Source organism: Paenibacillus shirakamiensis (genome assembly GCF_017874255.1).
GTDB lineage: Bacteria > Bacillota > Bacilli > Paenibacillales > Paenibacillaceae > Fontibacillus > Fontibacillus shirakamiensis.
Genome location: NZ_JAGGLD010000001.1, coordinates 1,441,505 through 1,499,175, shown reverse-complemented (window position 1 = coordinate 1,499,175; position 57,671 = coordinate 1,441,505). Strand labels below are relative to the sequence as shown.

Here is a 57,671-nt window from a genome sequence, read left to right as displayed (position 1 = left end):
AGCATTTATCAGTCTGGTTCTGCGGTACGGAGTGAAACGGAATGGAAGGAAGGCATAACCTCATGAGGCAAGGTACTAGTATAGTAAGGAACCTCATGAATAGTGCATATCTCGATTTTGTACGTATCCGATTCCTGACCATGCTTGCTTATCGCGTGAACTACTATTTGGGTATTTTTATTTATATCTTGAATATCGGCGTATATTACTTTACGTGGAAAGCGATTAGTGGCAGTGGGGGAGAACTTGGGGGATTCACATCGGCTCAAATGACGACTTATGTAGCGGTCACTTGGATGGCTAGAGCGTTCTACTTCAACAATCTCGATCGAGAAATCTCATCGGATATACGGGATGGCAGTATCGCAATCCAGTTCATTCGGCCTTATAGCTATATACTCGTCAAAATGATGCAAGGTTTCGGTGAAGGGATATTCCGCTTCCTATTGTTCATGATTCCAGGTATGGCGATTGCCATTCTTTTATTTCCCGTGCAGCTGCCTACGGCATGGTCAGCATGGCTTGGCTTCCTGACGATGTTATTATTCAGTTTTTTAATTAACTCTCAAATTAATGTAATTACGGGACTTATGGCGTTTTTTGTGGAAAATAACGAAGGCATGATGCGGATGAAGCGAGTGGTCGTGGATTTGTGTTCAGGCTTGATCGTGCCAATCACGCTTTTTCCGGGCTGGCTTGCCCATGTTCTAGAGTGGCTCCCTTTCCAAGCGATTACGTATTTGCCAGGGGCGGTATTCACAGGACGAATTACAGGCTCATCTGTGTGGCAAGTGCTAGGGATTCAGGTGACTTGGTTCCTCGTGTTATTGCTTCCAATGATCGTATTGAATCGATTAGCAAGACAACGTCTGTTCGTGCAAGGGGGTTAAGCACATGTACTATTTAGGACTTATTAACGAATATTTGAAAAACTATATGAAGTCACGCATGACCTACCGAGCTGATTTCTGGGTAGAAGTGATCTCGGATTTACTATTCCAAGCTACGAATCTTATCTTTATCTTTGTGGTGTTCATGCATACGAATAGTCTAGGAGGATGGAGTCAGAATGAGGTAGTCTTCGTCTATGGATTCTTCATGGTTCCTTTTGGTTTATTCAGTTGTTTTGTGAATTTATGGGGATTCAGTGAGCGGTATATTGTTAAAGGCGAGATGGACCGAATTATGACTCGCCCTGCGCATAATTTATTTCAGATTTTCCTTGAAAATCTAGATCCGCCAGCACTTGTAGGCTCAGTCATAGGCGTGATCATTATGGCGGTGAGTGGCAGCCATCTTGGACTCAGTATGGAGTGGTGGACAGTACCTGCAATGATTATTCTCTCATTGAGTGCTGTGGCTATTTACACAGGGATCTACACAACACTAACCTCGTTGTCTTTTTATTCGGATGCCCCGACGGGGATATTGCCGCTGATGTATGGGGTACAAGGGTATGGCCGTTATCCGGTCACCATTTATAATCGTGCGATTCAAGTGTTGTTGACTTGGATTTTACCTTTTGCCTTTGTAGGAATTTACCCCGCGTCGCTCTTCTTGGAGCGTCCCGAGATGAGGCAGATGGCTTGGTTAACTCCTGTTGTCGGTATCGTCTTCCTGAGCATTGGACTAACCGCTTGGAATTATGGGGTGAAACGGTATCGGGGAGCAGGTTCTTAGGTTTTAAAAAGTGACGTATGATCTCGGATGTACGAATAACCATGTCGAGACGACGGTTAAAATAATTAGGAACTAAAGAACAAATACAAAAGCACGCCGTAGATTACCCATCTCGGACGTGCTTTTTCTTGTATTGACTGAACTAATTAATGTATACGCTACTTTCCTGACTATTCATGCAAGCTGCGCCGATGATGAGAGATGGCATAAGCTTCGTGTCTAAAATTCAGGATGGGATCATTGGATAACTCAATTCCTGATGTTACTACGGTAGGGTCCATCACTAGATTCTCAGGTTCAGAAGTGGCCTCCGTAATGGTAAGATGCCCGAGAATGATACGTTCGCGTTTGTCTGGCCACTTTTGTGTGGAGTCATCGGTAGGATCGTCTTCTTCACCCAACACAGCTTTCAGTGTAAATCCGGCAGGCGCTATACGAATTCGCTGACTAAATTCAGTCTCTAAGTAGTCTGGGCTTTGTTCTTTAGCCTCTGCTGCCGACAAATGATGGATGTCCGCATCAGGTTCCCATTCGTATTTAATAGGACGACGGACTCCTTCCGCATTGACCATAAAGAAAGCATGAATCGAATAGTACGGAAGTTCCGCATAACTAGTCGGAGGTTTAAGCTTGGCTACTTCCAATAAGGCGTGTCGACTTTCTCCGAAGTGTTCTATTACTCCAGCGACCTTCTCTTTGAAGGACAATTCTTTATGTTCAAAGGCGGTAACCATCTTTAAGATATCAACAAAAGATTCGGGCGTACGTGCAAAGAATACTGGAATCGAGACGGCAACCAAATTCGTAACTTCTCCATCGGGTAGTTGAAATTGCACGGCTATCCCTTTAGCGGGAGAGAGCAGATCGGACTGGGAAGGATCGGGAGAGCTGTTCGAGAAGCGTACAATTACGGGTGTCCGTTCCTCTTGAAAATGAACAGCTGTTGTATACCTGGCGGCTTCAGGGTTAGGTGTGAATTCCCCTCGGTAACATGCCCCTTTGGCATGTGCTCTGCGGTGTCCGGGATGCCGTCCTGCGAAATCCTCAATAGAATCTACAGCACGTTGTGCTAATGTAGGTTGGTTCATAGCTTGATTTCCCATAAATTTTTCTCCTCCCCATGATTATCCCTTACATTGATACGTCAGGGATAGTTAACTTTGAGCTGCATCAATTAGCTCGTTGAATGCTTGAACGACTCTTTGGCCTCTCCATATATCTCGAACCGTCTGGGAAGGATAGGCAGCATACCAACCAGAGGCTGTGACCTGATGTTTGGCGATGAAATCTTTGGCACCAGGGGTCTCAATCCCTGGGAATTCTTCAACATCCTCAAAGAAATAATTCAGTAAATCTGGAATTTGGGTACCAAAATCATCAATATAGGTATCCCAGTCTCCATCGTAAGCGGTCGCAAAAAGCAATCGAGTATCTTGATCAAAAATAACGAAGCGCATATCATGCACCGTAGCAATTTTGGCCATACGTTCCTGCTGGTGGGCTGCGCTTTGTCGCAGCTTCTCGCGAAGTCGGTCTGCGCCTCCGGGCTTAAGCGGCGCAATAATGGTAAGTTCGGAAATTTGTCCGAGACGTAGTCCAGATCGTCCGGCACTAATGACCTGTGGTTCACTAGATGTGGAAGTCTGTGGTGCATTGTTAGATTGTGCATGTGATGTAGGGCCTACTGACATATTAACCATCCTCCTAATTATGAATAACGATGTATGCTCGGAATGTCTCAGGATGCCTTAGAATATAAGGGTTGGAATGTAAGGATTGGGCTGTATCAAATGATGTTAGGGCAGGTTAGCGCTTATAGGTCGCTAGGTCCCTGTCCCGCTTGCTCGGCAAGCCATCGCAAGGCGGTGAGACTTGGGATGAAGAAGTATTCGCCGCCACGAGTTATAGAGAATTCGGGGACTTCTTTTAGACGGTGGCGCAATGGTTTGGCAGGAATAGTGAAGGTATGCTCCCCATCCTTGTTGCCTGTTACGGGGTCCTGTTCTGTAGATAATCCAACAAAGTTCCCCCCATTTAGCCACTCGGTCTTAATAAATTCGTACTGCCTTATTAGTGACGTGCATATGCCAGCAAAAATAATCCCTCGATCATGTCCATCATCTTCAAGCACCCCTTTAGTCAAGGCAGGCCCATAAACGGTAGAGCGCCGAAGGAGTCGGTGGATGTTCACATCCACGACTTGATCTTGAAGGCTATCTCTTGGAAAAGCACGACGGACATGCGCACTGATAGGGCACTTGAACCCCTTGGGATCATCCGCGTAACTAAACACGTTAATCCGTGATTCATCCTCGGACAGGCGCGTATCATCCTCTTCTGGTGATAGGGCTAGGGGTGTCCCGCTTGGCCAGCGTCCCACCATTTTCGCTCCGATACGTTCTGCTGATAGGGATGCCGTAGCCTTCTCCTGGACATATCTTCTATAGGCTGCGGCACAGATATGTAATTTGCGAAGGGACAAGTAACTCCCATTATGACCAAGTGGGGCGGGAGAGGGTCCTTCCATGATCTGGCCAGATTCATTAGGGTAACCGAACAGAAACTCTCCACTCTTCACGGGTCCTTCATGCCCAAATGCTGGGGGAAAGGGACTGCCATCGATATAGGGATTACTGATCCCATCTCGGAAACCTAGATGAGTCCGCCCATCTGGCATCATCCCCACATCCATATGGTACTGCACAGAGATGCCACCAATTTCATGATAAGCTTGCTTTGCCGCTTCTCGGGCGGTGTCTAACGCAATTTCATTAGAAGCAAACAGAGCAAACGCCACATGGATTTGATCGGTACCGAAAGGGGCTTCCCAATGTTCAGCAGCACTTTCACCTCGGTCTCCCAAATGGTGTGCCCGTGCAGCCATACCTTGAATGAACAGGGGGTCGAAACTCTCTAATGAAGCATTCGGAATACCGATCTGCCTTAAGCCTTCATAGGTGAAAGCGACATTAACCCAAGCTCCTTCGGAAGGGTGAGCCCAGTCGTTCGCTGAAGTAACGACCTGTGTCAGCTTATCCAGTAGAAGCTTGGCTGCGGACTGTGACTCTAAGCTAAGTAGTAAATAGGTTCCGATATAAGGATGCGGTCGATCTTGGAGAATGATCCCTTGAATGTCCGATGAATCCAGGTCCGGTACTTGATTGACAGGAATGGTGATGATCTCCTTTCGCGGTGGATTAATGTTAGTCTTTCACTTCGATGGATATCCCATTCAGTAATAAGGGATTGTATATGCTAGGAATCGGTTAATGATTAGGGAGAAGTATGGCTATTACTATATACAATTGAAAAGAGGGAATGACATGAAGGAACGAATTTCATTAGAACCTGCTGCAGCTCAGTTTGCCGAAGAGACATCGAAACCTCCATTTTTATTCCAACTAGGTCCCGAGAAGGGAAGAGAGCAAGTGAATACCGTTCAATCTTCGGAGATCGATAAACCTCCGGTTGAAATAGAAGACCTTGAGATTGCGGGCGGACCTCATGGCAATATATCAGTTCGCATTGTGCGCCCTGAAGAGGAAGAGGAGACAGAAGGACTACTTCCAGTTATCGTCTATGTACATGGTGCAGGCTGGGTATTCGGTAATTCTCATACGCACGATTTACTGATTCGTAGATTAGCAACGGGAGCAGGCGCCGCTGTGGTCTTCCCAGAATACAGCCTGTCTCCCGAAGCGAAATATCCTACAGCCATTGAGGAAATTTATGCAGTTATGCAGTGGGTGGCTGAGAAAGGCACAGAGCATGGACTTGACCCAAGCACGCTCAGTATTGCTGGAGATAGCGTTGGGGGGAATATGAGTGCAGCGGTTACGTTAATGGCGAAGGAACGGGGAGGTCCTGCCATTCGTCAGCAAGTATTGTTCTATCCAGTAACGGATGCTTCTTTCGATACCGAATCGTATCATGAATTTGCGGAAGGTTATTTCTTAGCACGCGAAGGTATGCAGTGGTTCTGGGATCAATATACGACCGATCCGAAGGAACGAGCTCAAATTACCGCATCGCCACTTCGTGCTACGAAAGAACAGCTAAGCGGTCTTCCCCCGGCACTAATTATTACCGGTGAAGCGGATGTTCTGCGCGATGAAGGCGAAGCCTATGCCAGAAAATTAAGAGAAGCCGGTGTGCGAGTTCAAGCTGTGCGTTTCCAAGGCATCATTCATGACTTCGTCATGTTGCATGCGCTAGCAGAGACCGAAGCTGCTAAAGGAGCGATACGCTTGGCCGTCAATTTCTTATATGAAGGTTTTGATGGTGAAGTGGAGTAAGGATATGCCTTAAAATTTGTACATGGAAAGCAAACAAAGAGGAGGAGCTAAGTTTAGCTCTTCCTCTTCTTAGATTGAGTGCGATTCCAAAAGTTGAATGCAAAATTTATATAATTATCCATATTTTATAGATTAAATTTATTCCAGACCAATTATTCAGGTTCTGCACCGCAAAATTCCATTAGTGACCAATCTTCACGAGTGTAACCTTTTTTAGAGCTGCTGTGCTCCAAAAGCAAGAAACTGAGTGAGTAACTAAGAAGTAACAACAAGATGCTCCAAGCAAACAAGCTTGCTTCCGTTATAGATTCTCTTCTTGCATAGAACTGCGCGCTACATCGGATCGGCGGAAAGCCCATTTTAATAGAGGAGGGGCTAAGATCGTAGTGGCAATGACGACAAGGATGAGTGTTGTGAAATACGACTCGGACAACAAGTTCGCCCCCAGCCCAATCGAGGCTAGAATCAGCGCAACCTCCCCACGAGATACCATGCCTGCTCCAATAACTAGTGCTGATGAGGGAGAAGAACCAGTGAACTTAGCTCCGAGCGCACCGCCTAGAAGTTTTGTTAGTACAGCAAGTATAATCAAAGCTAGTGCAATCCAAATTTGGCTCAAGAACCCTTCGAAAGACACCGAAAGCCCTATACTGACAAAGAATACGGGAACAAAGACGGCGTAGGCGATGGGCTCCACTTTGTGTTCCACTTCCTCCTTGAATCGGGTCTGTGAAATAGCGATCCCCGCAGCAAAAGCCCCGATAATTCCAGCTACGCCAAGTACCTCAGCAAAATAAGCAAAGCCTAGACAAATCACTAGAGCGATGCTGATAACAGTCTCCGTCACCTTGAGTCCACTGAGTGTTTTCATGAACCAAGGGACGAGCTTCCAACCAGCTCCAATAATAACGACGAAGAACACTATTTTTTCCGCTAATACAAGGGAAAGGGATACATCGGTGGAACTGACTAAGCTCATTAGCACGGCAAGAATAACCACAACTAGAATATCATCCACTAAAGCAGCACCTAAAATTGTGGTACTTTCTTTTGTTCTGGATTTGCCCAGTTCTCTGAGCGTCTGTACGCTAATGCTGACAGAAGTTGCGGAGAGTAGCAGACCTAAAAATAGCGAAGAAGCCAAGGACATACCTATCACGAGGCCGGCCAGCAGTCCGCCAACCAGTGGGAATAGAATTCCCATTACGGCAACACTCACCGAAGCTTTACGATTCGCATTTAAATCCTTAAGATTCGTCTCTAACCCAGCCAGAAACATTAATAACAGCACGCCAATTTCACTAAAAGCATGGAGGGCTTCTGATTCATGAATCCATCCGAGCACCCCGGGACCGAGCAACACTCCAATAATTAATTTGCCCAGAACGGAAGGTTGCCCAAGCCTTACAGCCATATCACCAGCTAACTTTGTAGCTAGAATAATTACACATAATTGCCAAATGAAATCCATAGCAGCCTCCTTGTATTGAATTAGTATGCCAAAAAAACGCAAAAAGAGCCCGCTGTTGGCAGGCTCCTCCGGGTGAATCCTATTGAATTCGGTCGCGTAACATAATGAATATTATTATAACAACAAACGTTAGATGAGCGCAAGGGAGGGGTATTTCTTCGTCAGATATGGTATCTTATTTAGATATGAATATATTGTGCCATAGGAAGGAACGTAAAGATGGAGAATATTACGGCTTACAGCATAGAATTTATTAAAGATCCCTTTGGTATTGTAGATGGGGAACGTTATGAGTTCATACTGGACTTTGAAGTGGATGAAGAGGATGAATTATATACACCGAGCGGAATTTACTTGCGAGTTATCTATGGTGTGAAAGCGGATAGTCAGGGAATAGTGAAGCATCATATCCTTGAGCGCGGTACAGATAAGTACCTTGATTTTGAGTTAGAAGATGAGGAATTGCAGGAGATCGAATCGTTCTGTAAAGAACATCTGTCTGAAGCCCAAGTATAGACTAGGGAGGGTAGATTATGCCACATGAGCAGCACTCCGTTCCTTTTGGATATGAACCGCAGCCATCTTCAACGAAAGGAACGTTGATCTTCTATGATAGCTTCGAACAAATTAGAGATGAACAGTTGGCTGCTGCGGTAGAAGCTAGAGTTAAATTAGATTTTGGAGCCTTGGTGTTATATCCACTTCATGAAGAAACTGTGCGTCGTATGAGTAAAGAACCTGTCGTAGCTTACCATAAAAGAGAGCAGCGGTTATTTGATTGGCGAGCAGAAATAGAGCAACAAGTGACGATAGAGAATTGGGAAGGCAAACGCAAGAAATACACGCCCTTTGAAGCAGCCATGCGTCATCTCAGTGATAAGTACAAAGCGCCTTTCTTTGTCTATGTAAGCTTTACAACGCTTAATAAGCTGGCATCTTACTCAAGCTTTGAAGAGTGGGTAACAAAGGTAAGGTTCTTAGTCTACGATCGCCCCAGACAACCTCATCCGAGATTAGAGAAGTACCGTCATCGATGGGATACAGTAACTGAAGCATATGCCAAAAGAGAAGCATGAAAATCTGGATGACGATTTTCTGGTTTTGTGAATCATGTCCTTCTTTAAAATCACAAATAATAAAAGGCCGTCATGGTGAGATTTCTCTCTCTGTGACGGCCTTTTGATGTTAAAAACATCTGTTATTTTTGCGACTTTGTCTCTGTCTCACTATAAGCTATCGGTTTGGCTATCCATTCATCAGCCTCGGGTTCAATATCTACACCATTCTCAATTTTTTTTTGTTCAGCTAAAGAGTCTTGGGATGGGTCTAGATCATTTCGAATTTTATCTTCTGCATGTTCTTCGCTCATAGGTCATCCTCCTTGGGTCATGTAGTCCAACATAGACAAGCCTTATGTAGGATTGCCCAAAATTTCATTTATCAATCGATAACTCACGAAAAAAACAGATGATAGATTCTAAATGTTTATTTTCATAATATGGCTTGACCTTCGGTATGATTGAGTCCTTTGATTCATAAGTAAAACTAACAATGTGAAAGTTGTGCAGGGAGGTGTACTATGCCGTTCATTGAACGCTACGTAATTAATGCAAACGGGGCCATGACTTATACGGGCAATACTCTAGGTCTTAGCAGATCCGAAACCCAGGGACGGCCAGGTACAGTGGATAGTATTGGGGCATTTATAACTACGAATACATCGTCACAATTGGGAACGTATCCACCAGGTACGACGAATCAATATACACTAAATAGTTCAGCGGCAGTGCTGGCTTTTCCACCCGGAAGTACCGTCCTCTATGCAGAGTTGATTTGGGGTGGGACGTATATTGATAATGGAGTCGATCTAACGGCTTTTATTAATAATCCAGTAAGTCTAACTACGCCAGCAGGCTCTTTATTGGTCACGCCAGACAGTGCTACAAGCTTTGAAGTGTTACTATCTCCAGCTTCGGCTCAATTTCCAAACACTTATGCGTATGTAAGATCGGCGGATGTCACAGCGGCTATAACAGCTGGAGGGGCCGGTACTTATATTACAGGCGGAGTAGTAGGTACTATCGTGATTCCTGACCCCACATCGAACCATGCGGGATGGACGCTAGGTGTTGTGTATGCTAATGCGAGTTTACCTCTGCGGAACATGAGCTTGAGGGTTACCGCGGACGTGATTCAAGCAACATCCGGCCCGGTAACGATGGCGATTAGTGGATTTGCTACGCCTTTTCAAGGCCCTTTGTCAGGCCGCGCTCTATTCAGTGCACAAGAAGGTGATGCGAATAAAACGGGTGATCAAGCTCTCTTTGGTCCAACCCTAGCTACCATTGTTCCGTTATCGGGACCTAATAACTTCGCAACCAATTTTTTTGCATCCCAGATCAATGGAGATAATGGAGTGCTTAACACCTCGGGAACTTTTGGTACGCGTAACCAGATTAATGGAACGCCGGGTACCAATATTAGTGGGGGGCGTCAAGGCTGGGATATTACAAATGTGGATATTAGTAGCACGCTCATAAATACACAGACACAAGGATTTCTAAGACTTACTACCAATGGAGATGGTTATCTAATTGATAGTGTAGGTCTCCAAATTAACATTAATACACCCGTGCTGAATGCAGTCAAAAGCGGGAGTCAAAATGATGCCATAGTTGGAGATACGATAACCTATACCGTTCAGGTCAGCAATTCATCTATGTCTGATGCTACCAATGCCATTTTATTCGATAACATTCCTGAGGGAAGTACCTTTGTAGCGAATAGTGCTACCGTTAATGGAGTTCCGCAACCCGGTACAGATCCCGTTGGGGGAATACCCATTGGTACAATACTTGCTGGAGGATCGGCTACGGTAACGTTCCAAGTTAACGTCACTTCGGTTCCTTCACCGCCCCGCTTATTTGACCAAGCAAAGGTGGGATATACAGCTCCGACAGTACCTGGCGGTCCCATCATTAATGAGGTAGCTCCGACAAATTCCGTTACGATTCCTATTTATCAGCCGAATGTCTCAATTGTAAAATCAGCAAATACAACCAATGCTCTCATTGGAGATACGATTACGTATACTCTTTTTATTACAAATACAGGGAATATTAACACTTCCACGATCGTGACGGACAATATTCCAAGCGGTTCATCGTTTGTCCCCGGCAGTGTTACTGTAGATGGAGTGGTTCAGCCAACACTGGACCCTATTAGTGGAATCTCATTTGTAAGTGTAGCTCAAGGGAGTTCTGTTACGATTACCTTTCAGACCTTAGTAACAGCCCAGCCCCCTGGGTTCTATCTGGTGGATCAAGGTACAGCTAACTATACGTTCCAACCTCCAGATGGAAGAGTGATTCCAGGCTCCGTAGTATCTAATCCAGTCTCAGTTCTAGTATCTATACCAGAGCTTTCAATTACTAAGACAGCAAATCAAGCGGATGCGGTCGTGGGGGATATCATTACGTACTCCTTCGTGATAGCGAATCAAGATGGGGCTTTCTTGACGAACTTGAATTTTAGTGAAGCTACGCCCGCAGGTTCACAATTCGTCGCAGGCAGTGTAATGGTCAACGGAATCCCTGTCCCTGGTGCAAATCCAGACACGGGATTTGCATTGGGTGCAATAGGGTCAGGAGCTTCTTTTACCGTAACCTTCAATGTACTGGTTGTCTCTTTGCCTAATCCTCCGACCTTAACGGATGTAGGTCAGGTGACCTTTAGCCGTGGTGCATTTCAGGGGGCTTCATTCTCAAATCCCATTACTATTCCGGTGTATCAACCAATCATTACTACATTTAAAGAGACATTGACTCCTGTGGCTATCGTGGGCCAGACAGTTACTTATCAAATTACCATAACGAACTCAGGTAATATTGGAGCCACTTCGACATTTACCGATCCGATTGATCCAACAACAACCTTCGTACCGGGCAGTGTGCAAGTTAATGGGGTTTCTCAGCCGGCGTTTAATCCTAATAGTGGCATTCCTCTAGGCCTTGTACCAGCGGGAGGGAATGTGGATGTTACCTTCCAAGTGACGATAGACAGCCAGCCTCCTACAGGTACGGTAACGAATCAAGGAGTGACCGATTATACTTTCACGCCCCCAGATGGAAGAGTAATCAATGGATCTAATGGCTCAAATATCGTGACGGTACCCATATCGTCCAACAATTTAACCTTACTGAAAATTGCGAGCCAAGTGGATGCCGTACCGGGGGATGTGATTACGTATACGGTAAATGTATCGAACACGCAGGGGCTAGCAGCAACTAATGTAGTACTGATGGATAATATTCCAACAGGGTCTACATTTGTAGAAGGCAGCGTACTTGTGGACGGAATTGCTAGTGCAGGGGACCCTACAGTTGGCATACCGCTCGGTACAATTGCTCCGGGCCAGACGATTGCCGTCTCTTTTTCTGTGCTAGTCTTAGCAGCTCCGACCCCTGTACCGACTCCATTACTTTTAACAGATCAGGCCTCTGTAACCTTTACCTCGGGAACCTTTACCGGGACCTCATTGTCCAATTTCGTGAATCTACCTGTAATTCAGCCCGTCTTATTCGTGAACAAGTCTGCAAATCCTACGGTGGTAAGAATCGGTGATGTGGTGACGTATACTGTAGTTGTCTCAAACCTAGGTAATTACAATGCGGATGTAATTGTTACCGATGTGTTACCTCCCGGAAATACCTTTGTACCCAATAGTGTACTCATTGATGGAAGCTACTGGCAGGGAGCCGATCCGAATACAGGAATCAATATCGGGACGGTTATTCCACTAACACGGAGAGGACCGGGGGAGGATGGCGTATCCGGATTCAATGTTTCCTTTACCTTTCAGACAATAATTATAGCACTGCCTGACCCACCCTTTTATAATAATCAGGCGATAGCCAATTATAACTACTTTCCACCAGATGGAAGAAGTCTCTCAGGCACCTCCGCATCAAATGTAGTTACTGTTCAAGTCGTCACGGATAACATCACCATTTTAACAAAAACTGCGGATCAGACCGCTGTAACTACAGGGACGATTATAACGTATACGCTTCAAGCGACTAACAATACATCCGTCGATGTGCTGAATTATGTGCTTACGGATAATATACCGAATGGAACAACATTCGTAACTGGAAGTGTAACGGTGGGCGGAAGCCCAGTAGCGGATGCAGTGCCGACCGCTGGAATCCATATCGGTGTTCTCCCTGGGGGAGGTACTATCGTTGTTACGTTCCAAGTTCGCGTAAGTGACGCGGGAACAGGTCCAGTGTTGGACATAACGAATCAGGCAAGCGCAACCTTTACAGCAGAGGGAACTCTAGTAACTACGACTTCTAATCCTGTCCCGATTACGAATCAACAAGCCATCCTAACCATACTCAAATCCACTACGCTGTCTTCCGCGTTACCCGGTGATTTAATACCTTATACACTTGTCGTATCTAATACAGGAAATGTAGAGGCAACGGTAACATTAATCGATCCGATTTCACCTGGAACAAGTTTTAGGGCAGATAGCGTATCCATTAATGGAGTGAACCAGCCCGGGGTCAATCCTGAGAATGGAGTTTCGTTAGGGACTCTGGCGCCGGGGGGTACAACAACGGTAACATTTATAGTCTTCGTATCCGCAGTTCCTGGTGTGAGTTCAATTATCAATACAGCTTCGGCGGGTTTTAGCTATGTCTTACAAGATGGCACGGTTGTACCCGGTACAGCAGAGTCTAATTCTGTCACTACACCGATAGGCAGCCCTGATATAGCTCTTGTGAAATTATCTAATGTATCTAGTGTTCAGGTCGGAGGCGTCGTTACTTTTACGCTCACGCTCACTAATCGAAGTGTAGATGCGATAACGAATGCCGTTGTTACGGACATCATTCCTGTGAACACCACATTGGTTACAGGCAGTGTTACGGTCAATCAGATTGCGCAACCCAATGCCGATCCGGCTTCAGGGGTTAGTGTCGGGATTCTCAATGGGGGTCAGTCTGCTCTCATCACGTTCCAAATCACTGCGAATACAGGGTCAGCAGGAACAACCATTGCGAATGTCGCAACAGCTGCCTATCAGCAAAATGGTATTCCGTTGCAATCTTCATCCAACCAGGTTCAGATTGTGGTTGGCTCAGTTGTACCCCCGAATGGACCGAATCTTACCTTCACCAAAACGACAAACGCTTCTCAAGTATTCGTTGGAAGTACAATTACCTTCACGGTCATCGGTACGAATAGTGGAGATGTAGCGGGGGCGGCTGTGGTATCCGATCCCTTGCCAGATGGAATCCAATTCATTCCGGGTAGCGTCGTTGTTGATGGTGTTGCTGTGACCGGAGTCAGTCCCCTTTCGGGTATCCCTGTCGCCATGATTAATCCAGGATCTTCAGTTCAAGTTAGCTTCCAAGCTTTAGTGCTTAGAGTCCCTCCTGCTGGCTACATGATTAATCAAATAAATGCCGTGTATCAACCTGTTGGTGCACCAAGCAATCCACAAACTGCAGTTTTATCTAATAAAATTGTTATTCCAGTCCAACAGCCTCCGATACTTGTAGCCAAATCGTCTTCTACGAATCAAGTCGAAGTCGGAAGTGTGCTAAGGTACAACCTCACGATTAGTAATCCAGGTACGGCCCCGGCCAATAATGTGGTTGTAACGGATATTCTTCAGGATGAATCTAGATTCTTATCTGGAAGCCTAAGTATTAATGGGCAACTGTCGGTCACGTCGAGTTTGGTAGATGGGATTACCATCGGTGATGTACAGCCCGGAGCACAAGCACAAGTTGATTTTGCAGTTACCATCATTCGCCAACCTATTGGGGGCAAATTATTTAATCAAGCTAGCGTGAGTTATCAGTACGGAGCTTCGAGTACTATTCGTCAGGTATCTAATCGATCGGTTGTCCAAGTGTTTGAACAAGAGGAATAGAGCTATTGACGAAAAGCGAGATTCCGCAACTTAGCGGACTCTCGCTTTGTTCTTGCGTGTGAGCGGAGCAGTTTTAATCGCAGGCCGATTTGTACTTGAGATATGTTTTTTCACCTGTTTTCTCAGAGAGGTAGGTTTCTTTGTCTTGGAGGTTGGCGAGCGACGTTTGGAAGTTACGGTTCGAGTCTGAACTTTTAGCGACTGCTTATCTACCGTCTCAGGCAAGGAGGGTGCAGGGGATTGAACTTGGAGGGGGGCCGTCTGAAGAGAAGAGATATGATCGATATAATATAACGGATCGGAAGCTTCAAGTTTGCTTGTTTTGAATCGATGATGCTCAATGTATTTAGGTTCCTCTTGGGGTTGTGCGCTACGAGAGCGGATCTCTTCATCCAAGATGTCCTCTTTGACCACCAGTAAATGAAACATCACTTGGAAAGCTACATTCATTTGACTTTGACGCAACAAACTAAGTTCTACGTCTTCGTAAAGTCCCTCGTATTGAGGAAGATAAAAGAACTCTACTCGAAGCAGTCGGAAGTCGATCTCAGCAGGGGAGCTGGGATCTTCTGAAGTGATTAACGACCAGCCTTCCTGTTCCGATAATCGGTATTCTTCCGGGTCTACATAGAATTCATTATGCGTAGTCCAGTATCTTGGGGAATGTTCATTGAAGAGTTGTCTGAAATGAGGATTGACGAGGTGGGCGGCTACATGGGCGTAAGGCGCAACGATACATACGGTACTGCCATGTCTACAGATACGGTAGAGTTCTTGCATCATCTGTTGTAAATTATCGGAATACTGCAAGCTGTTCGAGGCCATGACAAAGTCAACGCTTTGATCTGCATAAGGTAAGGGGAGGTTGAAATCCTGGACTACATCCACTTCGGGATAAGGCAAAATATCAATTCCTATGCAGCCCTCATGTTTGATTGAACCACAGCCGAGATCGAGTCTCATCACGTCACTTCTTTCAATAGCAATATTCTTCATTCTATTCAGAGATAGGGAGGAGCGTATATGCTTTAACCCACCCTATGAATTTGTAAGCCCTCTAGGTAGATATCCATGCCCTTCCTCTATATAGATCATAGACTAGATTATGGACACCAAGACACAGGGTCTAGGGGGTGAAATCAGATGAATCGAAGAATTTCATTACGCCATATCTCGAGCACAGCATCTAGACAACCGTGGGCACGTCAGTTGAACCGGGGTAGGCACCTTCATCGCGAACTGAGCCGAAGTCGAATCGTTCATGTACAAGCCGCGGGAAGACAGACCGATAAAGGAAGAATAATAAGAAATGTATAGAATATTATTCCAAGCACGTGCAACAATTTAAGAGATTGAAGCGTCTGTGAATAAGATTGGCTAATTTTACATCTAGAAAGGACGAATTTAAAATGAACCAGCATATGAAAAAAGTAATCGCCGTATTAGCATTCTCAATGGTCCTTGGCAGCACGACAGCTTTTGCAGAAGTGCAACAAGCCGTGCCGATCTCACAGACGGTAGCTTCACAACAAATGAAAATTAGTGTGAACGGAATCCTTCTCTCCGGCCTTGGTTATCAAGTATCCGGCAAAGAAGCGATGATTCCTTTACGTGACGTAGCAGGTGCACTTGGCATGACTGTACTTTGGAATACGAAGAAGCAGGCGGCCGAAGTAACTAAAGATCAATTGTGGACGCTGGTGAAACTAGGGGAAGACCGATATACTGTAAATAAAATGAGTATTTCTTTAGGTGCAGCTCCTGTAATGTCGAACGGTAAAGTATATGTACCTGCATCGTTCGTAAGTAAAGTCCTACATCAGGAACTCAGCACAGACAAACAAACCATCATCATCGGCAAGGAGGCATCAGACGTGCAGCAACAAGTACAAGCTCACGGAGTTATTACAGCAATCAACAGCAAAGATGCCTATACATCGATTCAAATTAATGGCTATGGCCCAAATGGTCTGGTGCTGAATATTGGACCAGACACGGTACTTAAGAATAAAGATGGCAAAGTAATTGCGTTATCCGATCTTAAATTGGGTCAAGGTGTAGACGTCATGCATTCTATGGCAACCACTTTAAGCCTTCCTCCACAAAGCGCAGCTTATGATATTAAAGTAACTTCAGAGGTCTCATCCGATTTGATTGGTACTTCGGGTACCATTGAAGAGGTTGTCTCCCTTGAAGATCAATCCGTTAAAATTGTAGTTAAAGGGAACGGACTAACTGAGCTATCTCCGAAAGAAGTAGCACTTGTTATTAGCAAAGATACTGTCATTACCGATCAATCGGGCAAGACTGTGGAAGCTTCCAAGTTAGTTAAAGGAACAGAAGTATTGAGCTTCTATTCTCAGATTTTGACGCGTAGCCTTCCACCAATGGGTCAGGCTCTAAAAATTGTAGTAATGCCTGCTAACAACTAATAACAGATCCTCATCAAGAGAGTGCAATTTTCGTAATGAAAATTGCACTTTTTTTTTGGCTAATTGGAGGCATAAGATCTATGAAAAGATGGTTTTGGAGTTTGTTTATTGGAGGCCTCTTAATCACTGGACTCATAGGTTGTACGCCGACTTTACATATTTTTTGAGTAGCATCCAAGATCTCAAGCTTCGTCCAAATCCGATTCAAAAACGGAGTCCGGGATGGAGGTATGGATTCAAGCTTTATCAGAATGGTCAGATGAAACTGAATTATGTTTCGGGGGAAATCAATGAACGATACTATGTGGAAACCCCGGAATTTACGCAGAAAATTCATGATTTTTTTGAAAAAATATTTCATGCGGCGAAAGACTAAATATATTTTAATATTTTGATAAGTTGCTTATGGTAAAGGGATATACACGGTGAATAGAAAAACAAAGACGATGCCTACGTGGCATCGTCTTTGTTTTATATCTTTTACATAAAAGCATGCAAGATGAAGTTGGCTACAAACAGAGATGTAATTACATACATCACAGGTCTAACTTCACGCCCGCGACCTGCAGCGAGCTTGGCTACGGGGTATGCTATGAATCCAAATGCCATGCCATCCACGATACTGTATGTGAAAGGGATCATGACCATGAGAAGGAAGGCGGGAAAAGCCTCCGTGAAATCTGTGAAGTTCATATCTTTCAAATTCTGAACCATTAAGCTTCCAATAATAATCAGTACGGGAGCTATCGCACTATCCGGAATATAGGTAAGTAGGGGAATGAAGAAGAACGTTGCCCCAAATAGAAGCGCTGTAAATAAGGTAGACATGCCTGTTCTTCCTCCTGCTGCTATACCCGCTGTGGTCTCCGCGGCCGCTACAGTTGGACTACTACCAAAGATGCCTGCAAATATATTGGACAGGGAAAGGGCGCGCAGGCTTCCTTTGAATGTCTCAGGTCTTTCGATCATTCTTGTCTGGGCACCAATCAGGCCAATGTTCTCGAACACAATGATTAAGAGAAGGAGAAACACAGCAATCCAGAATGCGATCGAACCGATAGAGCTAAAGCTTAAATGCCCAAATAATTGTCCGTATTGTTCTAACGGTTTCCCTTCGATTTTAATGGCAGAGGGGTGCATGGCCCCTAGGACATAAGCAAGTCCAGTCCCAACCAAGATGCTGATCAATAGATCTCCTTTTACTTTTCGGACGAACAGAACAAGCGCTAACAATAAAGTTACACATGCTGTTATGACACTGGGATCACTGAAATGTCCTATGGTTACAAAAGTGGTCTGGTGCGCAATAACAATGCCGCTTTTTTGTAGTCCGATAAAAGTCAGGAACAGACCAATCCCGACGCTAATCGCATGTTGTAAATTATGAGGAATCGCTTCACTAATCGTCTTATACAACGAAGTGAAGGCTACGATAGCGAACAGCACGCCGGCAACCGTAATGACAGCTAACGCTTCCTGCCAACTAAGCTTCATCGAATGTACTAAAGTATAGGTGAAGAATGCATTGATGCCCATTCCAGGCACAACAATTATAGGAGACTTACCAAGGAAGGCCATAAGCAGACATCCAGCAATGGATGTGAGCAAAGTCCCAACCATAGCCGCTTGTAAAGGCATTCCGGCATCACTCAAGATGGCGGCGTTAACCATGACAATATATACGACAGAGAAGTACGAGATAAGTCCTGAGATTAGCTCCTTCTTCCAGTCATGCAGTCCTGGCGTATACCCAAGGGTTTGGGTTAGTAGATGTGAACGTTTCAACAAATAACCTCCATTATAATTATGACTAGCGCTATACAGCAAGAGTAATCATACCTTCCAGCTTGCCCAAGGAGCAAGTATAAAATGTAGGTGGTTTATTGTGTTTACTTTGCAAAAACAATTAAAACCAATAAAAACAAAACAAAAACAATCTATTAACATGGTTTTGATATGTACATAATAATTCGTTTTTATACTAGGGTTTGTAAGCAGGTACAACCAAACTTATTTGTAACGGAGGAGAAATGAACGTGAAGAAGTGGATGGGTCTACTTGTAACAGTGGTTATGATGGTTTCTTTTCTCGCAGCATGTGGTGACTCGAAGGATAGTAAAAGTGCAGCAGCTTCAACGGATACGGGGAGTAAAGCTTCCGCTAGTAAAGAGATTACGGTATACACAGCTCTTGAAGATGACATCATTGCTAAATACTTAGAGTCGTATAAGTCAGCGAATCCGGATGTCAAAGTAAATATTGTCCGGGATTCCACAGGTGTGATCACAGCGAAGTTGCTTGCCGAAAAAGATAATCCAGTTGCCGATGTAGTATGGGGAACCGCTGCTACAAGTCTACTTGTGTTAGACCAGAACGGCATGTTAGAGCCCTACTCTCCCAAAGGTGTAGAAAAGGTGTTGCCAGAGTTCAAGGATAACCAAAGTCCTACACACTGGGTAGGGATCGATGCATGGGAAACAGCATTTGCTGTGAATACGGTCGAACTCAAGAAGAAAAATCTACCGATTCCACGTTCGTATCAAGATCTGTTAAATCCAATTTATAAAGGGCTAATTGTTATGCCGAACCCAGCCTCTTCAGGTACAGGATTCTTAACGGTTAACGGCCTTCAGCAACTGATGGGTGACGATGCAGCATGGAAATACATGGACAAATTGAATGAGAATATGGCGATGTATGTACATTCCGGTTCTAAGCCAGCAAAGCTTGCGGGAACAGGGGAGTATCCAATCGGATTATCCTTCGGTTACCGTGCGATTGAGGAGAAGAAGAAGGGTGCTCCTATTGAAGTGGTATTCCCTAAAGAGGGTTCAGGCTGGGATGTTGAAGCGAATGCTCTAGTGAAAAAGGCTACGATTAAGCCTGAAGCCAAAGCGTTCCTAGATTGGGCCATTTCCGAAGAGCCTATGAAACAATACAACGAAAACTATGCCATCATCTCTATTAAAAATGATTCCAAAACACTTCCTGAAGGATATACCAAAGATCCTATGAGCCAGTTGATTAAGGTGGATCTGAACAAAGCGGCTAAAAATCGTGAAGCTACACTTGCAGAGTGGACCAAACGTTACGATGCAAAAAGCGAACCCAAGAGCTAGACACTCTTAGGGTACAAGAAGGAGCGTAAACCTATGCCAAGCACATACCTATCAATTTCCAACATACACAAGTCTTTCGGTGCATTCTCAGCACTTGAGAATATTAATTTGGATATTCACAAGAATGAGTTTGTCTGTCTGTTAGGTCCAAGTGGCTGTGGAAAAACAACACTTCTTCGTATTCTTGCAGGTCTGGAATCTCCGAACCAGGGGAGCATTACCGTAGAGGGTAGAGACATCACGTCTCTGCCCCCTTTTAAACGCAAAGCGGGAATGATGTTCCAGTCGTATGCCCTATTTCCTAATCTCACAGCTAAGCAAAATATAGCTTATGGATTAAAAGAACAGAAGATGTCGAAATCCGATCTTAAAGACAAAATCAATGAAGTGTTATCCATGGTAGATTTGCAGCATGTAGCGGATAAGTACCCGGCTGAGATAAGCGGGGGACAACAGCAGCGTGTAGCCTTAGCGAGAGCCATTGCTCTTTCTCCCGATTTTTTATTGTTAGATGAGCCTCTGTCTGCACTAGATGCCAAAGTGCGTGAGCGTTTGCGTAAAGGGATTCGACGTCTGCATGAAGATCTAGGAATGACAACGATTATGGTTACCCATGATCAAGAAGAAGCGTTAACGATGGCGGATACGATTGTGGTCATGAACCATGCCAACATTATTCAAGTTGGTTCACCTGAGGAAATATATGAACAGCCTAAGAGTAGATTTGTAGCTGACTTTATAGGTGCAGTGAATTTTGTGGAGAACGATCATGTGAATCATTACAATGATGATCGCACTACTGAACTAGCGATTCGACCGGAGCATGTAATAGTTAGCGTCAGTCCGACTAGAGAGAGTAAGGCAGCTTGGATCTCTGAAATGGAATTCCGAGGCGCATTTTATAGAGTAAGTCTGACCTTAGATATTGAAACGAACTCAGTTCAAAGGGGTCACGTGCAGATTGTCGCAGACATTCCCGTAGCTGCGGCTAAGAAACAACAATTGAAGCGAGGGATGAAAATCTACGTAGAACTCCCTCACCAACATCTGATGAACTTTGGTTCACCTCAAGTGGAGCGGGTGCTGGCATGAGAACGATGAGTGAAGTGCTACCTAGAAGTTGGAAAGAGGGCAGAGGGAAAGAGGCCTGGATTCAGCGGCTAAGTCTACTCCTCTTAATTGTTGCTTTATTCATAGCCATCTTGGCACCTCTACTTACTTTATTTAGTAAAGCTTTTGTCAATGCGAAGGGGCAGTACATTGGACTTGCTAATTTTACTACGTATTTCGAAACGGGTGCGTTTGTCCAATCGTTACAAAACACAAGTTTTGTGTCATTTACGACGGCGTGTATATCGGTGCTACTTGCGTTGGTCTTTGCCTTTGCTCTGACGCGTACAGGCATTCGGGGCAAAAGAATCTTTAAATCGATTGCAATGCTACCCTTATTCGCTCCCACGATGATGCATGGAATCGGACTGACCTATTTATTTGGGCATCAGGGACTAATTACAACAGGGTTTTTCGGACATCTTCCGTTCAGCTGGAATGTGGAGTTATATGGCCCATTTGGCATTATCGTATCGGAAGTCATCTACACCTTTCCTCAAGCGTATTTGATTTTATTAGTTTCATTGGCTTTTGCTGATCAACAGTTATACGAAGCAGCAGAGATGCTAGGAGCAAGCAGGATTAAATCGTTTCTTACCGTTACAATACCGAACATTAAATACGGACTTATATCGTCTTTCTTTGTCTGCTTTACCCTTTCATTTACAGATTTTGGGGCTCCTAAGGTTGTGGGAGGTCAATACAATGTTCTTGCAACAGACATTTATAAGCAGGTGATCGGCCAGCAAAATATGTCGATGGGCGCAGCAGTAGGTATCATTCTTACGATTCCCGCGATATTAGCCTTCATTGTGGATCGAATCGTAGAACGGAAGCAGAAGAGTACGATGAATGCTAAATCTATGCCATACCGTATTCGTCCACATAAAATGCGCGATGCACTGCTATTTATCTTTTGCTGTCTAGTCAGCGCAGCTATTACCTTACTTATCCTTACCGTATTTGCGGCTGCTTTTATCAAGACTTGGCCTTATCAAATGTCCTTTACATGGGCGCATTTCAACTTCAGTCAGACCGCAGGGGAAGGACTGCAACCGTTCTGGACCAGCATCCAAGTCGCGGCTTGGACAGCATGTGTGGGTACAGTGGCCACGTTCATTGGAGCTTATCTACTTGAAAAGATTAACGGCTATAAATTGCTGAGACAGATAGGATATTTTCTGTCCATTCTACCGTTAGCGCTACCGGGCTTGGCGCTCGGTCTTGCTTATATCTTTTTCTTCAATCAGCCAAGTAACCCTTTGCACGGGCTTTACGGAACCATATGGATTCTCGTATTAGTCAACTTAGCTCATTTTTACTCCGTTGCGTTCATTACAGCCACAAGTGCGCTTAAGAAACTGGATGCTGAAATTGAGATGGCCTCCTTGTCTTTAGGGGTTCCTTTTTACAAAACATTCTACCGCATTACAGTTCCCATCTGCTTGCCTGCTATTTTGGAAATGGGCATGTACTATTTTATTAATTCCATGGTAACCGTATCCGCCGTCATGTTCTTATATGCAGCCGACTTGAAGCTCGCTCCCATCTCGATTGTCAATATGGAGGATGCAGGCGATATTGCCCCAGCCGCAGCGATGTCACTACTTATTGTGCTCACGAACATGGCCGTTAGAATGATTTATGAATTAGCAACGAGACAAATCCGTAAAAAATCTTCTGCTTGGCAGAACCGATAAAAAGGAGAGACACAAGATGATAAAAGCAGTAATGTTAGACTGGGCAGGGACCATGGTGGATTATGGATGCTTCGCTCCGCTTCAAGTGTTCATTGAAGTATTCGCAGCCAAAGGAATTGAAGTGACTTCCGAAGAGGCCCGAATTCCTATGGGTCTTCAAAAGCGTGAACATATTAGCGTGATGTGCAAAATGGATCGTATTGCAAGTCATTGGCATGACAAATATGGGCAAGTCCCTAGTGAGGAAGATATCGATGCTCTTTATCGTGATTTCGAACCTAGACTATTCGCGATTCTTCATCAGTATGCAGAACCAATTCCGGGTGCAGTTGATCTGACCCATCGATTGCGTTCACGGGGAATTCAGATCGGTTCGACTACGGGGTATACACGGGCGATGATGGATATTGTAGCTCCGGCAGCCGCTAAGCAAGGGTATGCACCAGATGTTTTAACTGCACCGGATGAAGTGGCGGCAGGACGTCCTTATCCTTGGATGATTTATCGCAATGCTGAAGTGTTAGGCGTATATCCTATGCATCATATTGTCAAAGCAGGGGATACCGTAAGTGATATGCTTGAAGGAGTAAATGCAGGATGCTGGACGGTGGGCGTTGTCCTAGGAAGCAGCGAACTTGGTTTATCTCAAACGGATGTTAACACGATGGACCCAGGCCAGCTTCATCTGCTCAAGGTTGAAGTTGCTCAGCGATTAGCCGAGGCAGGTGCTCACTACATTATCGAGGAAATTGGTGAATTGGATCGGATTATTGATGAGATTAATGAGCGTATGACAGGAGGAGATCGACCATGAGTATGGAAAATCCTTATTTGCTACTCACTCCTGGACCTCTAACGACCTCAAGAACCGTTAAGGAAGCGATGTTGAACGATTGGTGTACATGGGATACCGATTACAATCAATTGGTCCAGAGTATCCGTACTCGTCTTGTGCATCTTGCATGCGCTTCGGAAGAAAAGTATACAACTGTTCTGATGCAAGGTAGCGGTTCGTTCAGTGTGGAGTCCGTGATTAGCACAGTCATTCCAAAGGATGGGCAGCTATTGGTTCTAACGAATGGTGCATATGGCCAGCGAATCGCGGATATGGCTAAAGTCTACGGAATCAACCATTTGGTATTAGATTTCGGTGAGACTTCTCCCGTGAATACAGAGCAAGTTGTACAGTATGTAAGTAATCATCCACACATCACCCACGTTGCCGTGGTTCACTGCGAGACAACGACCGGGATGCTAAACCCCATAGAACAAATCACTTCTGTCCTTCATCAATTGGGCAAAATTATAATTGTCGATGCGATGAGTAGTTTTGGTGGAATTCCGATGAACATTCCTGCACTACATATCGATTACTTAATTAGCAGCGCTAATAAATGCATTCAGGGCGTTCCTGGCTTTGGGTTCATTCTTGCTCGCAGATCTCAGCTTGAGCAGTGTAAGGGTCAAGCGCGTACCCTGTCTCTGGATCTGTATGACCAATGGATTAATATGGAATCTGGTTATGGAAAGTGGAGATATACTTCGCCTACCCACGTGGTGCGTGCCTTCGATCAAGCCCTTCAGGAACTGGATGAAGAAGGCGGAATTGAAGCAAGATCTGCTCGATATAAGTACAACCAAGCTCTACTAGTTGAAGGTATGGAGTGTATTGGCTATCCCGCACTTCTGGCACGCGAGCATCAGTCACCAATCATCACTTCCTTTACGTACCCCGCGTCAGGTCTATTTAGTTTTAATGAGCTATACAAGCGTCTTAAGTATAATGGATTTGTCATCTATCCTGGGAAAATCAGTACAGCAGATACTTTCCGCATAGGTAATATTGGTGAGATCCATGCTCAAGACATAACACGTTTATTACAGGTGATTGAAGATAATCGATTTTGGTAATTCCAAAGCAAGGAATGTTGATGTAAAGGAGGGCCGGTAGATGTCCTTGGTGGGAGAAGAACGCAAACAGCATATATTGAACGTGATTAATGATATAGGAAAAGTTCGAACGACAGAGCTTGTGTCTACACTTGGCGTCTCCTCAGAGACGATACGCAAATATCTGGAAGAACTTGAAGACACAAATCGACTTCGCCGGGTATATGGCGGTGCAGTTAAGATGAGTCTGGAACGGGAAGAACTGCCTCATGGCCAGCGTGAGGTGATTCACGTCGAAGAAAAACAACGTGTGGGGAGAGAAGCCGCGAGTAGGGTAGAGAATCAAGATGTTATTTTTATCGATGATGGGTCTACCACACTCCAGATGATCCACTTTTTGCGCTACAAAGAAAATGTAACGATTATTACGAACTCCGTCTCTGGTCTGAATTTACTTATGGAATATCAGAACAAGGATATGTTCATGGGGGAGATCATTTTTATCGGTGGACGTATTGTATCGAAGCATTATCGAAGTTCGGGATCGATGGCAGAAGCGATGATGACGGGGCTTTTTCCTAACAAAGCCTTTGTATCCATTGATGGATTAACTCCACATCGCGGCATCACTAGCTTCGATGCGGATCGAGCTATGTTAGCTGGGGTATTTATACGTAATAGTGCTGAGACGATTGTACTTACGGATAGCTCTAAGCTTGGAGTAACTTCCCCCTATCAAATGGCGAGTTTACAGCAGGTGGATCAGATTATCTGTGATACGCTACCTCCGCAAGGTTGGGAAGAAGTGCTGAAAAAGAAGGGCACGACTTGGGTTGTTGCAAGATGAGTGATCATTGTTGAGATCAGAAGGAGAACCCGAGAAATGGGGTTCTTCTTTTTTTATATAGGTTAAAGAGATAAGAATTGACAAGGAAAGGGAAATCATATAAGTTTATGATAATGATTATCATTATCGAAAGAATTTGCAGTTCACTAAGAGTTGATCTCCTGAAACTTTAAATTATTTAGAGCTGAATTGCCTTGTGACTCCTAAAGGATTACTTTGCTACAATTTCATTTATAGAACGGAGCTTTGAGTATGCGTAAGGCAATTGTAGTGTACACAAGTATGTCTGGTAATACATTGGAAATGGCCGAATCCATCGTAGAAGGCTTACAGCAAGGGCGCATTGAAGTCGTACTTAAAGATGTGCTGGATACGTCAGCTCAAGAGCTTGTACTCTATGATTGTATAGTGCTTGGAAGTTATACTTGGGGAGAAGGCGACTTGCCAGATGAATATCTACCCTTCTACCGTGATATGAAGAATCTGAATCTTCAAGGGATTCGCGGAGCTGTATTCGGCTCAGGAGATCTAGCCTATAATCTGTTCGCCGCAGCTGTAGATCAATTACGAGATCGCTTAGTCTACTGCGGTGTAGAAATGGCAATGTTCAGTCTGAAAATAGACCGGACCCCAAGTGAGTTTCAGTTGCAAGAGTGTGAACGTTTTGGTTTAAGTCTTGCGGCCAAGTTGAACAAGGCAGGATTAGTCTGCTAATAGTTGCCTATGCACGGGCCTATGCACGGACATAATAATACTAGTATGAGGAACTCTTTATATAAGGGTTCCTTTTTTATATTGATATACAAAAGATACATATTCTCTTTATTGTAATGATAAGGTCATACATCGTATTCAAAGGGAATTTGAGCTATACTATGAGTTAGAGATTTAGCACTGCGTGTTGTGATTCTAAGGAGGATTTATTTGTGAGTGTATCCTTAACGGGGCAGTTAGATATTTTCAAACAATTGTATATTCGCTCAGCCATAGGTACGGTAATTTTGACGCTGGACAATAGCAACTACTTAATGGTGAATCCAGCATTTTGCCAGATGGTGGGATACACCGAAGAGGAATTGCTAACCATGGATACCTCAAGGATTACCTACGGTGAGGATCATCAGCCCACTCCCGATGACTACATTGCTGAGGAGTTAAGGTCCAATCCGGAGCGAAGTATAACTATTGAAAAACGTTATGTGCATAAATCAGGACGGGTGATTTGGGCGAGGTTGTCCATCTTTCTTATCTACGATGAGATGAACGAATCTCCTCTATATAGAGTCGCTCAGGTGCAGGATGTTACCGCACAAAAAGAGACGGAAAAAGAGTTAGAATATAATCGGGATATGTATAAATTAATAACTTTGAATACCCCGGATATGATTTCGGTCAGTACAGAAGAGGGTATATTAAACTTCTTATCTCCTTCTACAGAGGCGTTACTTGGTTATAGCCCGGAGGAGATGCTCGGCAAGCATCGCGCTACATATTATCATTTAGACGATGCAACTGAAATGATACAGAAGGATAGTCTATATTCTGATCATGACATTTATAAAAGAAGAGTTCGGCATAAAGATGGCCATTACTTATGGGTGGAAGTATCTTCGCAAATTGTGCGTGATGCTGACGGTAAGATCGAGAAAGTGTTATCTATTGCCCGTAATATTACGGATCGGGTGCATTTTGAGACCATTCTTAATGAAGCACAAAGCATTGCTAAAGTGGGCTCATTTGATTGGGATGTCCTCAACGACAAGGTGATATATTCGGATGAATTTTTGAGGATTTTCAATCATGTTGTGAAGCAGAACGACGCATTAGTAGCACTATGTGATTGTATTGTGCCTGAGGAGCGTCAGCAGGTATGGGATAGTCTGAAAGACGCTGTTCAACGTGGCGACTCAGGAGAAATTGAATATCATATTCAGGATGCTCAGGGAGAACGGAGATCGATCGTATCTCGTTGGCGAACAGAAGTGGATATGATTACAGGCAAGCCCATACAAATTGTGGGTATGGTACAAGATGTTACAGAGGACAAGGAAATTCTAAACAAGCTTCGTGAAAGCGAGCGGCATTTCCGACTTATATCCGAGAATTCGCTGGATTTTATCTCGCGACACAAAGCCGACGAACAAGCTACTTTCCTCTATGCGTCGGACGTATCTCTTCCTATGCTTGGATATGAACCCCAAGAAATGGTCGGTAAGTCAGGACTGAGTTTCATTCATGAAGACGATGTTGCTTCGGTAGCAGCTTATTTGCAAAGCAAACAGTCTGAGGGGGGCTCGGACACGGTTGTATATCGGTACCGCTGTAAAGATGGACATTATATATGGTTTGAGACGGCCTCCATTTTTGCTTATGATCCGATACAAGACGTTGAGGAGATCATTGCGATATCTAGAGATGTGACAGATCGTATTCATATTGCAGAGCGACTTCAACAAAGCGAAAGTCGTTACCGATCTTTATTTGAATATAATCCTGATGGCGTATTCTCACTGAATCGTGAAGGCCATATCGCTTCGATGAATCGCAGCATTGTAGAGTTATTTAATTGTGAAGCAGCAGATTTAATGAACCAGACTTTATCTAGCTTTATTGATCCGGCATATAGGGACGTTCTGAATCGTCATTTTGAGGACGTTCTACTGCACAGTGAACCCAGAACTTTTGAGATTTGTATACTAACTCTACAGCAAGAACCCGTTGACATCCGTATGACGTTTGTTCCTATTATTGTGGACCATCAGACTGTTGGGGTATACGGTATATCTACAGATATCACGCAACGAAAAAAATCGGAACAACTGCTGAAGGAAAGCGAAAGCAGATATAAGTCACTGTTTGATCAGAACCCTGCAGCCGTCTATTCGATGAATTTGAACGGTGATTATTTAACGGCCAATGAGAACCTTGAAATACTTACGGGGTTCACATTAGCTGAGCTTATAGGTATGTATTTCGGACCCTTGGTTCCTGAAGAATTCGATGCGAAGACACAACATCATTTCATGCTAGCTACGCAAGGATATCCACAGAATTATGAAATTTCTATACTCCATAAAGAGGGTCACTTAGTCGACATTACGGTTGCCAATATTCCGATCATTGTTGACGATGAAGTGGTTGGAGTGTATGGCATTTCTAGTGATGTGACGGATCGTAACAATTACATTAAGCAGATTGAACGGTTAGGCCGGGAATATACATTAATTCTGAATGCTGTGACAGAAGGGATCTTTGGCGTAGATATTGAAGGCAGAACAACGTTTATGAATCCTTCAGCAGCAGACATGTTAGGTTTAAGTTTAGATGAAGTGAGTGGTGCGTTCCTCTTGGATACCATACAGCAGACACGCTTGGATGGATCTTCTTACGGCAGGTACGAGATGCCGATCTATCAAGCGGTGAGAGAGGGGCGCTGGCATCAGAGCAAGGAAGATATTTTCTGGAAAAAAGATGGTGCCAGCTTCCTGACCGAATATCGAGTGAGTCCGATTGTAGATAACGGAGAGCTACGCGGTGCAGTTATCGTATTCCGAGATATGACGGATGAGAAGGAGATTATTCGAGCTAAAGAAACCGCAGAGCAAGCAGATCGCGCTAAATCAGAGTTCCTAGCCATCATGAGTCACGAACTGAGAACACCGATGAACGGTATTATTGGGATGACCGGACTGCTATCGAATACAGAGCTGGATGAAGAACAAAGAGAGTATACCGACATTATTGTTCAGAGCAGTGACAGCTTGTTACACATCCTGAATGAGATTCTAGATTTCAGCAAAATTGAAGCGGGTAAAATGGATCTGAATCAAGAGCCAGTGGACATTCAGCAGATTGTAAAATCAGTTACAGATCTATTCTTACTGAAAGCAACGGAGAAAAAAGTGGATGTACAGTGGCTTATCGATGATTCTGTTCCTAATGTGGTATTGAGTGATGAAGTTCGGTTGCGGCAAATTCTCATCAATCTTGTAAGTAATGCTGTTAAATTTACGGAAAAAGGTAAAGTTTCTATTGAAGTAAGAGCTATTCCGTTGACGGATGCAGACCAAATTATTATAGAATTTAAAGTGAAAGATACGGGAATTGGTATACCAAACGAATTACAGGGTCAATTGTTCCAATCTTTCTCACAACTTCATCCTGCCATCAACAGAAAATATGGAGGAACTGGTCTAGGTCTAGCTATCAGCAAAAAATTAGTTGAGCTTATGGGAGGTTCCATAGGCGTAGATAGTGAAGCTGGGCAAGGTTCGTTATTTACATTTACAGTGGAGACTAACCCCTATATTTCGGATAATGATCATCTAGATAAAGTATTATCTAGTCCTACTTCTATGATAGGGACATCCTTAACCCTTATGAATGAAGACCAGGAGAACAAGGACTATATGGATGATTCTGATCCGTGCATGGATAGCATATCTAGCATATCTCCAGCCACGGAAAAGTATGGACCTTTGAACATTTTGATTGCTGAGGATCATCCGATTAATCAGAAGCTTTTGAAGGCAATTCTCCAACGTCGAGGGTACAAGGCTCACGTGGTGCATAATGGATTTGAAGCTTTGGAAGCTGTGCAATCTGACCCGTATGACCTAGTCTTTATGGATGTCCAGATGCCTAAGATGGATGGTCTTGAGACTACGCAGCGAATCCGACAGTTGGAAGGTATGGAACGTTACCCCATCATTATTGCGGTAACTGCGTTTGCTAAAAATGATGATAAGGAAGCTTGTCTAGCGAGTGGGATGCAAGATTTCATTTCCAAACCAGTCTACATCTCTGAGGTGGAACGGATTTTAGAGGTCTATTCTAAGGGGATTCGATTAAATAGAGAATAAGCGTTAAGATGGATCGAACTTGTTCGATCCATTCTAATTTTAGGGAAAGCAGGACAAGCGTCGCTTTAATCATGGTATACTTTTATGTAAAGCGAAAGGGGCAGTTCATTGTGGTACTTGAAGTAGCTATTTTGCGAGTTAGACTAGGTTTAGTAGAACAGTTCGAAGAGAACTTTCGCCTAGCTTCTCCGATCATAGCTTCTATAGAAGGATACCAGTCTCACGAGCTTAGACGTTGTATAGAAGATGATCATAAATACATACTACTTGTAAAATGGGACTCCATGGAATCACATACTATAGGATTTCGTGAATCGGAAGGATATCAGGAATGGAAGAGACTCTTGCATCATTTCTATGATCCATTTCCCGTTGTAGAGCACTTTACCCTTATTTAACCTAGATCTGTGGGAGGGCAATAGATGAGTAAGAACACAGGAATATTTGTATTAATTGCAGCTGCCCTTCTCCTAGGTGGATGCGAATCTTCTTCTGCGGATAAGCAGCCCCAAGAAGTATCGGATACTAAGCAGCAGATCAGTCCACCCTTAGAATCTTCTAAAGTAGAGAAGAGTCCAGTGCAACCAGAAGCCAAGGAGCAAACGACTTACTATCAGCGCAGTCCCAAAGCTCAGTTACAGTGGAAAGATGCAATATTAACGTGGTCCGAAGGGGATGTTCAGGTTCGCGCTGAGCGCGCACCTTTTGCAGAGAATAATCAACTCGTTGTTCAGAAGCTACTTATTAAGCAGGGAAGCACGCAACATCAGGTTGATTATAAGGATCCTATTCAATTAGAATCTTTATCATTATCCTCAGATCATAAATTTTTAGCAATTCATGTCCAGACGGCTGAGGGGTATTCGTTAACGATTGTGAACCAAAAAACAGGTGAGTATTATGATCTCAATACTTATCTAAGTCGCAATGGCAGAGGGAATGTAGATACCGTGGACGATTATAATTGGTCCCCAAAAGGAAGTCGTCTAGCCTTAGCGTATGGTAATAATTTACGAAGTTCTATAGCATTATTCGATCCAGAACTGCGGAGGCTGGAAGATATCCCTTCTCCCGTACTGTATATGACTACCCCTGTTATTTTATGGGGAGCCACAGGGAATTTCTTTGATTTCGTAAGCATCGATGATTCCTCCAAACCTACTCTTCATAGATATCAGCTTCAGACGCATCAAATGGAGGATTTGGGTGAAATCTCAGCGGAAGAGTTGAACCGATTGGAACAGATTAGTCCGAGCTATTCTTTTAGTTAGAGGAAGAGGAAGGGTCATGAGTGTGCACTGTAAAATAGCCTTAGTGGCTGGAGCAAGTGGAATGGTAGGTAGGGAAGTTGTTCAAATGCTATTAGATCAGCCTTCATATACGAAAGTTCGGGTACTCGTGAGAGCCCCACTGGGTATTGTTCATCCCAAGTTAGAACAGATTATTGTAAGTTTTGAACAACTGGAACAGTATACTGCACAGTTTCAAGTCGATGAAGTATATTGTTGTTTAGGAACTACAATTAAGACGGCTGGATCACAAGAGGCATTCAGACGTGTGGATTATGATTACCCTAAAGCTATAGCGGAGATGGCTTCCAAGCAGCATGTCGGTAAGTTCTTCGTGATTTCAGCAGTAGGAGCAGATCCTACCTCCAAAATCTTCTACTCTAGGGTAAAAGGTGAAATGGAACAAGCTTTGGAAGGAATAAAGTTCAATTCGCTGCATATTTTCCGACCTTCATTATTGTTGGCTCACCGTACAGAATTTAGGTTAGGGGAGCGGATCGCTAGCCTCCTGAGCCCCTTGTATTCGCCATTAATGATGGGACCTTTATCTAAATACAAACCTATTCGCGTTCAAGATGTAGCTGGCTCTATGGTACGTGCTGCACAATCTTCAAGAATAGGGACTTCTATTTATGAAGGGAATCCACTGACGATAGTCTAACTATACAACCGTATTTCGGATGTCGAACAGGACACTTCCAAATACGGTTTTTTGTCGCCTAAAAAAACTTTTATATTTTTTTGTAATCTAGAGTGATCCAAAATTCCAAAGTGTGCGTTCCATACTATGAGAAAGATGAAAACACATTCTGAAGGAGTGAAATGATCATGAAGATGAAAACATTAGCCATACCCGTACTTGGTTTAACCCTTGTATTACCAGCCGCTTTACCAGCACAGGTAGGAGCCGCAGCAGCGACTCGCGCAACGGTGAATACACCAGCAGCCGATTTGAGAGCTAATCTAGACCATTTATTATCAGAACACTTTGCGCTTGCTGTTACAGCAATGACCAAAGCTTATGATGGCTCCAAAGATGCTGAAGAAGCTTACAAAGCATTGGATCAAAATGCACTGGATATGCAACCTGCAATTACATCCCTTTATGGTGAAAAAGGCGGCGCTGAATTTGAGAGAATCTTCCGCGCTCATAACAAATATACAGACGATCTAGTAAAAGCAACAAAAATGAACAACAAAGAAGCAAGAGAGAAAGCCTTGCAACAAGTACAAGGATTCGTGGATGAATTCTCCACATTCCTAGCAACTGCGACAGCAGGTAATCTGCCTAAGCAAGCAGCAAAAGATGCCATTCGACTTCATGAAGATCAAGTCCAAAAGACATTTGATGAATATGTAGCTGGTGATTATAAAGATGCCTATGCTGCTTATCGTGAAGGATATATGACCATGTTCAAAATAAGTAAAGCCTTGTCAGGTGCAATTGTTACTCAAATGCCTGAGAAATTTAATAATACGAAATCCGATACTAAGGCTGCAGATCTTAGATCAGCACTGAATAGCTTGGCTTCCGAACACTTTGCACTTTCTGCATTGGAGATGCAAAAACAATTCGATGGCCGCAATGACTATACTTATCTAATTGCAGCTGAAGGTGGCAATACCGCTGACTTCAAAGCAGCGATTGCATCCATTTACGGTAAAGACGGTGCGAACGAATTTGAAAGAATCTGGACTACAAATCACGTAAATGCTCAAAGCGACTATGTAAATGCCGTGAAGAGTGGAAATACACAACAACGTGATGCTGTAAAACAACGTATTGATGGATTTACCGTAGAATTTGCGAACTTCCTTGATACGGCTACAGCTCAAAACTTGCCTAAATCTGCAAGTCTGCCTGCCCTTCGTACACATGAAGGTCAAGTGCAAACTACATTAGACAAATATGCAGCAAATGATTTCCAAGGTTCTTATGCTACGAATCGTGAAGGATTCAAAACAATGTTTGGTGTCGGTCAAGCGCTAAGTAATGCGATTGTGAACCAGTTCAATGACAAGTTCCAAGAGGCATCTACTCCAATGCCAACACCAACCCCTACTCCAATGCCAACAGAATCATCGGTTTGGATGAAACTGAATAGTAAATCCCTTACAATCAATGGTAAAGTAACGATGATGGATACTATGCCAATGGTGTGGATGAACAAAACTTATATCCCACTTCGTTACTTAGGAGAAGGTATTGGCGCTAACGTACAATATGATGCCAAGACTCAATCCGTATGGGTAACTGCTGGTAGCGACACTTTGAAATTCTGGATTAATAAAGATTTCATGGAAGTCAACGGTATGCGTAAATCAGTAGGAGCTAAAGTTATCGTAAACAAAGATGGAAGAACTGTAGTCCCTGTTCGTTTCATTGCAGAATTGCTTGGATGGAATGTGAACTTTGATGCGGGTCAAATTCATTTGACTAAATCGATGTAATAGTACTTATATACTAATCTTTTAAAAACATAAAAAAAGCTTTCTCCAGACAAGTGGAGAAAGCTTTTTTTTGTAACAGGAGTTTAGTGGGGTATTTTAGTACAGTAATAGACTTAAATGTATTTAAGACCAGGTAATAAGCTTAATTTATAGACAGTATTCTATCGAATTGTGAATGGAATAAGAAATAATTATCCCTATATTAGAGAATTGTACACCTGTAATTTTGGCTCCTGCTAATTAGAATAGAGGAGAGGAAATGAAAGCGTTTCCTACCATAACCTGTTAGGTCAAGGAGGGAGTTTTTAGTTTCAAAGAATATAGCAAAACCATATAAGAGGAGATGAATAATGTTGGTTCACACGAGAAAACAAAATATGTTGAAACTGAGCATGGTGTTTGCGGTTGTATTTGCCCTGATTCTAGGTCCTTTTAATGCTTTAATCAAGCCTTCCGTTGCATCGGCAGCTACAGCTTGTGCCGCCGCTTGGGATACGTCGAAAGCTTACACGGCCGGTACGATCGCTTCCTCAGGGGGTCACAATTGGAAGGCAAAATGGTGGACGCAAGGTGACAAACCGGATACTTCAACAGCTTGGGAAGATCAAGGCGCATGTGGAGATGGAGGAACAACTACACCTACTCCAAATCCATCGGGTTGCCCAGACGCATGGGTATCCACTAAGGCTTACACAGCTGGTAATCTAGCATCATATAGCAGCCATTCTTGGAAAGCAAAATGGTGGACCCAAGGGGATACACCAGGCGTGAATGGCGCTTGGGAAGATCAGGGCGCTTGTGGTACAGCACCTACGAACACAGCACCTACAGTTCCAGGTGGTCTTACTGTATCCACACCAACAACGACGAGCTTGACTCTGAATTGGACGGCTTCTACGGATGACAAACAGGTAGCTAGCTACACAGTGTACTACGGAACAAGTTCCAAATCCGTTACCACTAATAGTGCGGTGATTACAGGTCTAACGGCGAACACCAGCTATACCTTTACGGTCAAAGCCAAAGACAATGAAGGACTTGAATCTGCGGCAAGTAGCAGTGTAACTGGCAAGACTAGTGCTAATCCTACTACGCCGAATACTGCTCCAACAGCTCCAACTAATCTTGCATCTTCCGCTCAAACGGATACAACAGTAACTTTGAGCTGGACAGCAGCTACAGATGATAAAGCAGTAACAGGTTACACCGTATACTACACTGGCGGTAAAGTGGATGTTACATCGACTTCTGCGGTAGTTACGGGACTTACAGCAAATACGGACTATTCCTTTACTGTGAAAGCAAAGGATGCTGAAGGTTTGGAATCCGCAGCGAGCAACGCAGTTGCTGTGAAGACTAAGGCAGCTGTAGCGAATCAAGCTCCTACAGTTCCAGCTAACGTTGCTTCATCAGCACAAACGGCTACAACTGTAACTTTGTCTTGGACTGCATCTACAGATGATAAAGCGGTGACTGGCTACACTGTGTATTACACAGGTGGCAAACAAGAAGTGACTACTACTAATGCAGTGGTAACTGGATTACAAGCAGATACTCAGTATTCTTTCACTGTAAAAGCGAAAGATGCCGAAGGTCTGGAATCCGCGGCGAGCGCAGCTCTTGCTGTGAAAACTGCAAAAGCGGATACAACAACTAATCAAGAAGCTTGTCGTCCTGAAGGATTGTTCAACTCTGGCGTAACTGGAATTCCTTACTGCCAAGCGTATGACACAGACGGACGCGAAAAATTAGCGAACGATGCGAAGCGCCGCATTATTGGTTACTTTACAAGCTGGAGAACAGGTAAAGATGGTGCACCTAAATACTTGGCATCTGATATTCCTTGGAATTACTTGACGCATATCAACTATGCTTTTGCGCATATCGATAGCAGCAATAAAGTATCAGTTGGTAGCGAGACCAATGCTAATAACTCTTCTGTTGGGATGACATGGCCTGAATTTAGTGATGCAGCTATGGATCCAACACTTCCTTACAAAGGTAATTTGAATTTGATGAACAAATTCAAGAAACAACATCCAGGCGTGAAGACTTTGGTCTCCATTGGTGGATGGGCTGAGACTGGCGGTTACTTTGATGATAATGGAAACCGTGTAGCTTCTGGCGGATATTACAGCATGACAACAAATGCAGATGGTTCCATTAACCAAGCTGGAATTAACACATTTGCAGATTCCGTAGTAGCGTTCCTTCGCAAGTATGATTTCAATGGAGCGGATCTGGATTATGAATATCCAACAACGATGGACAAAGCAGGAAATCCACTGGATTGGAGCTTCTCCAGCCCACGTCTGAAAGGTCTGCAAGCGAGTTATGATGCTCTACTCAAAACGCTTCGCACGAAGCTCGATCAAGCTTCAGCACAAGACGGTAAATACTATATGCTTACGATTGCATCCCCATCTTCAGGGTACTTGCTTCGTGGTATGGAGACATTCAACCCTCTTAAATATCTAGACTATGTAAATGTAATGAGTTATGACCTACATGGAGCTTGGAACAAATTCGTAGGACCGAATGCGGCATTGTTCGATGATGGTAAAGATGCGGAACTCGCAGCAAGTTCTGTATACTCTACTTCTCAATATGGCGGAATTGGATATTTGAATACGGACTGGGCATATCACTATATGCGCGGCATGATGGCGGCTGGACGGATTAACATCGGAGTACCTTATTACACTCGGGGTTTCAAGAACGTTACAGGAGGAACAAATGGATTATGGGGCAGTTCTTCAGGAACTAACTGTGCTCAAGGTCTAACTTCATGTGGCGATGGTGCGACGGGCGTAGATAACATCTGGCATGATACAGAGAATGGCAAAGAAGTAGGCGCAGGTTCAAACCCGATGTGGCATGCGAAGAACCTTGAAAAAGGTATCGTTGGTTCTTATCTTAAAGACTATGGTCTTGCAGGAGCTACATTAACGGGTACCTATACTCGTAACTATGACTCTACATTGGTAGCCCCATGGTTATGGAACCCAACTACGAAAGTATTCTTATCTACTGAAGATGAACAGTCTTTAGGAGCCAAAGCAGATTATGTTGTGAAAAATGGCATTGGCGGAGTCATGATCTGGGAACTTGCAGGCGACTATGACTTCTATCCAGATCGTAACAATGGTAAGGGTGAATACTATATTGGATACACTTTGACGAAGCTATTGTCCGATAAATTCAAAGCGGCAACTCCTTACAACAGCAAAAATAACACAGCAGGTCTTCCTACAGATAAACTGAACATGTCCGTGCAATTTACGGGGTTCAAATTGGGAGATCAGAATTATCCAATCAACCCAATTCTTAGACTTACGAACAACAGTAATGTAACAATTACTGGAAGTTCCGTCATTGAATTTGATGTACCTACTTCAACTTCACCACAATTTGGAAGCTGGAGCGGAGATACGATTAGTGTAGTATCCGTCGGACATACAGGTAACAACGTGGGCGGTCTAAAAGGTGACTTCCACCGAATCGCAGTAACGTTGCCAGCTTACAAGACGATTGCTCCAGGCGCGAGTGAAGACTTCAACTTGGTCTACTACTTACCTATCAGTGGTCCAACGAACTTCACCATTACCATTGGTGGCAAAAAATATTCCATTAACAACCAATAAAGTAAGCCGTCTCACCTAATAAAAAAAGTGCTCCGACAGTCCAGAACTTGGGCTGAACGGGGCACTTTTTTATATTCCTCACTGCATGAAAGCAGTTATCGAGAATTATATTTCTGCTGGAGCGGGAGTAGGCGTAGGTTTTGCATAGCCTTCTTGATATCGATCATCTATAAATTGTCTTATTTCGCTAGTTGTCTTGCCTTGCTTCTTCATTTCAGCAGTCAGCATAGCCGTCTCAATACACACATTACAGCGCGTACCATGATCATCCCAAATGACGGTACCATCAGATTGTACTTTGCTAATGAAACAGTTCAAGTTACTCTGATGGCCTGCAGATTTTCCGCAGCCACAATAACAGGGGATAGAAGTTAGTACATCGACATGGGCCGCTGCGGCAAGATATCCCTCTTTTACTAGAGTAGAAGTCTGATTTAGAAAAGCAGGTAAAGTAGTTAGGGATGCGGTCGTCTCTTGAAGATCACCACTCGCCACATGTTCTTGATGAGAGGGAGCTGAAGTGGATTTGGACTCTTCCTTGGAACTACATCCACTGATTAAAATCAAGCTGACAGCTAGACAGAGTGAAGAATGGTAAAGTCTGGTTTTTTTCATGGGAGTCTCCTTATTCATGAATTACCATTTATTATAATGCAAGTGCAAGGGAATACCTAGAAATAGAGAGAATAATAGAAGGATAGACTACAAAATCTACACAATTATATACAAAATTCATACATGACGAGGGGTGGAGTTTTATATCATGCTACGTTCACAAGTTCTGGAGCAAATCATCGAATTAGAAAAAAAGTATCTAACAAAGACAGACTATGTCATGCCATCTGGGTTGTATTTGGGTATTGAAGGGAATGGAAACGGAAATTACTTTTGCTCTCCAGTCGACGGGGTCACATTTGGACGCACTGGGGTAGATGGCATTCATTTTGCGATATTAACTGATTTTGGAGTTGGTAAGCAATTAGATGAATGTCCAATCGTGGTAGTTACGCCTATGTCGAATCCATGGATAAAAATAGTGGCTCGTAATATAAAAGACTTCTTCACGATTCTTATTGGGCGTGAGGATGAAATGATTCTAATTGATTCATTTAGTAATGAGGATGATTATAGGAAATCCAGAGCTGAACAAATAAAAGCTTATAGTAGTCAGGATCTAGATGAGGAAGAATTAAGCAGAAGAGCATTTGTCGAAGCATTCCAACAATTAAATTATCCTCAGATCCCAGATTCCTATCTTTATATAATGAAAATCGAAATTGAGCGAGCAAATGCTGTTGCTGTATCCATACCAAATAATATAGGTGTAATGCCATTTAGTTCTGATGGAATTATCAAGTCTTCTATCACAAAAAGAGAGTTCCATCTAAAAAAGTTCAACACGATGATGTCAATGGGGGAAGCGGAAAGGCAGATTGTATTTGATAAAGAACCGCTTGAAACCAAGCTTGCTATGATCAGGCAATGTCAAATGGACATACCTGAGGCTAAGATAGCTGTATGGTTTGTAGAACAGCTGAATAATTTAGGTTTTCCCGTAGAGGCAGAGAGACTTCAACAATTGATAACTCAGCAAGAAAGTACAGAAGTCAACTTAATAGATAATACTAACTGGGGTGCTCCTTATATACAGGTGATATTTAGAGGAGGTGAAGATACATAATGACGGTCTATATCGCTTTTCTAAGAGGAATAAATGTGGGCGGGAACAAAAAGGTCAGTATGGCTGAACTCAAAATCAGCTGGGAGCAAATCGGCGTGCAGCAAGTCAAAACCTATATTAACAGTGGGAATGTGCTTTTTACATCTAATCTAGGTCCGGATGAACTTGTATCTAAGTTAGAAGCGGAAGTGGAGTCTCATTTTCAACTGACGAGTAAAATCTTAATTCGCACTGCTGCCGAACTAGAGCAGATTGTAGAGCAATGTCCTTTTCCGAAAGATCAGCTTGAAAAAGGGGAAAGCATTCATATCACGTTATTGGATCATCCTTTATCCGAGGGTGAACAAGAGGTTCTCTATTCACTAGATTCCCAGCAGGATGAATTCAAAATTTATGGAGATCACATCTATTTTTATTTCCGTCAAAGTATATTGGATTCGAAATTGGCATCTTTTTTAAGTAAGAATAAAGGGAGATCTACATCTAGAAATTTCAATACGATGCTGAAGATGCATCAGTTAGCGGAGCAGGTAAAGGAATCATATAAATAAACATTATAACGTTATATAGACCTCCAAAAAAATATGTGATATGTTGATCTTATCAAACTAGGAAAGGATGAGACCTATGTATGAACGGATCGTATTACGCCATGTCCGGTTGGTTACAGACCAACTTGTGGATTTAACTATAGATCAAGGCATCATTACTTCCATTGTTGATGCTAATCTAGGTCATGATGCTAATCTAGCGAGTGAAGTTAATGAAGTTAATGAAGTTAATGAAGTTAATGATGCTAATTTAGCGAATGAAGTTAATGAAGTACATACAGCTAATTTAGTTCTTGAAGGCAAGTCAACTCATGAAGTCAGTGAAAAGGAAGTAACTGAACTAGATATTGCTCCCCTTCCCTCCCAAGAAATATACGAAGATGAACGCAAAGATTCCAAGGTGAAAGTGGTGCAGGGTGCGGGTCTGTATGTGTCTAGTGGTTGGATTGATATGCATGTCCATGCTTTTAGTGATTTGCATCCATATGGCGATGAGATCGATGAGATTGGCGTATGGCAAGGGGTGACCACGATTATAGATGCAGGCAGCTGCGGGGCAGATCGGATCGCAGAGCTGTATCATCGTGCTGGGCATGCGCGTACGAACGTACTCGCTTTTCTGAATATTTCCAAGCTTGGATTAACACGTATTGATGAGTTAACGAACATGGAATGGATTGATCTGAATCGAGCGGCCGAAGCTGTGCAGCATTATGCGGAATTCATTGTAGGACTCAAAGCGCGCATTAGCGCTAGTGTCGTAGGTTCAAATGGGATTGAACCCCTGATTAAGGCGAAGGAACTTTCCCATATGACGGGCCTACCGCTAATGGTACATATAGGTTCTGGTCCACCTGTTATTGAAGAGGTGCTGAATTATCTCGATTATCGCGACATCGTTACCCATTATTTGAATGGCAAAGCGAATAATCTCTTTGATACGGAAGGCGAACCGCTTCCTGAGCTAGGGGCTGCTCTTAAGCGAGGGGTTCATTTGGATGTGGGGCATGGTACGGCAAGCTTCTCATTCGAAGCTGCGGAGCTTGCAAGACTTCACGGTATTCGTCCGCGTACGATTAGCACAGATATTTACAGGGGGAATCGTCTTCAAGGTCCTGTGTACAGCTTGGCTCACGTCATGAGCAAATTTCTGTATCTTGGCTATAGCTTGTCAGACATTATAGATGCGGTGACTATCCATGCTGCACAGTGGCTTCATCGCCCAGAACTTGGCCGAATTCAAGTAGGAGATTCCGCCAACCTGACGCTTTTTGAGGTTAAAGAAGAAGAGATTCTTCTAACCGATTCTGAAGGTGTAAATCGAATAGGTACTTCATATATTCAAGCGAAAGGAGCTATTATCCATGACACATTCATTGAATGCTAAATATGGCCTTAAGCGTGTAATTAATGCAAGTGGCCGCATGAGTATTTTAGGTGTCTCCGCACCTACAGATACTGTAATGGAAGCGATGAAGCAGGGAGGACAGCAGTACGTCGAAATTGCGGATCTCGTAGATAAAGCAGGCGATTATATTGCCGGTATCCTTGGTTCCGAGGCGGCAGTCGTGGTGAATTCGGCCTCAAGTGGTATTACGCTATCTGTAGCTGCGATCGTCACCCAAGGACATAGACGAACGAGCGAACGCTTGCATCAAGATCCTATTCTCAAAAATGAAATTGTCATGTTAAAGGGACACAATGTGCAGTATGGTGCTCCTGTGGAGACGATGGTGTATTTAGGCGGAGGCAAGATTGTGGAAGCCGGCTATGCGAACGAGGGGCGTAAGGAACATATCGAAGAGGCCATTAACGAGAATACTGCGGCCATTTTATATGTGAAATCGCATCACTGCGTGCAGAAAAATATGATTTCGGTGGAAGAAGCTTGGGAAATTGCAAATCAATATGGAGTTCCGTTAATTGTAGATGCTGCGGCAGAAGAGGATATCCGAAAATATGTGAAATACTCGGATTTGGCTATTTATAGCGGTTCCAAAGCCATTGAAGGTCCCACCTCTGGCATTGTAGGTGGCAAACAACAATATGTAAATTGGCTGAAGGTTCAGCTCCATGGAATTGGACGCAGTATGAAAGTAGGCAAAGAAACTTCGTTCGGACTGCTTCAAGCGCTGGATGAGTATATGAACAAACAGGATAAAAGTGAAGAAGAGAAGGCATTGCTCTCACTCTTGAACCCGCTGGAATCGTTAGCAGGTATTCGTATTTCTGTTGTGCAAGATGAAGCGGGACGTGCAATCTACCGCGGACGCGTACATGTAAATGCGGAAGAAGCAGGGCTTACAGCTACGGAGCTGAATGATCAGCTTAGAGAAGGTCAAATTGCAATTTATACAAGAGATTATGGACTACGGCAAGGTTATTTCGATATCGATCCCCGTCCACTGCAAGGCGATGATATGCAAGTAATTGCAGATCGAATTCATGAAATCGTAGGAGGAGTATAACAATGTCGAATATGGAACAGAGGATGTATAAGAAACGAGCATCACTGAATGTCCTTGCGGGAAGCATAGAAAATGCCAAAGAAGTATTTGAGGCGGCCGAAGGTCATGTCGTGGTAGGTGTATTATCTAAAAATTATCCTAATGCCTCCGAAGCAGTGGTAGCGATGAAAGCCTATGGTCAAGAAATTGAAGATGCGGTATCGATCGGTCTGGGCGCGGGAGACAATCGCCAAGCGGCTGTTGTTGCGGAGATTGCAGCAAGTTATGCAGGGACACATATCAATCAAGTATTTACGGCAGTAGGCGCGACACGGGCTAATTTACAAGGCAAAGATAGTTGGATTAATAGTCTAGTCTCCCCATCGGGTAGAGTAGGATATGTAAATATTTCCACAGGTCCTTACAGCGCAGCCAATGAGGAGCATGCGATTGTACCTGTGAAAGCGGCGATTGCGCTGGTCCGCGACATGGGTGGAAATGCGCTTAAATATTTTCCGATGCAAGGACTTGCTTTGGAAGATGAATATCGTGCTGTAGCCAAGGCTTGTGCCGAAGAAGGATTCGCTCTAGAACCAACCGGAGGTATTGATCTGGATAATTTTGAGAAGATTGTAGAGATTGCACTGGAAGCAGGTGTACAACAAGTCATTCCTCACGTCTATTCCTCTATTGTAGATAAAGCTACAGGTTATACGAATCCACAGGATGTGGAGACACTTTATACCATCTTGAAAAAATTGGTTGATCGCTATGCCTAAACGCATCTCAGCTTTTGGGGAAGTGATGATGCGTCTTCAGGTTCCGGGTTATGATACACTAGCTCAGGGTCATACGCTTCAATACACGTTCTCAGGGACAGGGGTGAACATTGCATCGGCCTTATCTCGTCTCGGTCATATCGGTGCTCTAGTAACGACGGTTCCCGCCAATCCGTTGGGCGAATCGTCCATGGCTTACCTGCGCAAACTTGCCATTGACACTTCATTTGTACGTAGAGCGGGCCAGTATATGGGCATGTATTTTTTGGAAAATGGATTTGGTGCACGTCCGAGCCGAGTTACTTACACCGACCGCTGGGGCAGTAGCTTCAATACGGCCTTGCCTGATGCTTATGCATTTGACGAGATCGCGAAGCAGGTAGATATTGCTCATTTTTGCGGGATTACGCTGGCTATGAATGAGACGGTACGGCATCAAATGAAGTCTTTCGCAGCAGCCGTGCAGAAGCAGGGAGGGACCGTTATTTTTGACTGCAATTATCGTCCGTCGCTTTGGGGCGAAAAGGGCTACGAATTAGCTAAAGCTCATTACGAGGATATGCTGGAACTTGCAGATGTGGTTCTTATGAATGAACGGGATGCAATACATATTCTAGGCATGAGGAGCACTTATGAAGATCGTGTAGATCAATTGAAAGAGCTTGTTCCACTTGTGGCTGAGCAGTATAACATTCAAGCTATAGCAGGTACACATCGCGGAATTGAGCAGGATGGTCGCCACTCCCTGCAAGGATATCTGTATAAGGAGGGAGCAATGCATGTGGCCGACCCGCTTACGTTTGCCGTATATGACCGCATTGGAGCAGGAGATGCCTTTGCAAGTGGAATTGTGCATGGTGAGGCGAGCGGCTGGGAGGCAGAGCGAACCTTGCTGTTCGCTGTGAAAGCAGCTGTTCATGCGCATACGATAGCGGGGGATACTCCGAATGCAACAGAAATAGAAATTTTGGAGCTGGTCACAGAGACCCTTCGGGATGTAGAAAGGTAGCTGTGAAATGGTCATGAAGCGTAACCAAGGTCCTCTTTACTTGCAGCTCAAAAAAGTGCTAAAGGATCGTATTCTGCATGGCATATATCCTCTAGGAACGCTGATTCCTTCAGAGCCACAGCTTGAGCAAGAATTTGATGTGAGCAAAATGACTGTACGCAATGCCGTAAAGGAACTGGCGCAGGAAGGTCTGATTGAGAAGCGCAGCGGAATCGGAACTAAAGTCATCCGAAATACGTCACTTACCAAGTTATCTAAAGGAAAAAGATTTACGGAAATTTTGGTAGAAGAGGGCCATCAGATTCGTAAGAGTCTTATTCGCTCGTCATGGAATACGAATGAAGCCGGAAGTGCTCTGTTTGATATGTTCGGCAAGAACTGTCTTCGGGTGGAGCGACTTTATGAATTAGATGGGAAGCCTTATATTCATTATGTTCATTATTTGGCACCCTCTGTACCTCAAGCCAAAGATAATGAATTGGGCAGCCAATCCTTATATGAATTTATTGAGGAGAGTCATATTGTATTAGATAAATTCCGCGATCAATTTACGGTAGGTATGGCTACGGATGAATTGGCAAAGTTGTTATCGGTTCCCGTGGGAACGGCCCTATTGAAGAGAATTCGATATTCCTTAGATGCTACAGAGCAAATTATGGAATACAGCGAAGGGCATTATAACACCGAATTACAGCATTATTTGGTTAGCTATGACGTGTGATTTTTCGAAAATGAACTCACAAATTGTATACAGCCAACTCTTTAGTCTTATACCGTAAAAAAGCAGCTTATGCACTGAATTTCCAGAGCATAGGCTGCTTTCTTTTGTCTATAAAATTTATCATAATAGAGATAGAGAGAATAGGGGAGCAGAGAGGAGCATGGAGGATGGCAAATATCAAGGATATAGCTAAGAAAGCTGGCGTGTCTGTCGCTACAGTATCCCGAGTGCTGAACAAGCACCCTTATGTCCGTGATGAGAAGCGAAAAAGAGTAGAAGAAGTCATTCAAGAACTGAATTATCAGCAGAATATTCATGCCGTTCATCTTTCCACAGGCAAAACACGTACGTTAGGATTGATGATTCCAAGCTACAATTCCTTTTACTCCCAAGCCCTCGTAAGAGGGGTGATGGAAGCTGCGTTTGAAGAGAAGTATTCTGTAATTTGTTGTCCCACGGATTATAGGAAGGATGAAGAATTAGAATATCTACATATGCTAAAGAGCAAGCAGATTGATGGGATGATTGTCAGTTCTCATGCGAATACTTGGGATGATATTATAGCATTTGCTGAATATGGTCCGATTATAGCTTGTGAACAAACGGATCAGCTCCCTTGTGTATATACAGATCACTACGCCGCGTTCGAAACTGCGATGAACCATTTGATCAATCAGGGGCATAGTAGAATTGGATACTGTACGAGCAGAGAGCATGGGCCGAGCAGCTTATGGAGATGGGAAGCTTATCATCATCTAATCAAGATCAGGAATCTGCCCGCAGAGTCGGATTGGGTGATACCCGAATGCTTCAACATGGAAGATGGGAAACAAGTCGCTAGAAAATGGCTTCGTATGAAGCATAGGCCTACCGCGCTAATTGTGAATGGGGATGAGATTGCTACGGGCATTATTATTGAACTGAAACAGGCTGGACTCCGAATACCGGAGGATCTGTCCTTATTAAGTTTTGATAACCAACCCATTGCTGAGATCGCTGGGCTTACTACGATGGACCAAAATATTAGACTACTAGGGCGCCAAGCATTTCAGCTTTTTTACGAAGGGGGAAAGCAAAGCCAGCGAGAGGTCCCTTTCCAAATGATTGAACGAGAAAGTATTGCAAAAAAAATGGATAGTGTACCGAAGGCTTGACTTGAAACGCGTTTCATCCATTAAGATCTCCATGACAGGTAAAAAACAGGCAGAAATGAGGAGATGGCATGGAACAAACGATGGTTTTTTTTGATATCGATGGGACTTTGCTTGACTATGACAAGAATATACCGGCTTCTACGAAGGAAGCTGTTCAATTACTGAAACATCAAGGCCATGATGTAGCGATAGCGACTGGGCGGGCTCCTTTTCAAACAGAAGATATTCGGCGTGAGTTAGGCATTGATTCATACGTCAGCAGCAATGGTCAATATGTAGTTTTTCGGGGTGAGGTTGTTTACAAAAATGTGATTTCGCCTGAACTTTTAGAGTCTTTTACGCGTTTTGCAGAATCTTATAATCATCCTCTTCTCTATGTAGGTGAAGAGCAGTTAAAGGTGAATACTCAAGATCATGCTGATGTGAATGCTTGTTACGCATCCCATCTCTTAGGAATTCCTGAATTTGATCCTTCTTTCTACAAAGGGAAAGATATCTTGCAGTGCATTTTGTTCTGTACCGCGGAAGAAGAGGGACCTTATTTCAACACTTTTGGTCATCAATTAAAAATGGTTCGCTGGGACCCCGTAGCTTCTGATGTATTGCCCACAACCACTTCTAAAGCAGCAGGAATTCAAAAGCTTATCCAACACGCAGGGTATACACCAGAGCGCGTAGCTGCGTTCGGGGATCATTTGAATGACCGGGAAATGCTTGCTTATGTCGGGCAAAGTGTGGCGATGGGCAACGCTTTGGATGAGATCAAACAAATTGCTAAATATACGACTACTGATGTGGATCAGGATGGAATTTATAATGGATTGAAGCATCTGGGTTTAATTTGATTTCGTATGGAAATACAGAATGTAATTCATAGAAGCCGATTGCTCATGCGTCGGTTTTTTTGTTAATCGATTTCCATGAATTACGTGGCGTTTTCTGGTTGAAACTACAGCTTCAAAGGGTAATGAGAAGGACAAGAACTTGATCGATATGACGCTCGAAAGTTGGCGTGAGGGAGGCACAAAAATATGCAGACGATTTGGAAGGGTTCCGTAAGTTTTGGTCTAGTGAATGTGCCAGTAAAGATGTTCACAGCTACTGAAGACAATGACGTTCATATGAAGATGCTGCACAAAGACTCCAATGCACCGATTCAGTATCATCGTACATGCCCCAAATGTGAAGAAGATGTGAGCTGGAGCGAGATTGTCAAGGGGTATGAATATGAACCTGGACATTACGTTACGTTTGATAAAAAGGAATTGGATGATCTGGCCATGGAGACTTCGCGTGAAATAAAGATTGTAGACTTCGTTGATCTAGAAGAAATCGATCCCATTTATTATCAGAAGACTTATTATTTGTCCCCAGAGAAAAATGGAGAACATGCATACAATTTATTAGTGCGGGCCTTGGAGGATACGGACAAAATTGGAATTGCCCATGTTAGTATTCGTTCGAAGAGTAGTCTAGCGGCGGTTCGCATCATAGATGGGGTACTGTCGATGACAACGATGTTCTATGCAGAAGAAATCCGGCCCAAAGATGAGATTCCGAATCTACCGGATCAACCTACTGTGGATGATCGCGAACTTGACATGGCCAAGATGCTGATTAATCAGCTAGCCTCTACGTTTGAGCCTGACAGATATGAAGATCTATATAAAACACGACTTATGGATGCTATTGAAGACAAGGTCGAGGGCAAAGAAGTTAAAATGGCTCCCGAAGAGAAAAAGACGAACGTTATTGATCTTATGGAAGCCTTGAAGGCAAGTCTAGGTCAGTCGAAAGATGTGAAGCCTAATGCTTCCACATCACAATCATCATCTACGACCTCTACACGATCATCGAAATCAAAAGTCCTCAAATCCTCCAATAAAAACGATGCTACATCTGAGAAGAATGATTCATCGGATGCTCTTGCCCATAAGAAAAAGTCTTCATCTACTCGCTCCACTTCTCGCCGAAGTACCCCAACTCAAAAGAAGTCTGCCGCTAAAAGCAAAGCTAGTGCATCCCCTAAAGCTCGCGGAACCAACAAACGAACCAAAGAGACAACACGAACCAGGAAGACGGGTTCATGATCATTCCGAACTTTACGCCTATGTCACCTCGTAAGCAATCTACCTTGCCTGTAGGGAATGAATGGATTCATCAGCTAAAATGGGATGGCTACCGTATTATTGCTTCTAATATGGAAGGTGAGGTCGAACTCCTCTCTAAAAAAATGTTATCCAAAAATAAACCTTTTCCTGATTTGGTTGCAGCTCTGTCTCGCTCGAACGTATCTTTCATCTTGGACGGAGAAATTGTGATTTTGGATGAAGCAACTGGCCAACCGAGCTTCCAGCTTCTCCAGCAAAGAGATAAGCTTAAAGATGAAAGCTCTATAGGGCGGGCGGCTGAGCGTCTTCCTGTGGTATATGTAGTATTTGATCTACTTATGATACATGGAGAAGATATTCGCAAACTTCCCTACCATCACCGGAGAGAACAACTCTTAGCACTTGCATCAGAGTGGGGATCTCCCATATATATTGCGGACGAATTCGAGGATGGTTCGTTACTGTGGAAATGGGTGATAGACCATGGCTGGGAAGGAATCGTAAGCAAGAAGAAATGTAGCCGATATCGAGAAGGTAAAGAGCATCATGATTGGGTGAAGTGTAAGACGGTGGCCCATTATGATGCTTCGGTAGTAGGCATCATCTGGAAAGAAGGTAGAATTTCCAGCTTGGTCATGAAAAAGAACGAACAATATTTTGGAAGAATATCTTCGGGATTAACAACAGGTTCCAAGCAGGCCCTAAGCGCACTTCGAACGGAAGCTCCAATGAATAAGCATTTCGATAATTTGCCTGAGGGTCTTAAGGGGGCAGAGATCAGATGGCTGAATCAGCCTTTAGCTGCTAGAGTTACAGGTCGTGAACTGACCGAAGCGGGTATACTACGGCATCCCAAACTTATAGATGTGGAGGGGATCTCTTTATGAGTTCATCTTCCTTTGAGGTGGAGGTTGAAGGACATCTTCTTATTCTTACCAATCCTGATAAATTATTGTGGCCGGAAATGGGAATTACCAAGGCTTTATATTTACAAAAGCTCGTTGCGCTCGCCCCCTACCTTTTGCCGTATTGCCGCAATCGCTACCTTACCACGATCCGTTATCCTGATGGTACAGGAGGCAAATCTTTTTACCAGAAAAATGCGCCTCAGCCCCTGCCTGAATTTGTGAAGACTGCAAGGCAGGATCAGGTCAATTATATTCATCTTGATAATCTGGCAACCTTAATTTGGTTAGGCAATTTAGGGTGCTTAGAATTCCATCCTTCATTTGAATATATCGGAACGAATGAACCTGCAGAATGGGTATTAGATATTGATCCCAGCAGTGATCAGGATGTACGATTAATGGGCGCCATAAGTGTAATTGGTGAAGCGCTGCACTCGTTAGGAATTCAATCGGTGCCAAAGACAAGTGGGGCTACAGGGGTACAAATAATTATTCCCATTCAGTCAGGAACTACGTTTGAACAGCTTCATAAAGTGGGTACATTTCTGTCCCAGTTCTTAACAGAGAAGTATCCAGAACTATTTACCACACAAAGATTGATTAAAGATCGTGGCAATCGGATATATATTGACTATGTACAGCATGCCAAAGGGAAAAGTCTGTCTGCTCCCTACACGCCGCGTGGACGACCTCTCGCTACAGTCTCAACACCACTATTGTGGGAAGAAGTTCAGCAAGAAGTGAAGCCGCAAGATTTTCATTTGCTCAATATGGAAGAACGTCTTGCCATTCATGGAGATCTAATCGCTAAGACGCCAAAGCAGTCCCTTACCCCACTTCTGGATTTCATACCATAGCTGTGGATTACTAATGCTGCCATACTCATTTTAATTCTGTATTATTAGATTGGATTTTTGATACTACATTACAAATTTGTATTAACAAAGGAGAACATGTATATGAACACATCTACTCATTCTAACTCCCCATCTGTTGAACCCTTATTCGAACCTCTGCGTATAGGCTCCTTAACGCTGCCTAACCGGATTGTGATGGCCCCGATGACACGGAGCTTCTCGCCAAATGGTGTTCCAGGTGAAAATGTTGCAGAATACTATAGCCGCCGTGCAAAAAATCAAGTGGGATTAATTATTACTGAGGGCACAGTCATCGACCATCCTGCCGCTTCGGGAGATGCGAATGTCCCATACTTCTATGGAGAAGCAGCGCTGAAAGGATGGGCAAAGACTGTTGAAGCTGTCCATCAAGCAGGCGGTATTATATTCCCTCAATTGTGGCATGTAGGGACGGAACGTAAAGTGGGTTCTGAGCCGAATCCCGCATCTTTGCCGGTCGGACCTTCAGGAGTTACAGCACAAGGGGAGAAAGTAAATGAGCCTCTATCTATAACGGAAATTCAGTTGATTGTGGAGGCTTATGCTACGGCAGCAGCGGAAGCTAAACGAATTGGCTTTGATGGTATTGAGATTCATGGTGCCCATGGCTACCTAATTGACCAGTTCTTCTGGGAAGGGACCAACAAACGTACAGATGAATATGGCGGAGATATGATCAAGAGAACCCGCTTTGCTGTGGAGATTATCGAAGCCTGCCGCAAAGCTGTAGGCCCGGATTATCCAATTGTATTGCGAATCTCGCAGTGGAAGTCCACCGATTATACAGCAAAATTAGCAGCAACACCCGAATTGCTAGCGGAGTTCCTTGCTCCTTTATCAGCAGCAGGGGTAGATGTATTCCACTGCTCTACACGGAGATTCTGGGAACCTGAATTCGAGGGTTCCGATCTGAACCTAGCGGGTTGGGTGAAGAAGTTAACAGGTAAACCTTCCATCACTGTTGGTTCTGTAGGGCTTAGTAATGAGTTCACAAGCTTATTTACAGAAGGTAAAGGAGCTTCCCATGCCAATCTAGATGAGTTGCTTGAACGATTAGAGAAGCAAGAATTTGATCTTGTTGCGGTAGGAAGAGCATTGCTCAATGATCCGGAGTGGGTTACGAAGGTTCGGGAACAACGGTTCAATGAACTTGGTGAATTCCAAGCCGAATCTCTAAGAAAATTATATTAATCCGCTGTAGTGGAGAGGGGGCGTTGTTATGAGTCAAGCCAATTTTGAGGAAGCCAGACAAGCAGAAGAAGCTTATCATAGTAAATTATATCAAGAGAATGATATTCTCGAACCAGGCACTTGGATGTCCCGCCCCATTCCTCTCGTCATGGAATTATTAGATCGAATCCTGCTCCATCGCTCAGATGTTCGGATTATGGATTTAGGGTCAGGTGCGGGGCGCAATACTATTCCTCTAGCTCAAAAGCTCCAAGGTAATGAGAGTCGGATTATTGGTGTGGACCTTCTGGAAGAAGCTGTTCAGAAATTGCAAGAAAATGCGGAGAAGTACGGAGTGCAGCGTTTTGTTGAATCTCGGCAAGGGGATGCGGAACATACAGATTTTCAAGAGAACCATTACGATTACATTGTAGCTTGCGGTTGTCTAGAACACGTCTCCTCAGAGAAAGCGCTACGGGAAGTAATACAGAGGATGCAGAAGGGAACAAGGCTTGGAGGAATCCACTGCATCGCCATGAATACGAATATTGAAGAAGTGGAACAAGAGACAGGTAAGGCAGTCGAACCCTTAATCGAGCTCAACTTACAATCCCAGCAAGCCTTTGATGTATTGAACCAAGCATATGAAGGATGGAATGTATTAAAAGAACATTCTGTACTTCAATCCATTGAGGAAGAAAAGTACGATACACCCACCGAGTTCCGCAGTCAATCTATCACCTTTGTAGCACAGCGGTTGAAATAGATACATTAAAGCCCCATCTGATTTCAAATGTCAGGTGGGGTTTTGTTGTTTTTAAAGTGAAGATAGATTCATTTATTATAGGTTAACCAAATAATTCCTCAACTCTTTGGAGGGAACTGCGGATATTTTTAAGTAATCGTTCACTACTCTTCCATGGTTAAGATAAGATACTTTCACATACAAGGTCAGAAGGTTCTCTTTAAAGAAAGGTTTTACTGAAGACTTAGCGAATCCAAACTCTCTGTCTACATTTAGGCTCTTAGGGGAACCTTGCGGTTCTAAATGAGTTGCATGGTCGGTTCTAACTGTAGTCGTAACCGGATTTACATTATCTAAAAGCACGGTCATTGTGGGATGTAACGTAAAGGACACGACGACATCTTTCATAGAGAGAGTAGGATGAGTGACACTAATTTCATAGACTAAGTGAATAGCGTCATCTGTCTGCTTGAGTGTAACTGAGGGGTGAAGCTCATAAGCTAACGAAGCTATCGAAGTGTCAAAAGTTTGTAGTCGAATATGTTTGTTTAAATCCATTTGTTCCGTAGCAAAGTTCGTATGGATGCTTTCGGTGCTGCAAGCAGACAAAGAGATCAGCACAAACAAGCCGCTTATCGACCACATTGATGAGATAAAACGCATAGGTACCTCCAGAAATTCCGTAATTTAGGATGTGTGATTAACATATTCGCTATAAATGGGCCATTTCCTGTAGACTATGGATGATACAATTATGAAAAGATGTTATATATAATAGAGTCAAGCTTAGATTAAGGATGGAGGAATTGAAAATGGCTTTTAACAGCATTATCGTACGACTTGAACTGAATCATAGTCTGATTAGCTTTGGAGATGTGGCAGCGGCGGTTAGCCGTGCAGGGGGAGATATTATCTCTATCGATGTGATTCGCGCCGGTACAGATAATTCAGTACGTGATATTACGATTCAAGGAGCAGAGGATGCAGAGTCTATTATTGTAACCGCCTTAAAGGAACTTCCCGGAATTAATGTAGTCAATGTATCTGATCGAACATTCCTTACGCATCTAGGTGGCAAAATATCCATTCAGCCTAAAATGCCAATTCGCAACCGTGACGATTTATCCAGAGTATACACACCAGGCGTAGCTCGCGTGTCCATGGCTATTCATGAAAGCGTTGACAAAGCTTATTCCTTAACGATAAAAAGAAATACGGTCGCCGTAGTAACCGATGGAACGGCTGTGCTTGGACTAGGAGATATTGGTCCTCATGCGGCAGCACCCGTTATGGAAGGGAAAGCGATGTTGTTCAAGCAGCTTGCCGATGTCGATGCTTTTCCTATCTGTCTAGATACAAAAGATACCGAAGAAATTATTCGTACGATTAAGCTTATCAGCCCAATCTTTGGTGGAATTAATTTGGAAGATATTAGTTCACCTAGATGTTTTGAGATTGAGACCAGACTAGCCGAGGAATTGGATATTCCCGTCTTTCATGATGACCAACATGGAACAGCCATCGTTGTTATTGCGGGACTACTGAATGCGCTTAAAGTAACGGGCAAACAAATGAGCAATGTGCGAGTTGTCGTGAATGGGATTGGTGCCGCTGGAGTATCGATCTGTAAAATGTTGCTTGCCGCAGGGGTTCGTAATCTTGTTCCAGTGGACCGCGAAGGGATTATTGTAAGAGGCCAATCCTATAGTCATCCAATGTGGCAGTGGCTGGCGGAACAGCCTCAGGTCGGGAATCATCCGGGTAGTTTGCAAGATGCGGTCGTCGGTGCGGATGTATTTGTTGGCGTATCCAGAGGGAATGTATTAAGTGCTGATGATGTGAAGACAATGGCACCAGACCGCATCGTATTTGCTATGGCGAATCCGCATCCTGAGATTGACCCAGAAGCGGCGCTACCCATCGTTCGTGTCTTCGCCACCGGACGAAGCGATTATCCGAACCAAATTAACAATGTACTCGTCTTCCCTGGATTGTTCCGAGGCATGCTGGATTGCCGTGCAAGAACAGTAAATGAACCGATTAAGCTTGCAGCGGCTCGGGCTATTGCAGCGGTTGTGACCTCTTCTGAGCTGAATGAACAGTATATTATCCCGAGTATTTTTAATGAGAAAGTCGTGGAGAATGTTCGCCGTGCGGTGATTGAGGCAGCGATCTTAACTGGGGTATCCAGAAGAACGCCACCAGATTTCAGATAGGAAAAAGCGAACATGCAGTCTCCATAAGAGCTACTGTAAAGACGAAGAGTGAACTGAAGAATGAACTGAAGAATGCACTGAAGAATGAACTGAAGTATGGCGCAAGTTATACTTGAAGAATGAACGGATTCTGTATGATGTGCGCTTTTTTAATAAGTATTATTTGAATATGAATTGTAATAGACACTAAATAAAGACGTTCCCATAAGAGGGACGTCTTTATTTAGATTATTTATAAAAATAGCCTATACATCCATCCTAGGATGATCGGATAGGATACAGCATTTTAGATGCGAGAAGAGCAAGTTCTAGACAAATTCTAGTGTTTTGTTCCATGAAGTCATCTCCCAGAAGCTCTTGAAGTCGTTCCATCCGATTGTAAAGAGTCTGCCGATGAATAAAGAGTCTTCTCGCTGTCTCATGCTTTGATCCAGAGCATTGTAAATACATATCTAGCGTTTCTAATAAGCGGTGTTGATGTTCTTTTTCGTGAGCATAAATAGCCCCTAAATGTTCTTGTACAAACGCTTCCAAAATAGATGGACTAGGAATAGCTTTGAGCAGTTGATAAGCCCCCATATCGGAGTAAAAGAGGCAGGACGCCATAGCCGGGACGTTCTTGGATAGTTCAATGACCTGGCCAGCTTCTTTAAATCCCGTAGGCGTGTCTAAAATTCGATAACGGGTGTTCCCTGCCCCGCCATGAATGTGCACATCGGATAGATGATCACATACAAATCTTTTCATATCTTGAATGATTCTCTGCGCTGCCGCTTTAAGCCCATTAGATGAAACATCTTGAAGTCCCATATTGGCCATCAGAACATGAAATTTATTATGTTTGAGCAGTATATTGTGATGTATTCGATCTCGCTTCAACAAGGTTCGTAGTAAAACTAACAGATCTTGTAAGATAGACTCTGTATGTTCGAATTCGATCTCGGAACGCTGTTGATTGATCTCAATAATCAATGGGATAAATAAATCCATCTGACTACTGTTCGAACTCTGGGGTAGATCCAGCGCGTCACGGGCTGCTTCTTCACTATCTAATTGGTGATGTAATAGATCCATCATGATCTGATCATGATTCACCATATCACGTTCTTCACGATAACGGGTGCGCATGATTAGACCTGCGGCTGAATCAGCTGCATATTCAAGAAAAGGGACCAGCTCTTTTGGAGAATGATGAGGATGAATGGTCACACCTAAGTAAGCCAAAGTCTGTCCGAAGCAGATGACAGGATAGAGTAAAATTTGATGAGTACCCCACAAAGTTGTCTGCATCTGGACACCGCCAAGTTCGAGCTCTGATTGGAGAATGATATCTCTGAAAGGATAGTCCTGCAATGCATGTTTAAGTTTAGGACTTCCCGCAAGTTTTGGATAGAATCGATTCGGTTCAAGGAGCGAGTAATATAGAATCTGAGCATCCGTCGTGTACTCATGAAGCAGCCTCATCACACTGCTAAGATCCGACGGTTGCCGCATCATCTGATGAAGCTTCTTAGCGAAAGAGTCCAACTTCTCTGTATGCATTTTTCTCGGTTCAAGAAGCAATGAATGAAGGTCCTGTGTAATCTCAGAGAATCGGACAGGCTGAGCAAATACAATGACAGGGAAGTGCTTTTGTTCGGCAAGCTCCAGAATTTCTTCTGGAATTCGATCAATACTAGTTCCTAGCTCTAGACAAAGTCCTGCCGCCTGCTGATCAATGAGTTGCTGAAGATAGCTAAGACGCTGCTCAGGGAGCTGATTCATCCATAACCCTGTGGTAAGAATCAGATCATTGCGGCTGACAAAAGGGGCAACTTGCACAATTTCTAATACATGGACCCAGTCCACTGCATGTTGCAGTCCATCAGCACCCGCTGCCACCTTGGCTGTGTGGAATAGGGGACGTGTCAATATTTTATCTAATGTAAGTTGTTGTATGTCCAAGTAGGTGTCACCTTTCTGTATCACAGTATGTACATTATCGTCCAAATCGTCAGAACATCGTCAAAGCGTAAAGGGAAAAGAGGGAATTGTTCGACATGCTGTACGATGTCAAGGCACATGAAGTTCCGTATGATAAGTATAGATTACATTCACATTATAATTGAGGTGGCCATCCATGATAATAGGCATTCCCAAGGAAATTAAAAACAATGAGAACCGGGTCGCCATGACCCCTATGGGCGTCACAGAATTTGTTAGACAAGGGCATCAGGTTCTAGTAGAACGTAATGCGGGTAGTGATAGTGGATTTGATGATCAGCAATATTTAGATTCTGGCGCGCATATGCTGGATGCTTCAGAAGTCTGGGCGCGCGCGGACATGATTATAAAGGTAAAAGAACCTCTTTCCGCAGAATATGTATACTTCCGAGAAGGGTTAATTCTGTTCGCCTATCTACATTTAGCGGCGGAGCCTGAACTCGCTGAAGCCCTTCGTTCTTCTGGGGTTACAGCGATTGCCTATGAGACGATTCGCGTTCAAGGCACATTACCTCTTCTTGCTCCCATGAGTGAAGTGGCTGGACGTATGGCCGTTCAAGTTGGTGCTCAAATGCTTGAGAAGGCAAGAGGTGGCAAAGGAATCTTACTGTCTGGGGTAACGGGTGTCAAGCGGGGGAAAGTGACGATTATTGGAGGTGGCATCGCCGGTACGAATGCGGCTCAGTTGGCTGTAGGCCTAGGTGCTGAAGTCACGGTGCTTGATACGAATGTGAACAGACTAAGAGAACTGGCCTTTGTCTTTGGGAATCAACTTCAGACGTTACAGTCGACAAGTGCCAACCTCGCTGCTTCTGTAGCCGAAGCGGATCTAGTCATCTCTACGGTACTTATTCCGGGAGGTAAAGCGCCGAAGCTTGTGTCGGAAGAGATGGTGAAATCCATGAATAAAGGCTCGGTGATTGTGGATGTGGCTATTGATCAGGGCGGAAGCGTAGAGACGATTGATCGAATTACTACACATGATGATCCTGTATTCGTGAAGCATGATGTGCTTCACTATGCAGTTGCTAATATTCCGGGAGCTGTACCGCAAACTTCAACGCTGGCTTTAACGAATGCCACATTGCCTTTTGCTCTACAGATTGCCAAGCTTGGCGTGGATCAAGCGATTCACACTCAGCCCGCCATTATGGCAGGCGTGAACACGATGAAAGGTAGCGTTACTTATGAAGCTGTAGCTCGAGACTTGGGCTATGACTATGTGTCTGTAGATCAGTTGACATAATCGACAATTAAAGGGTCAACATTGGAACAAAACATGAAGCCGCCTTGAACCAAGGCGGCTTTTTTTCGTTGCAAAAATAAACGTTTAACTCATAAGCAAGTAATACCGAAGACGGAAAAATTCTTCTTTTGTTTGCCCTAAAATGGATAGATATAGAAGCCATGAGGCATATTACCCTTGAAAGGAAGGTGTGCCCATGTCTGCCATTTCTAAATTTGGCTTGTTCCCTGCAACGATGATTATTATTTTATCTGTCGGACTCGTTAACCACGTTTTTATCGTTCCTCTGTTACTCAACACAGCCCTACGAGACAG

Annotated in this window: 50 protein-coding genes (2 of these 50 running past the window's edge); 40 read left to right on the top strand and 10 right to left on the bottom strand. The window is 43.8% G+C overall.

Going from position 1 to position 57,671, the window contains the following annotated elements; genetic code table 11:
• The 3 genes in view from J2Z69_RS06720 to J2Z69_RS06710 are tightly spaced (at most 29 nt apart) and all read left to right on the top strand, a layout consistent with a single transcriptional unit that may run on beyond the window.
• Positions 1-66 carry the 3' end of an ABC transporter ATP-binding protein gene (locus J2Z69_RS06720; RefSeq protein WP_209860302.1) on the top strand. The gene continues 975 nt to the left of window position 1, outside the view, so only the last 66 of its 1,041 coding nucleotides appear in the window; its start codon lies beyond the left edge, outside the window; its stop codon occupies positions 64-66.
• Between the two features lie 29 nt (positions 67-95).
• Positions 96-890, top strand: a complete 795-nt coding sequence (locus tag J2Z69_RS06715) for an ABC transporter permease (RefSeq protein ID WP_209860300.1) — start codon at positions 96-98, stop codon at positions 888-890.
• Positions 891-894: 4 nt separating this feature from the next.
• Positions 895-1,680: an ABC transporter permease gene (locus J2Z69_RS06710; RefSeq protein WP_209860299.1), complete on the top strand. Its 786-nt coding sequence runs from the start codon at positions 895-897 to the stop codon at positions 1,678-1,680.
• A 170-nt stretch (positions 1,681-1,850) separates the two neighbouring features.
• Here the strand turns inward: J2Z69_RS06710 and J2Z69_RS06705 are convergent, their stop codons facing one another.
• The 3 genes from J2Z69_RS06705 to J2Z69_RS06695 all read right to left on the bottom strand — a co-directional run bounded on the left by J2Z69_RS06705 (position 1,851) and on the right by J2Z69_RS06695 (position 4,801).
• A complete protein-coding gene (locus J2Z69_RS06705) occupies positions 1,851-2,783 on the bottom strand; it encodes a catalase family peroxidase (RefSeq protein WP_209860298.1) in 933 nt (310 codons plus the stop codon).
• 51 nt (positions 2,784-2,834) lie between these two features.
• The gene (locus J2Z69_RS06700; protein WP_209860297.1) at positions 2,835-3,371 is read right to left on the bottom strand and encodes a hypothetical protein; all 537 of its coding nucleotides are present in this window, start codon (positions 3,369-3,371) and stop codon (positions 2,835-2,837) included.
• A gap of 122 nt (positions 3,372-3,493) precedes the next feature.
• Positions 3,494-4,801, bottom strand: coding sequence for a Dyp-type peroxidase (locus tag J2Z69_RS06695; RefSeq protein ID WP_342591566.1), 1,308 nt, complete (start codon positions 4,799-4,801; stop codon positions 3,494-3,496).
• 202 nt (positions 4,802-5,003) lie between these two features.
• Between J2Z69_RS06695 and J2Z69_RS06690 the strand changes: the two genes are divergently transcribed.
• The gene (locus J2Z69_RS06690; protein ID WP_209860296.1) at positions 5,004-5,975 is read left to right on the top strand and encodes an alpha/beta hydrolase; all 972 of its coding nucleotides are present in this window, start codon (positions 5,004-5,006) and stop codon (positions 5,973-5,975) included.
• 301 nt (positions 5,976-6,276) lie between these two features.
• Here J2Z69_RS06690 and J2Z69_RS06685 read toward each other — a convergent pair whose 3' ends face one another.
• Positions 6,277-7,446 (bottom strand): cation:proton antiporter, encoded by a 1,170-nt coding sequence (locus J2Z69_RS06685; RefSeq protein WP_209860295.1) that lies wholly within the window; start codon positions 7,444-7,446, stop codon positions 6,277-6,279.
• 219 nt (positions 7,447-7,665) lie between these two features.
• Between J2Z69_RS06685 and J2Z69_RS06680 the strand changes: the two genes are divergently transcribed.
• Both J2Z69_RS06680 and J2Z69_RS06675 read left to right on the top strand, forming a co-directional pair.
• The gene (locus J2Z69_RS06680; RefSeq protein ID WP_209860294.1) at positions 7,666-7,962 is read left to right on the top strand and encodes a DUF6509 family protein; all 297 of its coding nucleotides are present in this window, start codon (positions 7,666-7,668) and stop codon (positions 7,960-7,962) included.
• A gap of 17 nt (positions 7,963-7,979) precedes the next feature.
• Positions 7,980-8,522, top strand: a complete 543-nt coding sequence (locus tag J2Z69_RS06675) for a hypothetical protein (RefSeq protein ID WP_209860292.1) — start codon at positions 7,980-7,982, stop codon at positions 8,520-8,522.
• A 122-nt stretch (positions 8,523-8,644) separates the two neighbouring features.
• Here the strand turns inward: J2Z69_RS06675 and J2Z69_RS06670 are convergent, their stop codons facing one another.
• Positions 8,645-8,815: a hypothetical protein gene (locus tag J2Z69_RS06670; protein WP_209860290.1), complete on the bottom strand. Its 171-nt coding sequence runs from the start codon at positions 8,813-8,815 to the stop codon at positions 8,645-8,647.
• Between the two features lie 210 nt (positions 8,816-9,025).
• On the opposite strand from J2Z69_RS06670, the gene J2Z69_RS06665 reads away from it, so the two are divergent.
• Positions 9,026-14,395 (top strand): beta strand repeat-containing protein, encoded by a 5,370-nt coding sequence (locus J2Z69_RS06665; protein ID WP_209860288.1) that lies wholly within the window; start codon positions 9,026-9,028, stop codon positions 14,393-14,395.
• Between the two features lie 30 nt (positions 14,396-14,425).
• On the opposite strand, the gene J2Z69_RS06660 is transcribed toward J2Z69_RS06665, so the two are convergent.
• Positions 14,426-15,391: a methyltransferase domain-containing protein gene (locus J2Z69_RS06660; protein ID WP_209860286.1), complete on the bottom strand. Its 966-nt coding sequence runs from the start codon at positions 15,389-15,391 to the stop codon at positions 14,426-14,428.
• Between the two features lie 147 nt (positions 15,392-15,538).
• Here J2Z69_RS06660 and J2Z69_RS06655 point away from each other — a divergent pair, with 147 nt between their 5' ends.
• The 3 genes from J2Z69_RS06655 (at position 15,539) to J2Z69_RS06645 (ending at position 17,203) form a co-directional block, all read left to right on the top strand.
• Positions 15,539-15,712, top strand: coding sequence for a hypothetical protein (locus J2Z69_RS06655; RefSeq protein ID WP_209860284.1), 174 nt, complete (start codon positions 15,539-15,541; stop codon positions 15,710-15,712).
• A 104-nt stretch (positions 15,713-15,816) separates the two neighbouring features.
• Positions 15,817-16,827 (top strand): copper amine oxidase N-terminal domain-containing protein, encoded by a 1,011-nt coding sequence (locus J2Z69_RS06650; RefSeq protein ID WP_209860282.1) that lies wholly within the window; start codon positions 15,817-15,819, stop codon positions 16,825-16,827.
• 163 nt (positions 16,828-16,990) lie between these two features.
• The gene (locus J2Z69_RS06645; protein ID WP_209860280.1) at positions 16,991-17,203 is read left to right on the top strand and encodes a hypothetical protein; all 213 of its coding nucleotides are present in this window, start codon (positions 16,991-16,993) and stop codon (positions 17,201-17,203) included.
• A gap of 104 nt (positions 17,204-17,307) precedes the next feature.
• Here J2Z69_RS06645 and J2Z69_RS06640 read toward each other — a convergent pair whose 3' ends face one another.
• On the bottom strand, positions 17,308-18,612 hold the full coding sequence (locus J2Z69_RS06640) for an NCS2 family permease (protein WP_209860278.1): 1,305 nt from the start codon (positions 18,610-18,612) through the stop codon (positions 17,308-17,310).
• 251 nt (positions 18,613-18,863) lie between these two features.
• Between J2Z69_RS06640 and J2Z69_RS06635 the strand changes: the two genes are divergently transcribed.
• From J2Z69_RS06635 to J2Z69_RS06575, 13 genes are all read left to right on the top strand, one after another.
• Positions 18,864-19,946 (top strand): putative 2-aminoethylphosphonate ABC transporter substrate-binding protein, encoded by a 1,083-nt coding sequence (locus J2Z69_RS06635; protein ID WP_342591555.1) that lies wholly within the window; start codon positions 18,864-18,866, stop codon positions 19,944-19,946.
• A 33-nt stretch (positions 19,947-19,979) separates the two neighbouring features.
• Positions 19,980-21,038, top strand: a complete 1,059-nt coding sequence (locus J2Z69_RS06630) for an ATP-binding cassette domain-containing protein (protein WP_209860274.1) — start codon at positions 19,980-19,982, stop codon at positions 21,036-21,038.
• Positions 21,035-22,756, top strand: coding sequence for a putative 2-aminoethylphosphonate ABC transporter permease subunit (locus J2Z69_RS06625; protein ID WP_209860273.1), 1,722 nt, complete (start codon positions 21,035-21,037; stop codon positions 22,754-22,756). Before J2Z69_RS06630 ends, J2Z69_RS06625 begins: the two co-directional genes overlap by 4 nt.
• A 16-nt stretch (positions 22,757-22,772) precedes the next feature.
• Positions 22,773-23,570 (top strand): phosphonoacetaldehyde hydrolase, encoded by a 798-nt coding sequence (phnX, locus tag J2Z69_RS06620; RefSeq protein ID WP_209860271.1) that lies wholly within the window; start codon positions 22,773-22,775, stop codon positions 23,568-23,570.
• A gap of 2 nt (positions 23,571-23,572) precedes the next feature.
• The gene (gene phnW / locus J2Z69_RS06615) at positions 23,573-24,667 is read left to right on the top strand and encodes a 2-aminoethylphosphonate--pyruvate transaminase (RefSeq protein ID WP_209860573.1); all 1,095 of its coding nucleotides are present in this window, start codon (positions 23,573-23,575) and stop codon (positions 24,665-24,667) included.
• 40 nt (positions 24,668-24,707) lie between these two features.
• Entirely contained in the window at positions 24,708-25,493 is a 786-nt protein-coding gene (locus tag J2Z69_RS06610) for a DeoR/GlpR family DNA-binding transcription regulator (protein ID WP_209860269.1), read from the top strand.
• Between the two features lie 252 nt (positions 25,494-25,745).
• Positions 25,746-26,207 (top strand): flavodoxin, encoded by a 462-nt coding sequence (locus tag J2Z69_RS06605; RefSeq protein ID WP_209860267.1) that lies wholly within the window; start codon positions 25,746-25,748, stop codon positions 26,205-26,207.
• 212 nt (positions 26,208-26,419) lie between these two features.
• Positions 26,420-30,355, top strand: coding sequence for a PAS domain S-box protein (locus tag J2Z69_RS06600; protein ID WP_209860265.1), 3,936 nt, complete (start codon positions 26,420-26,422; stop codon positions 30,353-30,355).
• Positions 30,356-30,465: 110 nt separating this feature from the next.
• Complete coding sequence (locus J2Z69_RS06595) at positions 30,466-30,753, top strand: antibiotic biosynthesis monooxygenase family protein (RefSeq protein ID WP_209860571.1); 288 nt, start codon at positions 30,466-30,468, stop codon at positions 30,751-30,753.
• 24 nt (positions 30,754-30,777) lie between these two features.
• A complete protein-coding gene (locus J2Z69_RS06590; RefSeq protein ID WP_209860263.1) occupies positions 30,778-31,626 on the top strand; it encodes a hypothetical protein in 849 nt (282 codons plus the stop codon).
• A 16-nt stretch (positions 31,627-31,642) separates the two neighbouring features.
• Positions 31,643-32,305 carry an NAD(P)H-binding protein gene (locus J2Z69_RS06585; protein WP_245338974.1) on the top strand — a complete coding sequence of 221 codons (663 nt, stop codon included), beginning with the start codon at positions 31,643-31,645 and terminating at the stop codon, positions 32,303-32,305.
• Between the two features lie 167 nt (positions 32,306-32,472).
• On the top strand, positions 32,473-34,095 hold the full coding sequence (locus tag J2Z69_RS06580; RefSeq protein ID WP_209860262.1) for a copper amine oxidase N-terminal domain-containing protein: 1,623 nt from the start codon (positions 32,473-32,475) through the stop codon (positions 34,093-34,095).
• A gap of 350 nt (positions 34,096-34,445) precedes the next feature.
• Entirely contained in the window at positions 34,446-37,739 is a 3,294-nt protein-coding gene (locus J2Z69_RS06575; protein ID WP_209860261.1) for a glycosyl hydrolase family 18 protein, read from the top strand.
• A gap of 105 nt (positions 37,740-37,844) precedes the next feature.
• Here J2Z69_RS06575 and J2Z69_RS06570 read toward each other — a convergent pair whose 3' ends face one another.
• The gene (locus J2Z69_RS06570) at positions 37,845-38,354 is read right to left on the bottom strand and encodes a PCYCGC motif-containing (lipo)protein (protein WP_209860260.1); all 510 of its coding nucleotides are present in this window, start codon (positions 38,352-38,354) and stop codon (positions 37,845-37,847) included.
• A 148-nt stretch (positions 38,355-38,502) separates the two neighbouring features.
• Here J2Z69_RS06570 and J2Z69_RS06565 point away from each other — a divergent pair, with 148 nt between their 5' ends.
• From J2Z69_RS06565 to J2Z69_RS06500, 14 genes are all read left to right on the top strand, one after another.
• The gene (locus J2Z69_RS06565; protein ID WP_209860259.1) at positions 38,503-39,420 is read left to right on the top strand and encodes a hypothetical protein; all 918 of its coding nucleotides are present in this window, start codon (positions 38,503-38,505) and stop codon (positions 39,418-39,420) included.
• Positions 39,420-39,971 carry a DUF1697 domain-containing protein gene (locus J2Z69_RS06560; RefSeq protein WP_209860258.1) on the top strand — a complete coding sequence of 184 codons (552 nt, stop codon included), beginning with the start codon at positions 39,420-39,422 and terminating at the stop codon, positions 39,969-39,971. Before J2Z69_RS06565 ends, J2Z69_RS06560 begins: the two co-directional genes overlap by 1 nt.
• Before the next feature lie 67 nt (positions 39,972-40,038).
• Complete coding sequence (locus tag J2Z69_RS06555) at positions 40,039-41,358, top strand: amidohydrolase/deacetylase family metallohydrolase (RefSeq protein WP_342591554.1); 1,320 nt, start codon at positions 40,039-40,041, stop codon at positions 41,356-41,358.
• Positions 41,336-42,439, top strand: coding sequence for a DgaE family pyridoxal phosphate-dependent ammonia lyase (locus tag J2Z69_RS06550; RefSeq protein WP_209860255.1), 1,104 nt, complete (start codon positions 41,336-41,338; stop codon positions 42,437-42,439). Before J2Z69_RS06555 ends, J2Z69_RS06550 begins: the two co-directional genes overlap by 23 nt.
• 2 nt (positions 42,440-42,441) lie before the next feature.
• The gene (dagF, locus tag J2Z69_RS06545; protein WP_209860253.1) at positions 42,442-43,197 is read left to right on the top strand and encodes a 2-dehydro-3-deoxy-phosphogluconate aldolase; all 756 of its coding nucleotides are present in this window, start codon (positions 42,442-42,444) and stop codon (positions 43,195-43,197) included.
• Positions 43,190-44,206: a sugar kinase gene (locus J2Z69_RS06540; protein WP_209860252.1), complete on the top strand. Its 1,017-nt coding sequence runs from the start codon at positions 43,190-43,192 to the stop codon at positions 44,204-44,206. The genes dagF and J2Z69_RS06540 overlap by 8 nt, the downstream gene beginning before the upstream one ends.
• Before the next feature lie 7 nt (positions 44,207-44,213).
• Positions 44,214-44,927 carry a GntR family transcriptional regulator gene (locus J2Z69_RS06535; protein WP_209860250.1) on the top strand — a complete coding sequence of 238 codons (714 nt, stop codon included), beginning with the start codon at positions 44,214-44,216 and terminating at the stop codon, positions 44,925-44,927.
• Between the two features lie 167 nt (positions 44,928-45,094).
• The gene (locus J2Z69_RS06530; protein ID WP_209860248.1) at positions 45,095-46,081 is read left to right on the top strand and encodes a LacI family DNA-binding transcriptional regulator; all 987 of its coding nucleotides are present in this window, start codon (positions 45,095-45,097) and stop codon (positions 46,079-46,081) included.
• A gap of 68 nt (positions 46,082-46,149) precedes the next feature.
• Complete coding sequence (locus tag J2Z69_RS06525) at positions 46,150-46,926, top strand: Cof-type HAD-IIB family hydrolase (RefSeq protein WP_209860246.1); 777 nt, start codon at positions 46,150-46,152, stop codon at positions 46,924-46,926.
• Between the two features lie 186 nt (positions 46,927-47,112).
• On the top strand, positions 47,113-48,171 hold the full coding sequence (gene ku, locus J2Z69_RS06520) for a non-homologous end joining protein Ku (protein ID WP_209860244.1): 1,059 nt from the start codon (positions 47,113-47,115) through the stop codon (positions 48,169-48,171).
• Positions 48,168-49,079, top strand: a complete 912-nt coding sequence (locus J2Z69_RS06515) for an ATP-dependent DNA ligase (RefSeq protein WP_245338973.1) — start codon at positions 48,168-48,170, stop codon at positions 49,077-49,079. Before ku ends, J2Z69_RS06515 begins: the two co-directional genes overlap by 4 nt.
• Positions 49,076-49,957 carry a non-homologous end-joining DNA ligase gene (gene ligD / locus J2Z69_RS06510; protein ID WP_209860235.1) on the top strand — a complete coding sequence of 294 codons (882 nt, stop codon included), beginning with the start codon at positions 49,076-49,078 and terminating at the stop codon, positions 49,955-49,957. The genes J2Z69_RS06515 and ligD overlap by 4 nt, the downstream gene beginning before the upstream one ends.
• A 102-nt stretch (positions 49,958-50,059) precedes the next feature.
• Positions 50,060-51,187 carry an NADH:flavin oxidoreductase gene (locus J2Z69_RS06505; protein ID WP_209860233.1) on the top strand — a complete coding sequence of 376 codons (1,128 nt, stop codon included), beginning with the start codon at positions 50,060-50,062 and terminating at the stop codon, positions 51,185-51,187.
• 28 nt (positions 51,188-51,215) lie between these two features.
• Positions 51,216-51,932 carry a class I SAM-dependent methyltransferase gene (locus J2Z69_RS06500; RefSeq protein WP_209860231.1) on the top strand — a complete coding sequence of 239 codons (717 nt, stop codon included), beginning with the start codon at positions 51,216-51,218 and terminating at the stop codon, positions 51,930-51,932.
• 75 nt (positions 51,933-52,007) lie between these two features.
• Here J2Z69_RS06500 and J2Z69_RS06495 read toward each other — a convergent pair whose 3' ends face one another.
• Positions 52,008-52,574 (bottom strand): hypothetical protein, encoded by a 567-nt coding sequence (locus J2Z69_RS06495; protein ID WP_209860229.1) that lies wholly within the window; start codon positions 52,572-52,574, stop codon positions 52,008-52,010.
• Positions 52,575-52,723: 149 nt separating this feature from the next.
• Between J2Z69_RS06495 and J2Z69_RS06490 the strand changes: the two genes are divergently transcribed.
• Positions 52,724-54,127, top strand: coding sequence for an NAD-dependent malic enzyme (locus J2Z69_RS06490; RefSeq protein WP_209860228.1), 1,404 nt, complete (start codon positions 52,724-52,726; stop codon positions 54,125-54,127).
• Between the two features lie 258 nt (positions 54,128-54,385).
• Here the strand turns inward: J2Z69_RS06490 and J2Z69_RS06485 are convergent, their stop codons facing one another.
• Positions 54,386-56,071 carry a PucR family transcriptional regulator gene (locus J2Z69_RS06485; RefSeq protein WP_209860226.1) on the bottom strand — a complete coding sequence of 562 codons (1,686 nt, stop codon included), beginning with the start codon at positions 56,069-56,071 and terminating at the stop codon, positions 54,386-54,388.
• A gap of 175 nt (positions 56,072-56,246) precedes the next feature.
• Here J2Z69_RS06485 and ald point away from each other — a divergent pair, with 175 nt between their 5' ends.
• The gene (gene ald, locus J2Z69_RS06480) at positions 56,247-57,356 is read left to right on the top strand and encodes an alanine dehydrogenase (RefSeq protein ID WP_209860223.1); all 1,110 of its coding nucleotides are present in this window, start codon (positions 56,247-56,249) and stop codon (positions 57,354-57,356) included.
• Positions 57,357-57,552: 196 nt separating this feature from the next.
• Positions 57,553-57,671 carry the beginning of an endospore germination permease gene (locus J2Z69_RS06475; RefSeq protein WP_209860221.1) on the top strand. 982 nt of this gene lie beyond the right edge of the window, so 119 of the gene's 1,101 nt are visible here — the first part of the coding sequence; it begins with the start codon at positions 57,553-57,555; its stop codon lies beyond the right edge, outside the window.

Excerpts from the sequence above, each read along its gene's own strand:
- J2Z69_RS06500 (WP_209860231.1), top strand. The coding sequence starts at position 51,216 with ATGAGTCAAGCCAATTTTGAGGAAGCCAGACAAGCAGAAGAAGCTTAT.
- phnW (WP_209860573.1), top strand. The coding sequence starts at position 23,573 with ATGGAAAATCCTTATTTGCTACTCACTCCTGGACCTCTAACGACCTCA.
- ligD (WP_209860235.1), top strand. The coding sequence starts at position 49,076 with ATGAGTTCATCTTCCTTTGAGGTGGAGGTTGAAGGACATCTTCTTATT.
- J2Z69_RS06525 (WP_209860246.1), top strand. The coding sequence starts at position 46,150 with ATGGAACAAACGATGGTTTTTTTTGATATCGATGGGACTTTGCTTGAC.
- J2Z69_RS06625 (WP_209860273.1), top strand. The coding sequence starts at position 21,035 with ATGAGAACGATGAGTGAAGTGCTACCTAGAAGTTGGAAAGAGGGCAGA.
- J2Z69_RS06685 (WP_209860295.1), bottom strand. The coding sequence starts at position 7,446 with ATGGATTTCATTTGGCAATTATGTGTAATTATTCTAGCTACAAAGTTA.
- J2Z69_RS06700 (WP_209860297.1), bottom strand. The coding sequence starts at position 3,371 with ATGTCAGTAGGCCCTACATCACATGCACAATCTAACAATGCACCACAG.
- J2Z69_RS06495 (WP_209860229.1), bottom strand. The coding sequence starts at position 52,574 with ATGCGTTTTATCTCATCAATGTGGTCGATAAGCGGCTTGTTTGTGCTG.
- J2Z69_RS06580 (WP_209860262.1), top strand. The coding sequence starts at position 32,473 with ATGAAGATGAAAACATTAGCCATACCCGTACTTGGTTTAACCCTTGTA.
- J2Z69_RS06660 (WP_209860286.1), bottom strand. The coding sequence starts at position 15,391 with ATGAAGAATATTGCTATTGAAAGAAGTGACGTGATGAGACTCGATCTC.
- J2Z69_RS06590 (WP_209860263.1), top strand. The coding sequence starts at position 30,778 with ATGAGTAAGAACACAGGAATATTTGTATTAATTGCAGCTGCCCTTCTC.
- J2Z69_RS06570 (WP_209860260.1), bottom strand. The coding sequence starts at position 38,354 with ATGAAAAAAACCAGACTTTACCATTCTTCACTCTGTCTAGCTGTCAGC.
- J2Z69_RS06505 (WP_209860233.1), top strand. The coding sequence starts at position 50,060 with ATGAACACATCTACTCATTCTAACTCCCCATCTGTTGAACCCTTATTC.
- ald (WP_209860223.1), top strand. The coding sequence starts at position 56,247 with ATGATAATAGGCATTCCCAAGGAAATTAAAAACAATGAGAACCGGGTC.
- J2Z69_RS06605 (WP_209860267.1), top strand. The coding sequence starts at position 25,746 with ATGCGTAAGGCAATTGTAGTGTACACAAGTATGTCTGGTAATACATTG.
- J2Z69_RS06670 (WP_209860290.1), bottom strand. The coding sequence starts at position 8,815 with ATGAGCGAAGAACATGCAGAAGATAAAATTCGAAATGATCTAGACCCA.
- J2Z69_RS06675 (WP_209860292.1), top strand. The coding sequence starts at position 7,980 with ATGCCACATGAGCAGCACTCCGTTCCTTTTGGATATGAACCGCAGCCA.
- J2Z69_RS06555 (WP_342591554.1), top strand. The coding sequence starts at position 40,039 with ATGAGACCTATGTATGAACGGATCGTATTACGCCATGTCCGGTTGGTT.
- J2Z69_RS06705 (WP_209860298.1), bottom strand. The coding sequence starts at position 2,783 with ATGGGAAATCAAGCTATGAACCAACCTACATTAGCACAACGTGCTGTA.
- J2Z69_RS06560 (WP_209860258.1), top strand. The coding sequence starts at position 39,420 with ATGACGGTCTATATCGCTTTTCTAAGAGGAATAAATGTGGGCGGGAAC.
- J2Z69_RS06565 (WP_209860259.1), top strand. The coding sequence starts at position 38,503 with ATGCTACGTTCACAAGTTCTGGAGCAAATCATCGAATTAGAAAAAAAG.
- J2Z69_RS06535 (WP_209860250.1), top strand. The coding sequence starts at position 44,214 with ATGGTCATGAAGCGTAACCAAGGTCCTCTTTACTTGCAGCTCAAAAAA.
- J2Z69_RS06585 (WP_245338974.1), top strand. The coding sequence starts at position 31,643 with ATGAGTGTGCACTGTAAAATAGCCTTAGTGGCTGGAGCAAGTGGAATG.
- J2Z69_RS06650 (WP_209860282.1), top strand. The coding sequence starts at position 15,817 with ATGAAAAAAGTAATCGCCGTATTAGCATTCTCAATGGTCCTTGGCAGC.
- J2Z69_RS06610 (WP_209860269.1), top strand. The coding sequence starts at position 24,708 with ATGTCCTTGGTGGGAGAAGAACGCAAACAGCATATATTGAACGTGATT.
- J2Z69_RS06655 (WP_209860284.1), top strand. The coding sequence starts at position 15,539 with ATGAATCGAAGAATTTCATTACGCCATATCTCGAGCACAGCATCTAGA.
- ku (WP_209860244.1), top strand. The coding sequence starts at position 47,113 with ATGCAGACGATTTGGAAGGGTTCCGTAAGTTTTGGTCTAGTGAATGTG.
- J2Z69_RS06680 (WP_209860294.1), top strand. The coding sequence starts at position 7,666 with ATGGAGAATATTACGGCTTACAGCATAGAATTTATTAAAGATCCCTTT.
- J2Z69_RS06530 (WP_209860248.1), top strand. The coding sequence starts at position 45,095 with ATGGCAAATATCAAGGATATAGCTAAGAAAGCTGGCGTGTCTGTCGCT.
- J2Z69_RS06550 (WP_209860255.1), top strand. The coding sequence starts at position 41,336 with ATGACACATTCATTGAATGCTAAATATGGCCTTAAGCGTGTAATTAAT.
- phnX (WP_209860271.1), top strand. The coding sequence starts at position 22,773 with ATGATAAAAGCAGTAATGTTAGACTGGGCAGGGACCATGGTGGATTAT.
- J2Z69_RS06575 (WP_209860261.1), top strand. The coding sequence starts at position 34,446 with ATGTTGGTTCACACGAGAAAACAAAATATGTTGAAACTGAGCATGGTG.
- J2Z69_RS06665 (WP_209860288.1), top strand. The coding sequence starts at position 9,026 with ATGCCGTTCATTGAACGCTACGTAATTAATGCAAACGGGGCCATGACT.
- J2Z69_RS06540 (WP_209860252.1), top strand. The coding sequence starts at position 43,190 with ATGCCTAAACGCATCTCAGCTTTTGGGGAAGTGATGATGCGTCTTCAG.
- dagF (WP_209860253.1), top strand. The coding sequence starts at position 42,442 with ATGTCGAATATGGAACAGAGGATGTATAAGAAACGAGCATCACTGAAT.
- J2Z69_RS06515 (WP_245338973.1), top strand. The coding sequence starts at position 48,168 with ATGATCATTCCGAACTTTACGCCTATGTCACCTCGTAAGCAATCTACC.
- J2Z69_RS06490 (WP_209860228.1), top strand. The coding sequence starts at position 52,724 with ATGGCTTTTAACAGCATTATCGTACGACTTGAACTGAATCATAGTCTG.
- J2Z69_RS06630 (WP_209860274.1), top strand. The coding sequence starts at position 19,980 with ATGCCAAGCACATACCTATCAATTTCCAACATACACAAGTCTTTCGGT.
- J2Z69_RS06710 (WP_209860299.1), top strand. The coding sequence starts at position 895 with ATGTACTATTTAGGACTTATTAACGAATATTTGAAAAACTATATGAAG.
- J2Z69_RS06690 (WP_209860296.1), top strand. The coding sequence starts at position 5,004 with ATGAAGGAACGAATTTCATTAGAACCTGCTGCAGCTCAGTTTGCCGAA.
- J2Z69_RS06715 (WP_209860300.1), top strand. The coding sequence starts at position 96 with ATGAATAGTGCATATCTCGATTTTGTACGTATCCGATTCCTGACCATG.